At 44.3% G+C, this 57671-nt stretch carries 57 protein-coding genes; 25 read left to right on the forward strand and 32 right to left on the reverse strand.

From position 1 onward, the window contains the following. Nucleotides 1-109: 109 nt before the first annotated feature. Together E2491_RS05280 and E2491_RS05285 are read right to left on the reverse strand one after the other, a co-directional pair. On the reverse strand, nt 110-1375 hold the full coding sequence (locus E2491_RS05280) for an MFS transporter (RefSeq protein ID WP_134373683.1): 1266 nt from the start codon (nt 1373-1375) through the stop codon (nt 110-112). 73 nt (nt 1376-1448) lie between these two features. Continuing rightward, a complete protein-coding gene (locus tag E2491_RS05285; RefSeq protein WP_166805793.1) occupies nt 1449-2540 on the reverse strand; it encodes an ArsR/SmtB family transcription factor in 1092 nt (363 codons plus the stop codon). Between the two features lie 146 nt (nt 2541-2686). Between E2491_RS05285 and E2491_RS05290 the strand changes: the two genes are divergently transcribed. The 3 genes from E2491_RS05290 to E2491_RS05300 all read left to right on the forward strand — a co-directional run bounded on the left by E2491_RS05290 (nt 2687) and on the right by E2491_RS05300 (nt 4124). Beyond that, a complete protein-coding gene (locus E2491_RS05290) occupies nt 2687-2902 on the forward strand; it encodes a YuzF family protein (protein ID WP_134373687.1) in 216 nt (71 codons plus the stop codon). A 60-nt stretch (nt 2903-2962) separates the two neighbouring features. Continuing rightward, a complete protein-coding gene (locus tag E2491_RS05295; RefSeq protein WP_134373689.1) occupies nt 2963-3853 on the forward strand; it encodes a manganese catalase family protein in 891 nt (296 codons plus the stop codon). A gap of 76 nt (nt 3854-3929) precedes the next feature. Next, the gene (locus E2491_RS05300) at nt 3930-4124 is read left to right on the forward strand and encodes a YwbE family protein (RefSeq protein WP_134373691.1); all 195 of its coding nucleotides are present in this window, start codon (nt 3930-3932) and stop codon (nt 4122-4124) included. 388 nt (nt 4125-4512) lie between these two features. Here E2491_RS05300 and E2491_RS05305 read toward each other — a convergent pair whose 3' ends face one another. Genes E2491_RS05305 through E2491_RS05315 form a run of 3 tightly spaced genes read right to left on the reverse strand, consistent with a single transcriptional unit; the run spans nt 4513 to nt 8416 of the window. Continuing rightward, the gene (locus tag E2491_RS05305) at nt 4513-6768 is read right to left on the reverse strand and encodes a helicase C-terminal domain-containing protein (protein ID WP_134373693.1); all 2256 of its coding nucleotides are present in this window, start codon (nt 6766-6768) and stop codon (nt 4513-4515) included. 15 nt (nt 6769-6783) lie between these two features. Further along, nucleotides 6784-7980, reverse strand: a complete 1197-nt coding sequence (locus E2491_RS05310) for a class I SAM-dependent rRNA methyltransferase (RefSeq protein ID WP_134373695.1) — start codon at nt 7978-7980, stop codon at nt 6784-6786. Further along, nucleotides 7943-8416, reverse strand: coding sequence for an SRPBCC family protein (locus tag E2491_RS05315; protein ID WP_166805794.1), 474 nt, complete (start codon nt 8414-8416; stop codon nt 7943-7945). Before E2491_RS05315 ends, E2491_RS05310 begins: the two co-directional genes overlap by 38 nt. A gap of 186 nt (nt 8417-8602) precedes the next feature. Between E2491_RS05315 and E2491_RS05320 the strand changes: the two genes are divergently transcribed. Then, nucleotides 8603-9421, forward strand: a complete 819-nt coding sequence (locus E2491_RS05320) for an SGNH/GDSL hydrolase family protein (protein WP_166805795.1) — start codon at nt 8603-8605, stop codon at nt 9419-9421. 77 nt (nt 9422-9498) lie between these two features. Here the strand turns inward: E2491_RS05320 and E2491_RS05325 are convergent, their stop codons facing one another. The 6 genes from E2491_RS05325 to E2491_RS05350 form a co-directional block, all read right to left on the reverse strand. Beyond that, nucleotides 9499-9807 carry a hypothetical protein gene (locus tag E2491_RS05325; protein WP_134373701.1) on the reverse strand — a complete coding sequence of 103 codons (309 nt, stop codon included), beginning with the start codon at nt 9805-9807 and terminating at the stop codon, nt 9499-9501. Next, nucleotides 9804-10769, reverse strand: a complete 966-nt coding sequence (gene msrB, locus E2491_RS05330; protein WP_134373703.1) for a peptide-methionine (R)-S-oxide reductase MsrB — start codon at nt 10767-10769, stop codon at nt 9804-9806. Before msrB ends, E2491_RS05325 begins: the two co-directional genes overlap by 4 nt. Before the next feature lie 67 nt (nt 10770-10836). Beyond that, entirely contained in the window at nt 10837-11631 is a 795-nt protein-coding gene (locus E2491_RS05335) for a hypothetical protein (protein WP_134373705.1), read from the reverse strand. A 111-nt stretch (nt 11632-11742) separates the two neighbouring features. Further along, on the reverse strand, nt 11743-12114 hold the full coding sequence (locus E2491_RS05340) for a response regulator (RefSeq protein ID WP_134373707.1): 372 nt from the start codon (nt 12112-12114) through the stop codon (nt 11743-11745). A 200-nt stretch (nt 12115-12314) separates the two neighbouring features. Beyond that, entirely contained in the window at nt 12315-12686 is a 372-nt protein-coding gene (locus tag E2491_RS05345; RefSeq protein ID WP_134373709.1) for a VOC family protein, read from the reverse strand. Between the two features lie 304 nt (nt 12687-12990). Next, on the reverse strand, nt 12991-13749 hold the full coding sequence (locus E2491_RS05350; protein ID WP_134373711.1) for a helix-turn-helix domain-containing protein: 759 nt from the start codon (nt 13747-13749) through the stop codon (nt 12991-12993). 1011 nt (nt 13750-14760) lie between these two features. On the opposite strand from E2491_RS05350, the gene argC reads away from it, so the two are divergent. From argC to E2491_RS05390, 8 genes are all read left to right on the forward strand, one after another. Next, nucleotides 14761-15792 (forward strand): N-acetyl-gamma-glutamyl-phosphate reductase, encoded by a 1032-nt coding sequence (gene argC / locus E2491_RS05355; protein WP_134373713.1) that lies wholly within the window; start codon nt 14761-14763, stop codon nt 15790-15792. A gap of 12 nt (nt 15793-15804) precedes the next feature. Further along, on the forward strand, nt 15805-17031 hold the full coding sequence (gene argJ, locus E2491_RS05360; protein WP_134373715.1) for a bifunctional glutamate N-acetyltransferase/amino-acid acetyltransferase ArgJ: 1227 nt from the start codon (nt 15805-15807) through the stop codon (nt 17029-17031). Further along, the gene (argB, locus tag E2491_RS05365) at nt 16994-17770 is read left to right on the forward strand and encodes an acetylglutamate kinase (protein WP_134373717.1); all 777 of its coding nucleotides are present in this window, start codon (nt 16994-16996) and stop codon (nt 17768-17770) included. The genes argJ and argB overlap by 38 nt, the downstream gene beginning before the upstream one ends. Then, complete coding sequence (locus E2491_RS05370) at nt 17767-18921, forward strand: acetylornithine transaminase (RefSeq protein ID WP_134373719.1); 1155 nt, start codon at nt 17767-17769, stop codon at nt 18919-18921. The genes argB and E2491_RS05370 overlap by 4 nt, the downstream gene beginning before the upstream one ends. 124 nt (nt 18922-19045) lie before the next feature. After that, nucleotides 19046-20107: a carbamoyl phosphate synthase small subunit gene (locus E2491_RS05375; RefSeq protein ID WP_134373721.1), complete on the forward strand. Its 1062-nt coding sequence runs from the start codon at nt 19046-19048 to the stop codon at nt 20105-20107. After that, on the forward strand, nt 20100-23177 hold the full coding sequence (locus tag E2491_RS05380; protein ID WP_134373723.1) for a carbamoyl-phosphate synthase (glutamine-hydrolyzing) large subunit: 3078 nt from the start codon (nt 20100-20102) through the stop codon (nt 23175-23177). The genes E2491_RS05375 and E2491_RS05380 overlap by 8 nt, the downstream gene beginning before the upstream one ends. Next, on the forward strand, nt 23174-24115 hold the full coding sequence (gene argF / locus E2491_RS05385) for an ornithine carbamoyltransferase (RefSeq protein ID WP_134373725.1): 942 nt from the start codon (nt 23174-23176) through the stop codon (nt 24113-24115). Before E2491_RS05380 ends, argF begins: the two co-directional genes overlap by 4 nt. A 493-nt stretch (nt 24116-24608) precedes the next feature. Beyond that, entirely contained in the window at nt 24609-25079 is a 471-nt protein-coding gene (locus E2491_RS05390) for a hypothetical protein (protein ID WP_134373727.1), read from the forward strand. Nucleotides 25080-25570: 491 nt separating this feature from the next. Here the strand turns inward: E2491_RS05390 and E2491_RS05395 are convergent, their stop codons facing one another. The 3 genes from E2491_RS05395 to E2491_RS05405 form a co-directional block, all read right to left on the reverse strand. Beyond that, nucleotides 25571-26563, reverse strand: a complete 993-nt coding sequence (locus E2491_RS05395; RefSeq protein ID WP_166805796.1) for a YflT domain-containing protein — start codon at nt 26561-26563, stop codon at nt 25571-25573. A gap of 591 nt (nt 26564-27154) precedes the next feature. Next, nucleotides 27155-27982, reverse strand: a complete 828-nt coding sequence (locus E2491_RS05400; protein WP_134373731.1) for an aldo/keto reductase — start codon at nt 27980-27982, stop codon at nt 27155-27157. 131 nt (nt 27983-28113) lie between these two features. Beyond that, nucleotides 28114-28860, reverse strand: coding sequence for a Cof-type HAD-IIB family hydrolase (locus E2491_RS05405; RefSeq protein WP_134373733.1), 747 nt, complete (start codon nt 28858-28860; stop codon nt 28114-28116). Nucleotides 28861-28990: 130 nt separating this feature from the next. Here E2491_RS05405 and E2491_RS05410 point away from each other — a divergent pair, with 130 nt between their 5' ends. From E2491_RS05410 to E2491_RS05450, 9 genes are all read left to right on the forward strand, one after another. Further along, nucleotides 28991-29476, forward strand: coding sequence for a hypothetical protein (locus tag E2491_RS05410; RefSeq protein ID WP_134373735.1), 486 nt, complete (start codon nt 28991-28993; stop codon nt 29474-29476). A gap of 298 nt (nt 29477-29774) precedes the next feature. Further along, nucleotides 29775-30761 carry a LacI family DNA-binding transcriptional regulator gene (locus tag E2491_RS05415; protein WP_134373737.1) on the forward strand — a complete coding sequence of 329 codons (987 nt, stop codon included), beginning with the start codon at nt 29775-29777 and terminating at the stop codon, nt 30759-30761. 21 nt (nt 30762-30782) lie between these two features. Then, nucleotides 30783-32111: an ABC transporter substrate-binding protein gene (locus E2491_RS05420; RefSeq protein ID WP_134373739.1), complete on the forward strand. Its 1329-nt coding sequence runs from the start codon at nt 30783-30785 to the stop codon at nt 32109-32111. A 629-nt stretch (nt 32112-32740) separates the two neighbouring features. Next, entirely contained in the window at nt 32741-34018 is a 1278-nt protein-coding gene (locus E2491_RS05425; protein ID WP_134374343.1) for a carbohydrate ABC transporter permease, read from the forward strand. Between the two features lie 12 nt (nt 34019-34030). Continuing rightward, entirely contained in the window at nt 34031-34852 is an 822-nt protein-coding gene (locus E2491_RS05430; RefSeq protein ID WP_134373741.1) for a carbohydrate ABC transporter permease, read from the forward strand. Nucleotides 34853-35033: 181 nt separating this feature from the next. Next, nucleotides 35034-35762 (forward strand): ThuA domain-containing protein, encoded by a 729-nt coding sequence (locus E2491_RS05435; protein WP_134374345.1) that lies wholly within the window; start codon nt 35034-35036, stop codon nt 35760-35762. 3 nt (nt 35763-35765) lie between these two features. Next, nucleotides 35766-36788: a Gfo/Idh/MocA family protein gene (locus E2491_RS05440; protein ID WP_134373743.1), complete on the forward strand. Its 1023-nt coding sequence runs from the start codon at nt 35766-35768 to the stop codon at nt 36786-36788. A 9-nt stretch (nt 36789-36797) separates the two neighbouring features. Continuing rightward, a complete protein-coding gene (locus E2491_RS05445) occupies nt 36798-37838 on the forward strand; it encodes a Gfo/Idh/MocA family protein (protein ID WP_134373745.1) in 1041 nt (346 codons plus the stop codon). Nucleotides 37839-37851: 13 nt separating this feature from the next. Beyond that, nucleotides 37852-38820, forward strand: a complete 969-nt coding sequence (locus E2491_RS05450; RefSeq protein ID WP_134373747.1) for a sugar phosphate isomerase/epimerase family protein — start codon at nt 37852-37854, stop codon at nt 38818-38820. 95 nt (nt 38821-38915) lie between these two features. On the opposite strand, the gene E2491_RS05455 is transcribed toward E2491_RS05450, so the two are convergent. Next, a complete protein-coding gene (locus E2491_RS05455; RefSeq protein ID WP_134373749.1) occupies nt 38916-39704 on the reverse strand; it encodes a PP2C family serine/threonine-protein phosphatase in 789 nt (262 codons plus the stop codon). Then, nucleotides 39697-40056: a cupin domain-containing protein gene (locus tag E2491_RS05460; protein ID WP_134373751.1), complete on the reverse strand. Its 360-nt coding sequence runs from the start codon at nt 40054-40056 to the stop codon at nt 39697-39699. The genes E2491_RS05455 and E2491_RS05460 overlap by 8 nt, the downstream gene beginning before the upstream one ends. Before the next feature lie 234 nt (nt 40057-40290). On the opposite strand from E2491_RS05460, the gene amyS reads away from it, so the two are divergent. Further along, a complete protein-coding gene (amyS, locus tag E2491_RS05465) occupies nt 40291-41823 on the forward strand; it encodes an alpha-amylase (protein ID WP_134373753.1) in 1533 nt (510 codons plus the stop codon). Between the two features lie 195 nt (nt 41824-42018). Here the strand turns inward: amyS and E2491_RS05470 are convergent, their stop codons facing one another. The 11 genes from E2491_RS05470 to E2491_RS05520 form a co-directional block, all read right to left on the reverse strand. After that, nucleotides 42019-42549, reverse strand: coding sequence for an AAA family ATPase (locus E2491_RS05470; protein WP_134373755.1), 531 nt, complete (start codon nt 42547-42549; stop codon nt 42019-42021). After that, a complete protein-coding gene (locus E2491_RS05475) occupies nt 42550-43044 on the reverse strand; it encodes a GNAT family N-acetyltransferase (protein ID WP_134373757.1) in 495 nt (164 codons plus the stop codon). After that, nucleotides 43041-44078, reverse strand: coding sequence for a bifunctional transcriptional activator/DNA repair enzyme AdaA (locus E2491_RS05480; protein WP_208528040.1), 1038 nt, complete (start codon nt 44076-44078; stop codon nt 43041-43043). The genes E2491_RS05475 and E2491_RS05480 overlap by 4 nt, the downstream gene beginning before the upstream one ends. Before the next feature lie 139 nt (nt 44079-44217). Then, nucleotides 44218-45267 (reverse strand): DNA alkylation repair protein, encoded by a 1050-nt coding sequence (locus E2491_RS05485; protein ID WP_134373761.1) that lies wholly within the window; start codon nt 45265-45267, stop codon nt 44218-44220. Nucleotides 45268-45346: 79 nt separating this feature from the next. Further along, nucleotides 45347-45844, reverse strand: a complete 498-nt coding sequence (locus E2491_RS05490; RefSeq protein WP_134373763.1) for a GNAT family N-acetyltransferase — start codon at nt 45842-45844, stop codon at nt 45347-45349. Nucleotides 45845-45974: 130 nt separating this feature from the next. Further along, nucleotides 45975-46148 (reverse strand): DUF4083 domain-containing protein, encoded by a 174-nt coding sequence (locus E2491_RS05495; RefSeq protein ID WP_134373764.1) that lies wholly within the window; start codon nt 46146-46148, stop codon nt 45975-45977. Between the two features lie 141 nt (nt 46149-46289). Continuing rightward, nucleotides 46290-46592, reverse strand: a complete 303-nt coding sequence (locus E2491_RS05500) for a TIGR04104 family putative zinc finger protein (protein WP_134373765.1) — start codon at nt 46590-46592, stop codon at nt 46290-46292. Between the two features lie 28 nt (nt 46593-46620). Next, complete coding sequence (locus E2491_RS05505; protein ID WP_134373766.1) at nt 46621-48402, reverse strand: ATP-binding protein; 1782 nt, start codon at nt 48400-48402, stop codon at nt 46621-46623. Between the two features lie 4 nt (nt 48403-48406). After that, entirely contained in the window at nt 48407-49564 is a 1158-nt protein-coding gene (locus E2491_RS05510; protein ID WP_166805797.1) for a beta-ketoacyl synthase N-terminal-like domain-containing protein, read from the reverse strand. 181 nt (nt 49565-49745) lie between these two features. Beyond that, entirely contained in the window at nt 49746-50543 is a 798-nt protein-coding gene (locus tag E2491_RS05515) for an oxalate:formate antiporter (RefSeq protein ID WP_134373769.1), read from the reverse strand. Nucleotides 50544-50633: 90 nt separating this feature from the next. After that, nucleotides 50634-51140, reverse strand: a complete 507-nt coding sequence (locus E2491_RS05520; RefSeq protein WP_134373771.1) for a hypothetical protein — start codon at nt 51138-51140, stop codon at nt 50634-50636. Between the two features lie 100 nt (nt 51141-51240). Between E2491_RS05520 and E2491_RS05525 the strand changes: the two genes are divergently transcribed. Next, the gene (locus tag E2491_RS05525) at nt 51241-51339 is read left to right on the forward strand and encodes a YjcZ family sporulation protein (protein WP_134373773.1); all 99 of its coding nucleotides are present in this window, start codon (nt 51241-51243) and stop codon (nt 51337-51339) included. Between the two features lie 49 nt (nt 51340-51388). Here the strand turns inward: E2491_RS05525 and E2491_RS05530 are convergent, their stop codons facing one another. Next, entirely contained in the window at nt 51389-52081 is a 693-nt protein-coding gene (locus E2491_RS05530; RefSeq protein ID WP_134373775.1) for a nucleotidyltransferase domain-containing protein, read from the reverse strand. Between the two features lie 226 nt (nt 52082-52307). Between E2491_RS05530 and E2491_RS05535 the strand changes: the two genes are divergently transcribed. Beyond that, nucleotides 52308-53414, forward strand: a complete 1107-nt coding sequence (locus E2491_RS05535; protein WP_134373777.1) for an endonuclease — start codon at nt 52308-52310, stop codon at nt 53412-53414. A gap of 42 nt (nt 53415-53456) precedes the next feature. Here E2491_RS05535 and E2491_RS05540 read toward each other — a convergent pair whose 3' ends face one another. The 3 genes from E2491_RS05540 to E2491_RS05550 form a co-directional block, all read right to left on the reverse strand. After that, the gene (locus E2491_RS05540) at nt 53457-54593 is read right to left on the reverse strand and encodes a YbfB/YjiJ family MFS transporter (protein WP_134373779.1); all 1137 of its coding nucleotides are present in this window, start codon (nt 54591-54593) and stop codon (nt 53457-53459) included. 78 nt (nt 54594-54671) lie between these two features. After that, nucleotides 54672-55178 (reverse strand): hypothetical protein, encoded by a 507-nt coding sequence (locus E2491_RS05545; protein WP_134373781.1) that lies wholly within the window; start codon nt 55176-55178, stop codon nt 54672-54674. 150 nt (nt 55179-55328) lie between these two features. Then, nucleotides 55329-56009, reverse strand: coding sequence for an MBL fold metallo-hydrolase (locus tag E2491_RS05550; protein ID WP_134373783.1), 681 nt, complete (start codon nt 56007-56009; stop codon nt 55329-55331). 72 nt (nt 56010-56081) lie between these two features. On the opposite strand from E2491_RS05550, the gene E2491_RS05555 reads away from it, so the two are divergent. Then, entirely contained in the window at nt 56082-56588 is a 507-nt protein-coding gene (locus E2491_RS05555) for a GNAT family N-acetyltransferase (RefSeq protein ID WP_134373785.1), read from the forward strand. Nucleotides 56589-56616: 28 nt separating this feature from the next. On the opposite strand, the gene E2491_RS05560 is transcribed toward E2491_RS05555, so the two are convergent. Then, nucleotides 56617-57657: an SDR family oxidoreductase gene (locus E2491_RS05560; protein ID WP_134373787.1), complete on the reverse strand. Its 1041-nt coding sequence runs from the start codon at nt 57655-57657 to the stop codon at nt 56617-56619. Nucleotides 57658-57671: the final 14 nt, after the last annotated feature.

Raw genomic sequence — 57671 nt, forward strand, 5'->3', positions numbered from 1 at the left:
CCTGGCACCGATAGAGTATCGGTACCAGGCCGTAGCGTAGTTCTAAGCTTTTTTCTTTTTTACTGTCTACTTGACAGGGTGCAGTTCACTTCATAGCGGGCCTGCATTTTTATATTGAGGATATTGACTTTACTTTAAACAGGCTGACCGTCAGTAAAATAAACAGACCTGTCGTCACCAATAGAACTGTTGTCATATCAAACAGGTCTGTTACAACTCCCCCTGCCACCAGACCAATTGGAACAGAGATCATCACAAGCGTCTGGATGAGTGATGAGATTCTGCCCAACAGATGATTCGGCAGCTTTTGAACAGCCACATTGACTGGAATAAAAATAAAAGCTTCACTAAACCCCACTATAACTGCAGCTACAATAAAGAAAGTGACAACAGATGAGCTTTCTATAAAACCGGAAGAATAAAAGATCATCAGACCTAAAATGAAAACAAAAATCATGCTGAGAAGAAGCAAACCCATTTTAATTTTTCTATGAATGACACCAGATGTTTTCAAGGCAGATAACACACCAGCTCCAATCAAAAAGCCGACAGCAGCCGCCACTCCTACAAACGAATATTGCAGGGGGTCTGTCTTTAATATCTGATTGAAGATATAAGGTGTGTAAACTGCAAAAACCGGTGTAATCAGCAAATTAATTAAACCAAAGACGAGGATTAAAGAGTAAAAGCCCTCCTTCTGTTTTAAATAAATCATGCTTTCACCAAAATCTCTGAAGACAGATGACCGCTGTGGTTTTTCATTGTTACTTGATTGCACATCCTCAATAAACATCTCCGAAATTCCACTTAATGTGTATGATAGTCCATTCAACATCAACACACCTACAACCCCAAGCATTGTGTATAACACACCTCCAGCAATCAAGCCGAAGATATTCGTCACACTCTGAATGGAGGCAGACATCGAATTGGCCTTTGTGAGCTGCTCTTCTTTGACTAACAGCGGGATGAGTGCATTCGACGCCGGAACAAAGAGTGCTCCGCAAACACTTAAAATAATGGCAAGTACATAAAAAATCCAAATGGATTCAATGCCTATAAACATGATCAGACAGGCTATACCCATCACCCCACCCCTGATCAGGTCTGTCATCACCATCAGCCATTTCCGGCTTACCTTATCAGCCATGACTCCTCCATAAGGTGCCGCCAATAAATACACTACAGCGCCTAAAGCCATAAATACAGCTGTTTCAATTGCTGATGCTGTGATCGATAAAATATACCATCCGACTGCGATATTGTAGATGACATCACCCAATTGAGAAACAAACTTTCCATAAAACAGCAGCATAAAATTTTTATTTCGAAATAAAGAAACCTGACCTTGGTGATTGAGTGCTAAACCATCCATGTGAAACACCTCCGTTTTCTTCTAACTTTATACATTAGATAAATATCTAATGTTTATTTTTAAAAAAATGCTTCTAAATTTCATTTAGAAGCACTTTTCCACTTGCATCCATCATATCTTTAAACCGCTGCTTATCCAGAAGATAATACACTTTGTTATCCTGCCGTTCTAATATGACAATACCGGTTTCGAACATAAGGTTCATATGATAACTGACTGTAGCTGGTGTCAGTTTTAGTAAGCTCGCAATTTCATAACCATAATGGGGTTTCTGAGCAAGCATCTTAATAATGTTAATTCTTTTTTTATCTGAAATCGCCTTCAAAAAATCGTCTACAAGATCCCGCAATTCTCTCTGGGCATGATGTTCTTTTGAACGTATACCAAGCGCAACCCAACCGGCTTTTTCACGATAATCATGAATACTCATGGACCAGAAGCCCACCTGTTGAAAAAAGCTCAGATGTATATGAATCTTATACGGCCATTGATTTTCTTCCGGTTGAAATAATTGATAAAAGTACTGATTCAAAAACTGTACCGGATGCTCCTCGAATTGCTGCTGATAAAGGTTCAGCTCATGCTCGATCTCTTCAAACACCTGACCCTCGATGTTTTTATATGCTTTTTCGTAAAATTGACGATACAAAAAGGCAATTCGCTGCTTCGTCTCTTCCGGATTTCTCAGGCACTCCAGAACACGTTGCTTTGCCAGCTCATCTTCCACATCTGACTCTTCAATGAATTGAATCATACCACTCACGTTTCGATTCATTTCTTCCCACATATCTTCCGTTGCAGGAATCAGGTTTGATATAAATATAGATCCGAGATAATGACAAATCTCAGCTTCCTCTGCCGAAGAGATAAGCGACAGTAAGGCTTTGACATCATCTGACTGATCGTAGTCCAGAGCAAAAGCGGTGCCCAGCACCCCAATATCACAGATGCTGAAAAAATATTCAAGCTCCTGCCTCAGGAATTGCGAAACAGATCCGTCCAATTGCTCAATTAACGCCTCGTCTTCTTTTCTCACACTGAAGCCCATCTCATTCGCAATCTTTAACAGCTTCTCTTTTTCACCAATTACTTTTAAAGCAATCGAAAACTCAACACATTCATTCCGTTTAAACGATACGGATGAAAGAATGTTTTCACGAAGCACAATCGTCATCTCCTTAGGTACATTAGAATTTCATCTAACATAAGATTAAAGTAAGTTTAGATAGACGTCAATCTATTTTTGTTATGGTCCCATTTTAAAAAATCAATCATACACTACATCATTCCGAAAAATTAAGGAGGTTTTTTATGAATGGTCAGCAAACTGTCTTTACCTCTCTGTATGATCCGTACGTATTTCAGGCTTTGAATACACTTATCGGAAAGCCTATTACAGTTCAGACAACTAAAAACCCGGTGCAGGGTATGTTAAAAAGTGTAGCGCCAGATCACTTCGTTGTTGAGATCAATCAGACGCCATTTTTCATCCGCACACAGGAAGTTGTCTGGGTCTCCCCTGCCTGACATATTGATCACTCCTCCCGCATAAATATAGCAGGAATGCCACTCTGAGGGAGGAACCTTATGTTTAAACGAGTGAATAAGCTGTTAATTGATCTTCCCGCTCCTGAATACGGCGATGCCAACGCGGCCGCAGCCGTACAGGAGCTTCTTGGCGGTAAATTTGGTGAAATGTCCACATTGAACAACTATATGTATCAATCCTTTAATTTCAGACAAAAAGGGAAGCTTAAGCCTTTTTATGATCTTGTCGCCAGCATTACAGCTGAGGAATTCGGTCATGTTGAGCTCGTCAGCAACACGATTAACCTGGTGAACAAAGGGACTTCTTTTACTGCAGAACCTGATTTAACACCTCTGCATAATGCCAAGGATAAACGAAATACTTATTCTTTTATCGCAACTGCACAAACGTCACTTGCCGGAGATTCCATGGGAAATGCATGGCGCGGGGATTATGTTTTTTCAAGCGGCAACCTGATTCTCGATCTGCTTCACAACTTCTTTTTGGAAATTGGGGCACGAACTCATAAAATGCGCGTTTATGAAATGACGGATCATCCGACTGCCCGTGAAATGATCGGTTACCTGCTTGTACGTGGCGGCGTTCATATTCTTGCTTATGCCAAAGCAATTGAAATCGCAACCGGTACCGATTTGACAAAAATGCTGCCGGTGCCAAATCTCGATAACCGCGTGTTTGACCATGCCCGTAAATACGAGGACCAGGGTGTCGGAAATGTTCTGTTTACATGGAGTGATGGGGATTATCAGGACATTCGCCAGATCTGGAAAGGAACGAATCCTGCGAACGGTCAGCCTCTGGTCGTGCAGGAAGGCATTCCTGAAGGTGCGCCGATCCCTGATCTGAATGATCTTCCGGAAGAATTCGCACCGGGCATTGACCGCGATTTGTACCAGCAGATTGCCAAACGTCTGTTAGCTGACATGTAATCAGGGGGCTTCACCTTAAACAATTGATCTGTTCATGCTATGATAAGGGAAATTCGGAAAAGAGGATCTTATTATCATGAATGGACAAAAACGGGCAGATATTTCACCCGGTAAGCAGGTGGATATCGTGTTAAAGAAAGACCAGCGATCAGGCAATCTGACAAACGGTGTCGTCAAGGACATCTTAACGAACTCTCCTTCCCATCCACACGGTATTAAAGTGCGTCTGACGGACGGCCAGGTTGGCAGAGTGAAAAAGGTATATGAGTAAAATAAAAAAGGACCTGTTTGGGTCCTTTTTTATTGGTTATATATAAGAATCGTGCCCTTGGTTGATCATGATTGACCCTATATAAGAAAACCGCTTCCAGATGTTTTTTGGAATTCCATCACTATGTTGACTTATTCAATCGTTTGAAAAAATAATTAAGTCTTTCCAGAAAATATTTCCTTCTAATCAGAAATTAATTCCTTCACAAGGGGTCTGACGCTGACTTTTCCCCTCAAACCAGAGCTCTATTCCTTCTTTCCAACAGCATGATTCCTTCATTTCAGCGAAGGATTCCTTCACTTCAATTTCCTTCCCTCTCCACAAACACAAAACAGTTTGACGCGGACACATCCTACAGTATCCACACATCCATAACCGCGTCATTCATTCACTTCCACTCCTCAGGCAGCAGTTTTTGATATTGCGGGGTCAGATAGCGGTCGTCAATCAGCAGCAGGACGCCTGAATCCGATTCGGTTCTGATCAGCCTTCCTCCCGCCTGCAGCACTTTATTCATGCCAGGAAACACGTAAGCATATTGGTATCCATTTAACCCGCGAGCCTGAAAATACTTTTTCAGCTCGTCTCGCTCCGGGTTCATCTGAGGCAGGCCTACACCGACTATTGCTACACCTGTTAACTGATCCCCCGGCAGGTCAACACCTTCGGAAAAGACACCACCCATCACCGCAAAGCCGATCACCTGGCGATCAGAAGTACGATAGGCAGCTAAAAATTCGTCACGCTCTTCCTCTGTCATGCGGGCTGACTGCTTCAGGATATGAAGGTCTTCCCATTCATCCTCCAGCATAAATTCATCATAGCCCATCTCCATATACTGATAGGATGGGAAGAAAATCAGGAAATTTCCTTTGTGCTGACGGATTGCTTCAGCGAGTGTCACAGTAATTTCACTGATCGTCACTTCACGATCCCTGTATTTAGTGGAAACCGGCAGGAGTCTGACATCAATCTGTTCTTTGGAAAACGGAGATGGCAATACCAACCCATAGTCCTCCGGCACACCGCCGAGCATGGTCCGCATATAGGGTACAGGAGAAAGTGTGGCACTGAAAAAGACAGACGCTCTATAGCCCTTTGCTGATCCGGCAATAAAATCTGATGGATCCATACACACGATTTTCAGCATCACATCACTGCGCTGCTTTTGAATGTAAATGTAAAAACGCTCATCCATCTGCTCTGTGACAGCAATCAACTGGCGAACGGCGAAGTAGAGCTCAAGCACGCCCTCTTCCCTGATTCCGCTGTGCACCGCACGCTCAGCCTCTTCGTAAAACTCACGAACCGCCTCAAGCCATTCTTCAGGACATGTGTCCGTCATAACATAAGTGCTTTCGAGTTCTTTTTTTATCGCTAAAAATGCTTTATTGACACGTTTAGCGGCATCCCGTATCGATTTACTGAGGGACTCCACACGGCTGAGCGCCAGAAAAGGAGCCTTCATGATCGCAGCTGAATACATCGCGCTTGCCCGATCCGGCAGATTATGTGCTTCATCCACTAACAGAACGGAGGACCGCTTCTGCTCGCCTGCCATTCTTTTTCGTGAGACTCTCGGGTCAAACACGTAATTATAATCACCGATCATCGCATCCGTTACATAGGACAGATCCATGGAATATTCAAACGGACAAACCCGGTGCTTCATCGCGTATTGCTCGATCACTTCACGTGTCATGAGATCCTCGTTCTCTAAAATATCCATGACAGCCCCATTGATCCGGTCAAAGTGGCCGTCAGCAAACTCACAGTATTCCTTCTGACAGATCGTCTTTTCCTTAAAGCAGATTTTATCCTTCGCTGTCATGGAAACGGCGGTCATTTCAAGCCCGCTGTTTTTCATCAGCCTGAACGCTTCCTCTGCTGTTGTGCGGGTGGTTGTTTTCGCAGTAGCATACACAATCTGATTCACTTTACCTTCCCCAGCCGCTTTCACTGCTGGAAAAAGGGTCGAGATCGTTTTTCCAATGCCTGTCGGAGCCTGTGCAAAGAGCTTCCCTTTTTCCTCAATCGTCCGGTAAACAGTACCTGCTAACTGACGCTGTCCAGGCCGGAATTCGCCAAAAGGGAACGTCAGCGCTGCAATCGAATCATCCCGTTTTTTACGGCGGTTGTGCATCAGTAGCGCAAACGGTTCATAGATCGCCACCATTTTTTCAACCTGCTCAAACAGAAATGATTTCTGATAAGTGTTCATAAACCGCTTTTCCTCACGGCTTGATGATTGGACGTACGTCATCTGAATCCGGATTTCCTCAAGGTCTTGTTCCTCTGCAATGATCCATGCATATACCATGGCCTGCGCTTCGTGGACAGGGACAGGCGATTCTATTTCATCCAGTGATCTGGAGGTCGATTTAATCTCATCAACAATCACCTGATCTCCACGAAATAAAAGACCGTCGCAACGGCCTTCCAAAACAAACTGAATCCCGTCCCTCTCAAGTGAACGGGACAGGAATTTTTCTTTCTCATCCCCGTCTTCATACGCTTTCTGAACGGCCTGATGGATTCGGGTCCCCTCCATCATCGCATTCGCACTGCCAATCGTCGCATCAATGCTGCCGCCGCGATACACGTATTCAGCCAGTCTGCGCGCAGACAGTGAAACAGTCTCCATCCGCAACTCCCCCTTTTAACCGGCTTTAATCATGCAAACTTTTAAATAATCCCCTTCCGGAAATGCCGGCGTCGTCCGGAAATCATCCGGGAGTGAAAAGGTTTCAATAATCTTATATCGTCTCCCTTTCTCTTTAAAAGCTTTATCAATAAATGAACGGAATTTTTTCATATCAAAGGAAGCCGCATTTGTTGAAGCGACCATCACACCGTTTTTCTCTGTCAGATCAATCGCCTGTTTAATCAGATTTTTATAGTCCTTTGCAGCGCTGAACGTATGCTTTTTAGACCTCGCAAAGCTTGGTGGATCCATAATAACAAGGTCATACGTGACGTTATTTTTAACAGCATAATCAAAATATCTGAACACATCTCTTACCAGAATATCCTGCGCCTCATAGTCAATGGCATTCATACTGAACTGCTCAATTGTTTTTGGCAGGCTCCGGTTTGCCAGATCCACACTCGTTGTCTTCACTGCACCACCAAGGGCTGCAAACACCGAAAAAGCCCCTGTATAGGAAAAGGTGTTCAAGACATTTTTTCCTTCTGCATACTGGTTTCTAATTGCTTGTCTGACATTACGCTGATCAAGAAAAATCCCTGTCATCGCACCGTCATTCAGATAAACCGCAAAATGGGCACTGTTTTCTTTCACCACAATCGGGAAGGTCGGCCGCTCTCCACGGACAAAATCATCATCCTCCACATACTGACCCTTTGAATCAAAACGCTTTTTCTCATAAATGCTGTCATACGGCAGAACAGCTTCAAATGCATCCAGAATCATATCCCTGAATGCATAAATCCCTTTACTGTACCAGGTAAATAAATAGTGACCGGCATAATGATCAATCGTCAGGCCGCCTACTCCATCACCTTCACCGTTGAATAACCTGAAAGCAGTCGTCTCCGTATCCTCAAAAAACGGCTTGCGATAGGCAGCTGCTTCTGTTATTTTCAGTTTGAAAAATTCCTGATCAATTGTTTCAGACTGATTCCAGCTTAACAGCCAGCCTGAACCTTTGTTCTGCTTCCCAATGTATCCCGTTGCCAAAAAACTTCCACGCATATCTTCTGCCTGTACAACCGAACCCTCCTCCGGAATGTCACCTTCAATCATCTCTGTGAGTAAAAGAGGATATCCCTGGCGGATTTTCTCGGTAAATTTCTTTTTAATGCTGACTTTCTTCAACCTGATCGCTCCCTGCATCCTGCTTCTCGATGTATTTTTTCAATCGCTGTAAATGAAATAATTCTTCCTTGGAAATCATCCGCACAATCATCCCTTTAAACATAGAACGCGCCAATCCCTTCGTCTGAATATCTCCTTCAAAGGTAATAAACGTGCCATCTCCTTCAGGACGAAATGTATAGCGGAACGTAATCTGCACGCCATTTTGTTCACTGGAAACGGCGTAAGAACGATTCGGTTCGTACTCCGTTACGAGCAGCTCCGATCTGACCCGGCGCCCACCAAGATTTCGGATCTCTTCATAACGGGTTCCTTTTGAAACGGGACCTTCCGTTAATTTAGTGACTTCCTCCACCTGATCCATAATTTGAGGAGAATTCTCCATTCGTACAGTTTTTGCAAATACTTCTTCAACCGGGCGGTTAATCACCATTGTTTGATTCAATGCTCCCACTGATACTCCTCCTGACCAATCCATAATTGGTTCTATTATAACGTTTCTGGACAAAAACTGCTGAATCAGGCGTTCTTTCGATGAAATCTTAATCTGCCTGTCGACCTATTGAGACATTATTACATTTATGTTACATTTATATTCAGACTATTTCACGAGCTTTTGACTTAGAAAGGAATGAATTTATTGCCAAAGCGATTATTGAAAGCTGCCGTCATTCTCTCTGTCTTTGTGCTACTCCTCGGTATGGTGAGAGGAGAATACCGTTCTAAGCAAGGAGCTGTTGCTCAACAGCTTGAAAAACTGAATCCTGCTATTAACAAAGATATTTCCTATATAGATTTTCTGACATACCGCGTTCTTAAAAATGGTTCTGCACGGGTAGCCACCCTCGGAAGCAGCGTGACAAAAGGAGTCGGAGCAAGTGCACCATCCAACACCTGGCGCGCCCTTCTTCAAAGTGAAATCAGAGGCGAATCCCGCCCACTGCAGCATGTGACGATTTCAAATCACGGACATTCAGGATATACGTCAGAAAAATTACTTCGCCCTGAAGTCATCGAGCGCGTGGTTGACAGCCGTCCGGATCTATTAATCCTTGAGACGTCAGTCATTAATAATTATCGTCAGAATGTAACCCTTGAAAATACGGAAGCCTCTCTCGAAGAGCTATACAGCACATTTAAGGAAAGGATTCCTGGTATTGAAATCCTGTTTATTTCACCAAATCCGATCTTAAAAACAAACCTGACAGAATCAGGTTTAAACGCAATTGATCTGACCTTTAACGACTACAACCAGTTTACTAAAGAGCTCGCTGCGAAAAACGGCTGGAACTATTTTGATACGAATATGTATATCTCAGAAGAAATCACCCAGCGCGAGCTTGCTCTGGAAGATACGCTTAACGATAAAATTCATCCAAACGATCTTGGCTATGATATCTGGTTTAACCAGCTCTATCACAAAGGACTGACTCAGCCGAATTTTGGACAGAATAAATAAAAAAAGAGAGAGCAGACGATGTTTTAGTCTGCTCTCTTTTTTTTTACCAACCATGAGCTTTGCGGCCTGGCGATGCATTATCCTGCAAAAACCGTCGCAATAATTATCATAAATAAAATGGGTGCGATATAAATGATCGGCACGCCATTAACGAGGAGCATTTTTCTCCACTGGTAGCGGTGATAGGACATCCATGCAATAACAATACTGGCAATCATGACAATCGGATAAGATCCGACCAGATACAACAGTACCCTTCCTGCAAAAGATCCGTCCTGCTCCATATTGACTATGGTTACGCCGTAAAAGGTAAACCAGATCGGCACAAACAACACATAAAAAAATTGACTGCCAAACAGCAGCAATGCGACTTTTGTATTTTTCACCCTGATGATCCTCCCTGCCTGATCGCAAACAATAGTTTAAAATCTCCGTACCCTTCTTCTTCAAGCTTTTCTTTCGGAATAAACCGCAACGCAGCCGAATTGATACAATATCTCAATCCACCCTTATCTGCGGGTCCATCCTCAAATACGTGCCCTAAATGCGAATCTGCTTCACGGCTCCGCACTTCTTTTCGCGTGTTTTTCGTCGAAACATCCCACTTTTCCTCGACCATTGAATCAGTGATCGGTTTCGTAAAGGACGGCCAACCGCAGCCTGCATCATACTGATCACGCGAGCTGAAAAGTGGCTCACCGGACACGATATCCACGTATATACCTTCCCGTTCATTATCCCAGTAAGCATTTTTATAGGGAGGCTCTGTTCCGTTTTCCTGCGTCACAAAATACTGCATATCCGTCAGCTTCTCTTTCAGATGAGTCCGGTCCTTCGGCCAGTACTCCCGCTGAAACGCCTCACGGCCGGAACCACGGTAATACAACGCGTAGCGGAAGCTGTTTTTTAAATCGAAATCCTGATGAAAATCTTCAGCCGGGTAGAACGGTTGAGCCCGTTTAATTTCAGTGACAATCGGTTTTTGAAACCTGCCGCTTGCTTCCAGTTTTGCTCTGGACTTTTCAGCGACCTGCCTCTGCCTGTCTTCATACACAAAAATAATCGAGCGGTACGCATCACCACGATCCGTGAACTGACCCTCATCGTCAGTCGGATCAGTTAATGTCCAGTAAATATCAAGCAATTCATTGAAAGAAACGAATTCAGGATCATAGTCAATTTGCACAGCCTCGACATGACCGGTCCCGCCTGCCTTCACTTTTGAGTAAACTGCGGTTTCTGCTGATCCGCCTGTGTAACCTGACACAACCTTGGCGATGCCTTCCCGCTCAGCGAGTGGACGGACAAGGCACCAGAAGCAACCTCCGGCAAACATTGCTTTTTTCATAAAAAAATCCCCTCTTCGTTTATCCTTAACACAAGTGTACCGGACATCAGAGGGGCGTTCCACCTATTTACCTTCCGCGAAGCAGGTAGCTCATCCAGTAGCTGATTACTGCTGCAACGAGCACTTTCTCATGATCAGTCAGATTTTCATTCACTTTCACCAGGTCATATCCCGGCGTATGATTTTTAAAAGGCTCCTTAAGTGCATAATCAAAATATCCATGCCTGTATGAAGCGATAAATCGCCCGGATTCGTCTGTAAGGGTGAAATCCCCGACCATTGAGGAGGACTTCGCCCGAAACCACGTTGCCCCGTCTGCCAGTTGAAAAGTTCCTGCCATTTTGATCATCTGCAAGCGGGCTTCTTTAAAAAATCCAACTGTTTCAGCCTGCTGATCCCGAACCTCGAGAATCGTATGCCCATCTTCTTTTCGCTTTTGAAAACCTAATACAGGTTTTCCATGAGAATCGAATAAACCTGCCGTAAAAGAATAATAAGCATCTGCGCCAGAAAAAATCAGCGATGCTCCTTTCTTTAACGGCGAATTATTCACGAGACGGTAACAGCCTATGTATTGTCCTTCTTTATTTAAAATCGTGAGCTGGGACGTCACCGTTGATTCCCGTTGAAAAATCCATTCGGACTCATTCATCACAGACCTGCCATCTGACTGGGAAGCTTCGGAAACGAGAAGCTTTTGTTTTTCCTTCGAGTTGACAATCAAATAAGGAGACAGCGCAACCATCGTCATGGGAACAGCCATCCTTAACGCCCAGTCAAAATCAATCAGACTTACTGAAACAAACAATGCGATTGCCGCCGCCATGCCGCCTGCCAATGCTTTTTTTGCTTTAGTCATCATTAACACCACTTTTGTTCTTTTATTTACCTTACGAATTATTCCTGAAATGGTTTCAAGTTCTTTATAAATACAAATAACCCCTTGCCGTTCGATCAGGCAAGGGGTAATATATTATTTTTTAAAACGCTCCTGCAATTGTTTCTTTAATGTGGCTGTCAGCATCTCTGACGTCAGTGGCAGTACATCTGAAACATTGCGGCGTCCTTCTCTTGCGACTTGTAACCCTCGAGTTGCATCCTCGTGATGCCACAGATAGACAATCGGACACGTGGAATACTCTCTGATTTGACGGTACCAGTAGAAACCGTCGAAAAAAGGCAGTTTTACATCCAGAAGCACTAAATCGGGCTTTTCTTCGATAAAATGCTCGATGATCCGTTCAAAATCTGTGACCGGTATGGATTGATACCCCAGATCAGAGACCTGCTCCGTGAGATCCAAGCGAAGGTCAGCGTTCTCCTCAATAATCATGATACGCTGCATGTGGAATTCCTCCTAACCTTCTCCATAAACAAAACGGTCACTTACCAATCAATGAATGAACGAAAACTTCCTAATATGCAATTCTGGCATATAAAAACTTGACGGAATATCGAATATCCGTTCTCGTCTATCATCTCGTACTTGGACCTGTTTGTCAAAGGTTGTTGGAAAAAATTCCATGCACCCTTTTATATCAGTGGTTACGCGTCATACTCAAGAAATTCTATCTTATTTCCGAAAGGATCTCTTACAAAAAACCGGGTTCTCCCGGGAATCGGCGCTTCCTCCTGAACCGGGTAAGGCAACTCTTCCAAACGGGTTCGCAATGCATGAAGATTTTTCACCATAAAAGCCGTGTGCACTTTCCTTGGTGCCTGAAACGGTTCAAGCATCCCTATATGAACCTGCTGATTTCCAAACTGGAACCAGCATCCGCCATTATGCTGGAATACTTCAGGCTTTGGTACTTCTATCATACCAAGAAGATCACCATAAAACCGGCGCGCTTCATCCTCTGAACCTTCAGGAGCCGTTATATGAACATGATCGATGCCTTCAATACGAAAACTCATTTCTTCCACTCCTTCAGATGTCCTTCTACCGTTTCAATAAAAGACGCAGGATGCTCCCTTACCTTGTAAGGATATAACCCTTTCGTTGTATGAACATACAGTAACCCAAAATTTCTGGAGCCCTCTCTGTATGAAAGGTCGAGGATTTCATGGAGAAAAAAATCATTGATCTCATCTGATAGTTTATCATCATATAATTGAAGAAATTTTTCATGTTCAATGATCTTCTGTTCTTCCCACTCAATTTTTCTCGTGATCATAATATAGCGGTGCGAGGCGATTTGATTGATGTCTCATCACTCCTTTATGCTCCAGTCATCCTTCTTTCCTGCATCTGGCGGCGATACTGTAACGGAGTCATGCCTGTCTGTTCTTTAAATACTTTTGTGAAATAACTCTGGTTACAAAACGAGAACCGCTCTGAGATATCTGATATCGGAACGAAAGAATAATGAAGATAATATTTAGCCTCAGCTACTTTCCTGCTGTGACAGAACTGCTTCAATGTCATTCCCGCTTCCTGTCTGAAAACCTTCGCCAAATGACTCGGACTGACAGACAATTCACGTGCAATCGATTCAACTTCGACAACATCCTCCAGGCGCTGGTTGACAACCTTTACAGCCTGTCTGATCAACGGATGCTCATAAGTTGGATGAAAACGTTCTTCGATATGACGGATCAGCGTCTGAATAAACCATTCGCCGCCCTTAATCAAATCCTCTTTCTCTGTCCACGAATAAATCATATCAATACATGCAGAGCTGAAACAAAAAATCTTCATCGGGGAAATCCCCATCTGCTTCATCTCATCCGCAATCAGCACCATCTGTGATAAATAAAAACGCTGCAAAGCATTTATATAATCACCCGATGCCCGGTTAAGCAGAATAGACTGAAGCTGCTTCAAATGCTCAAGCGCTTCAAAAGAATTTTTATTTAAAACAGCCGTTCTCAATTCATCCTGAAGTCGAAAATAATCCATAATCCCTTTATGCGGTTCAGACAACTCCAAATCACGCATATAAAACGAGGCAAACTGCTGGTCATAGTGTTCATTCAAAACAATGCCCCTCCTTTCCCTAATCGTACCGAACTTATCACCTAAAGAAAACTAAATTTTATCAATTTACGGTTAATTTATGATAGAAATGTGGAGGCGGGTGTTCAGGGACGTACAAACTGGACCGGACTCGACGAAGATAAAGGAAACACAGCGAACGTAGTGAGCTGATGTTGACTTATCGAACGAGAGGACGGGAAGTTTGCTAGTCCCTGCCCGCCGGAACTGGACATAAAGAAATGTGGAAGTTCGCGTTTAGGGGCGTATGCGGTGGACTGAAGCGATTAAGATAAAGGAAACACGGAGAGCGACAGCGAGGCGATGTTGACTTATCGAAATGAGCTGAGGGAAGCGCACTAGCCGCTGCGAACTGGAACTGGACATTAGAAAGGTGGAGGCGCCTTGCTCAGCCCCGACAAGCATAAGGCGAAAATGAAAAGAGGGTTGCCCTTTACCCTCGTTCATTTTTGACTTATGACCTCGAGGGGCTAGGCGCCGGAGCTGGACACTAGAAATGTGGAAGCGGGCGTTGGGTTTGGACACTTATGGAGCAAACTTGGTCACATTTCAGCTGAACTTGGACACTTTCAACTGCTACTTGGTCACTTCCTCCCTCAACTTGGACACATTCATTCTCAGTCTGGTCACCTTCAAGAACAATCCCGGCAAAGACCGGGGGCTCTTCAAGATCTCAGGTACCTAAATGCATTCCGCTGGGACGCTGACGCTTGTGAGAAAGAATAATCTTGCATTTGAAAACCTACTCTTCTGATTCAACAACTTTTTATCATTATTCGACAACTCTTCTATGGTATTTGACAACTTGAAGCGCTTATTACACAACTTACCCTCTCTATTTAACACCTCGACCTGCCGCACATCCCCCAAACAATTAACCTCATCTTGTAAGCGTTATCATTTTTCGAATTAATAATTATTTATAAAAATACTGTTGCATTTATTTTTATACATACATATAATATGTCTATCAATTTTTTTGGAGTGATGGATGTGAAAGTTGGAATTATTGGAGCAACCGGATATGGCGGACTTGAGCTAATACGGCTTTTGCATCGTCACACGGAAATTTCGTCAATCGACCTATTTACCTCATCTGATGCAGGAACACCATTTTCTCATAAATATTCACATTTACTGAATATTTATGATACGCCGCTGCATCGGATTGAGATCGAATATTTAGCAAAACTGGATGTTTTATTTACGAGTACACCAAGCGGGGTGACGAGCCGGCTTCTTCCGCCGATTATCGGAAAAGGACCACGTATCATAGATCTATCCGGTGATTACCGGCTGACTGGTGATGAATACCGGGAATGGTACGGGAAGGAGCCTGCCCCTGAAACAGCATTAGACAAGGCGGTGTATGGGTTAACGGAATGGAACCGGGATGCGATAAGGGAATCGAAGCTGATAGCCAATCCAGGCTGTTATCCTACTGCGGTGTTACTAAGCCTGCTGCCGGCCGTTAAAAATGGACTCATCGATTCATCACAGCTCATCATTGATGCAAAAAGTGGTGTGTCAGGTGCAGGCAATCAGCCGAATCAGATGACTCATTTCAGCGAAACGAATGAAAGCCTGTCTATTTATAAAGTAAACAGGCATCAGCATATTCCTGAGATTGAACGCGGACTTTCTGCGTTTGCGGGTGGTACACGACCCATCACCTTCAGCACTCATCTCGTGCCTATGACACGGGGAATTCTGTCCGCAGCATATGCACCGCTTGCTGACGGTGTAACGGAAAAACATCTGCAGGAATGTTACCAGGACATTTATGAGAACGAAGCTTTTGTAAGGCTCATCCCTCCAGGACCGAAATTCGGTACAAATCAGGTGTATGGTTCAAACTACTGTGATCTTCAGCTTTACGTAGATCAGCGGACGAACCGTGTCACGATCGTGTCAGTGATCGACAACCTGGTGAAGGGGGCAGCTGGACAGGCTGTTCAGAATATGAATGTACAATTCGGCATTGAGGAATCTGTGGGACTTGACCTTGTCCCTTCGTTTATCTAAAGGAGGAGTATCATGACGACCGTGTATCCATCCATCAAATATATTTCAGGAAATAATATTGCTTCACCAATCGGATTTAAAGCAGCCGGTCTTCATTGCGGCATTAAACATAAAAAAAATGATTTGGCTATTTTAGTGAGTGAGGTTCCTGCCAATGCAGCAGGTGTTTATACAACGAATGCCGTTCAGGCCGCTCCTTTAAAAGTCACAAAAGAATCGCTTGCGGTTGAAAATAAAATGCAGGCGATCATCGTGAATTCAGGAAATGCCAATGCCTGTACCGGAAAACAGGGTTATCTTGATGCCCAGACGATGCAGACCCTGACAGCTGAGCTGCTGGATATTAAGCCTCACCTTGTTGGCGTTGCATCAACAGGTGTCATCGGCGAAAAGCTGCCGATGGAGTGTTTGAAAACCGGTATTCCAAAGCTTGAACCAACCGCCGGATTAAAGGGTTCCATCGATTTTTCCCAATCCATTTTAACCACTGATACCGTTTCTAAAAATACGGCTTATCAGGTTGAAATCGACGGCAAAATCGTGACCGTTGCCGGAACAGCTAAAGGTTCAGGTATGATTCATCCAAACATGGCTACGATGCTCGGCTTTATCTCCACTGATGCAGCAATTGAATCCGATCACCTGCATCATGCGCTTAAATCTGTTGTGGACCGCTCGTTTAATTCCATTACAGTTGACGGGGACACTTCAACGAACGATATGGTGCTCGTAATGGCTAACGGACTGGCGGAAAACAACACCCTTTCTCCAGCGCATCCGGACTGGGCTGTCTTCGTCCAAACCCTGCTTCACGTCTGTGAGGACCTTGGGAAAATGATCGCCAAAGACGGGGAAGGCGCAACCAAGCTGATTGAAGTGGAAGTCAACGGAGCGATTTCAGATGAAGAAGCGCGTAAAATTGCGAAAACCGTTGTCGGTTCGCCACTTGTTAAAACAGCTGCCTTTGGCTGTGATGCCAACTGGGGCCGTATTTTAGCGGCAGTCGGTTACAGCGGCATGACGATTGATCCGAACGAAATCGAGATTCTGATCGGGTCGACACCTGTAGTACGTGACGGTGAACCACTTGCTTTTTCAGAGGATGAGCTCACTGAGTACTTAAAACAGCCAGAAATAAAACTGAAGGTCAATGTCAATCAGGGTAACGGAAAAGGACTTGCATGGGGGTGTGATCTCACGTATGACTACGTCCAAATCAATGCAAGCTACCGAACCTGATCATACAACTGTAATTAAGCTTGGTGGCAGTCTGCTTGAGCGGCTGACCCCCTCCTTTTTCACCGGCATCCGCGAGATGATTGACAAAGGTCAACGCGTTGTCATTGTTCACGGTGGCGGTCCTGCCATTAACCGGGCTTTAAAGGATGCACGGGTGGATACGCCCATTGTGAATGGACTTCGCGTCACGCCTGAAAACGCGATTGGTATCGTACAGTCCGTGCTGATCGGAACGGTGAATCCATGGATTGTCCATCAGCTTCATTCTGCAGGCATTCAGGCGATTGGACTGAACGGCTTTGACGGCGGGCTGATTGAGGCCTCTTATTTAGATAAAGATCTATATGGCTTCGTCGGTAAAGTCGAAGCCGTCCGGCCATCACTGTTGGAGCTTTTAATAGAAACCGTTCCTGTCATTTCCTGCATCGGCAGAACATCTGACGGGCAGGCGCTGAATATCAATGCAGACACAGCGGCTGAAAAGATCGCCTCAGTGATTAAAGCGGATGAGCTATTGTTTATTACAGACACAGCCGGTATCAAAGTGAACGGCTTACCGGTTTCAGAAACGACACCGTCTGATATTTTCTCATGGATTGAGGACGGTACGATATACGGGGGAATGATCCCAAAAGTACAGGCTGCTGCTGGCTGTCTGGAAAGCGGTATTCCTTCGGTCAAAATTGTCAATGAAGCATTAAACGGAACGACGATACGAAAGGAGGCAGTTGTCCGATGAGTGCACTTTTCCAAAACTACGCACGGCGATCCATTCATATTACGGAAGGAAAAGGAACTGTTGTAAAGGATGAAAACGGCAAGTCCTATCTTGATTTCACAAGTGGCATTGCGGTTGTCAGTCTGGGACACGCCCACCCTTCGATCGTGAAAACACTTCAGGAGCAGAGTGAAAAGCTGTGGCACATATCAAACCTGTTTGAAAGTCCCGCTCAGGAAAAGCTTGCTGGAACCCTGACGGCTGACATCCCTCTCGACTGTGCTTTTTTCTGTAACAGTGGGGCTGAAGCAAATGAAGCCGCCATTAAGCTCGCACGTAAAGCAACCGGCAAGCATGTCATCGTCACATTTGAACAATCGTTTCACGGCCGGACAACCGGGGCGATGGCAGCGACCGGTCAGGATAAAGTCAAACAGGGCTTCGGACCGTTAATGCCGGAGTTTAGAACCGTCCCATTCAATGACGTTGAAGCATTAAAAAAGGCAGTCAAAGAAGATACGGCTGCCATTATGCTTGAAGTGATCCAGGGAGAAGGCGGCGTCAACGTCATTCAGGATTCTTTCGCTAAAGAAATTCAGGAATTGTGTGATTCAACAGGCGTCTTACTTATCATAGATGAAGTTCAAACCGGTATCGGGCGCACAGGCACACGCTATGCTTTTGAACAGACACCGCTTGTTCCTGATATCGTGACGCTGGCCAAAGGGCTTGGAGGTGGTTTTCCAATTGGTTCCATGCTTGGTACAGAGTGTCTGTCAACGCATTTTGGACCAGGTACACATGGTACAACGTTTGGCGGCAATCCGCTTGCCGTTTCTGTTGCGCAGACGGTAGTGGATCATGTTTTTAACGCATCATTTTTACAGGAAGTTAAAGAGAAAGAACATGTATTGCGTGAACAGCTGGCCCCTCTCCTTGACCTTCCTGAAGTCAAAGGGCTGACTGGAAAAGGTCTGATGCTTGGCGTTGTCCTGCATGACGAAGCTGCGCCGATCGTGCAGCAGGCTGAAGAAAACGGTCTGCTCCTTGTACCAGCCGGACCAAACGTCATCAGAATGCTGCCGCCGCTGACTGTGACTGAACAGGAACTTAAAGAAGCAGCAGCCATTTTAATACAAACGATTCACGAGCACTCCAAAGTGAAGTCATAAACTTTTCTGCAGCCTGTTAAAAGGCAGGCTGCAGATCACGATATAAAATGCACACTCCTATTTTTTTGAATAAAAATGAATAAAATTACACAATAATTTATATTTATACAAGGGGGAGAAACCGATGAAGGGTACACTGTCACTTTCAAACGGACAGTCATTTCAAGGCATCTGGAAGGGTGCAGCTAAAGATGTACAGGGAGAAATCGTATTTTTCACGGGGATGACAGGATACGAAGAGGTATTAACAGACCCTTCCTATCACGGGCAGATCATCGTGTTTTCCTACCCGTTAATGGGACAGTATGGTATTCAGACTGCCCACCTGGAATCCGAATCCATTCAGCCAGCCGGCATTATCGTAACCGAATTGTATGAAGGTGCACTTGAAAAAGGGATTTCACTCTTTGACTTTGCTCTTCAGCACAATGTGCCAATCATGTCAGGAGTGGATACACGTTCCGTCATCCAAACCATTCGTGAGGACGGAACGATGCAGGCGGTCATGCAGCTTGAAGGTAAGCCGTTACCTGCATGGAAGCCGATCCGAACGTTTCTTGTACCACATGTGACAGCAAAAGCGATCACAACACATGGTGATGATTCTCCTCATATCGGGCTGATTGATTTTGGCTATAAAAAATCGATCTTACAGGCACTGCTGGACCGCGGATGTAAAGTAACCGTCTTTCCTTACACTGTGACAACAGATGAGCTGTCAGATTATCAGCTGGACGGTCTCCTCTTTTCAAATGGTCCCGGGGATCCCGCTTCTCTCGAGCATAAACTCGCAGACTATAAAAAATGGGCAACGACCTACCCGTCCCTTGGTATCTGTCTTGGTCACCAGCTCCTTGCTTCAGCGTTTGGAGCTTCAACCGAAAAGCTGCCATTCGGTCATCGCGGAGCGAACCATCCGGTGATGAATATGAAAACAAACCGCGTAAGCATGAGTTCTCAAAATCACAGCTACGTGGTGAAAAAAGACTCTCTTCCGGACAGTTTGTCAGTCCTTTATCAGAATGTAAACGATGGCAGCATAGAAGGGGTTCAGCATAACGAGCTTCCTTTTATCACGGTTCAATTCCATCCTGAGGCTTCACCGGGACCGGCTGAGCATCATGAAGTATTCGATACGTTTTTTGATTTAATCCCATTTGAAAAGAAGGTGTCCACCCATGCCTAAGCATCAGGAAATAAAAAAAGTATTAGTCATCGGATCCGGTGCTATCGTCATCGGACAGGCGGCGGAATTCGACTATTCAGGTACACAGGCCTGTACGGCACTCCGCGAAGAAGGCATTGAGGTCATTTTAATCAACAACAATCCGGCCACGATCATGACCGATGAGACAACGGCTGATCGCGTCTATTTCGAGCCACTGACGGTCGAAAGCGTGAAAGCGATTCTGGAAAAAGAAAAGCCGGACGGTCTGCTGGCAACAGTAGGCGGACAAACCGGACTGAACCTTGCGATGGCCCTAACAGACCAGGGCATTCTTGAAGAATACGGCGTGAAGCTGCTTGGAACAGAAATCGAATCAATCAAAATGGCTGAGGACCGTGATGCTTTCCGCTCTTTGATGAAAAAACTGAATGAACCTGTTCCTGACAGCGAAATCATCTATACAGTGGAAGAAGCATTGGCTTTTGCGAACACAGCAGGATACCCGGTCATCGTCCGTCCTGCCTATACGCTTGGCGGCTTCGGCGGTGGGATTGCCTCCACAGAAGAAGCGTTCATCTCACTCGTTGAACAGGGACTTTCAGCGAGCCCGATTCATCAGTGCCTCGTTGAAAAAAGTATCGCCGGCTATAAGGAAGTGGAGTATGAGGTAATGCGTGATGCATCCGGCACTTGTATCACGATTTGCAACATGGAAAACCTCGACCCGGTTGGTGTTCATACAGGGGACTCCATCGTCGTTGCGCCGAGCCAGACGCTGCATGATAAGGAATACCATATGCTGCGCACTGCATCTATTAACATTATCGAAGCACTTGGCATTGTAGGCGGCTGTAACATCCAGTTCGCCCTTCATCCTGAGACATCGGAATATTTCCTGATTGAAGTAAATCCGCGTGTCAGCCGCTCCTCTGCCCTTGCATCCAAGGCGACCGGCTATCCGATTGCGCGACTTGCTGCTAAGCTTGCGGTCGGCTATTCACTGCATGAGCTGAAAAATCCGGTTACCGGAACGACATTTGCAAGCTTCGAGCCTGCCCTTGACTATGTCACGGTGAAAATCCCGCGCTGGCCGTTTGACCAGTTCAGCGAGGCAAACCGCAAACTCGGCACACAGATGAAAGCAACCGGTGAAGTCATGGCGATCGAACGTTCGATGGAGTCCGCTTTCCAAAAAGCGATCCGCTCGCTTGATATGAAGCTTGACGGACTCTTTCTTCCTGCCTTCTCTTCATGGGAGGTTCAGTCTCTAAAAGAGATTCTCACAGAGCCGGATGACAGACGTCTTTTTGCAATGCTTGAGCTTTTAAAAAGAGGAACGACCGCTGAGGAAATCGTGAATTTAACAGGCATCTCACCTTATTTCCTTCACGTTCTTTCGAAATTAATCCATTCGCATCAGGACCTTAGCGAAATGACCTGGACCGAAATCACACAGGATCGACTGGCTTACGCGAAAAAGCTCGGCTTTACCGATCAGCAACTGTCCTCCCTCTGGAACGTTCCGGCAAACCTGATCAGAACGCAGCGTAAAAAGTGGGGAATCACCCCTTCCTATCGCATGGTAGATACGTGTGCTGCTGAATTTGAAGCGAAAACGAACTACTTTTATTCGACCTGGAGCGGCTCAACCGATCAGCGCGAATCTGTGAAACCTAAAGTCGCTGTCATCGGCTCCGGTCCGATCCGAATTGGTCAGGGAATTGAATTTGATTACTGCTGCGTACACAGTGTAATAGCACTTCAGAAACTCGGGTATGAGGCCGTTCTCATTAACAACAACCCTGAAACCGTCAGCACCGATTATGAAACGGCGGACGCCCTGTATTTTGAGCCATTAACATCAGAAGATATTTTAAACGTACTGGAGGCTGAAGGCATTGATCAGGTCATTGTCCAGTTTGGCGGACAGACCTCCATTAATGTAGCGAAAGAGCTTGAGGAATCAGGCATCACGCTTCTTGGATCCACCTCTGAACTGCTCGATCAAATGGAGGATCGTGACCGTTTTTATACGTTTCTTGAATCGATTGGACTTCCGGTTATCCCGGGCTTTTCCGCTAATCAGCCCGCTGAAGTCTGGCAGGCTGCTGACGATCTCAGTTACCCCATCCTGCTGCGCCCCTCTTATGTCATCGGGGGAAGCGGCATGATCAAGCTGAACAGCGATGAAGAATTGGAAACGTATCTGGCTTCAGCACAGATTGAATACCCGGTCCTTGTTGATAAATTTATCGAAGGCAAGGAAGTCGAGGTTGATGTGCTGTCAGATGGCAAAAACGCCTGGATCTCTGCTGTATTTGAGCATATTGAAGGAACCGGTGTGCATTCAGGAGACAGTATTTCAATCACACCACCATTGAACCTTCCGGCTAAAATGCTGGATCATGTGTGTGATGTCTCGATGCACATTGCAAAAAACCTTGCTTTCACAGGATTGTTCAACATTCAATTCGTATGTCAAAAAGACACGTTATATGTGATTGAGATTAACCCGCGTGCTTCGCGTACCGTTCCGATCAGCAGTAAGGTGACGAACGTTCCACTCGTACAGCACGCAACCGCTTTGATGCTTGGAACTGAATTTAATGACCTTGGCATTCACAAGAATTTCAACGGTCAGCGAGGATTCACTGTAAAAGCGCCAGTCTTCTCGCATATCAAACTGCCGGACCTCTCCCCTGCCCTGACGCCAGTTATGACATCGACCGGGGAAGTCATCGGCTCTGACAGTAATCCGGACATCGCAATCCAAAAAGCACTGACCGGCGCGAGCCAGCAGTTAGCCGATCTCTGGTCTGGTAAAGGGAGCATTTATATGACTGCAGAAACCGCTAATGACACATTAATTGGTGAATGGACAGATAAGGGAATGCACGTATTCACGCCTTCTGAGCTTTCTTTTGACGAGTGGATGAAGCGTTCAGATAAAAAAGCACTGCTTTCCTTTGAATCTGACACACCTCTTATTAAGAAGGCGGCCATTCACAGACTGCACATCTGGACACGTCCGGAGACGGCACAGGCGTTTCTCGGCACGCTATCACCACGAAAGGGAGCGTTCGTATGAATACATTAATTCCGACTCTGCAGCACAAGGACCTCTTAACGCTGAGAGATTACACATCTAACGAAATTCTGGAACTGATTGAGCTTGCAGCTGAGCTGAAAAAACCAGAAAACAAGCACCTGCCCCTCTTACAGGGAAAGGTGCTCGGAATGATTTTCGAGAAATCATCCACACGTACACGCGTTTCCTTTGAAGCCGGCATGCTGCAGCTCGGCGGTCACGCCATGTACTTAAGCACGCGAGACATTCAAATGGGACGCGGGGAAACGATTGCTGATACAGCACGTGTCCTGTCAGGTTATCTCGATGGCATCATGATTCGTACATTTGGCCAGTCCATCGTGGAAGAACTGGCTGAACACAGTACGATTCCCGTCATCAACGGGCTGACGGATGACTATCACCCGTGCCAGACACTCGCCGATCTCTTAACGATCCACGAAACGTTCGGATCCTTTAAGCATAAAAAACTCGCTTACATCGGGGATGGCAATAACGTCGCTCACTCTCTCATGATCGGCGCGGCAAAAGTCGGTATGCATTTTACCATTGCCTGTCCGGAAGGCTATGAGCCGAATGCAGAAATACTTACCTACGCACAAGGGGTTGGTCAACAAACTGGAGCTGCCATCAGGTTAACAAACGACCCTGCGGAAGCTGTTGCCGGCGCTCACGCAGTCTACACAGACGTCTGGGCAAGCATGGGACAGGAACAAGAAGCTAACGAACGTTTAAAAGCATTCGAAGGATTCCAGGTAAACGAAGCGCTCACAGCCCTCGCGGATCCTGACTATATCTTCATGCACTGCCTCCCCGCCCACCGCGAAGAGGAAGTCAGCACAGCTGTCCTGGAAGGCCCTCATTCCGTCGTCTTCCGCGAAGCAGAAAACAGACTGCACGCCCAAAAAGCCCTGCTCGTGGCACTGATGGGTAAATAAGTGTCAATCATTCTCCGTTCGGACATTCAAATCCGGACGGAGAATTTTCATTCATGCATTATCTGATAGACTCATAAAATAAAGAGATGAACTGGCATTTTAGTGTGTATCAAAGTATACCCTCCGGCCCAGCTTTACTAAGAGAGTGGTTAAATCATTGGATAGAGTGGTTAAATAATCGAAAAAAGTGGTTAAATAACCTAAAAGAGTGGTCGAATAACCCGAACAAGTGGTTAAATAACCCCTAATAGTTGTCAAATAAATTCAAACACAGCGAACGGAGTGAGCTGATGTTGACTTATCGGACAAGAGGCCGGGAAGTTTGCAAGTCCCTGTCCGTCGGAGCTATACAATAGAAAGCGCAGGATGCGCCCCGGCCCGGTTTTATAAAGCAAATCAGGACATTCACCGAATCAACAAAACCACGTTCATGTCGTTCCGAAACAGATGTGCTATAATAAGCGACACGAATAGAAAATCGGAGGCAAACAGTATGCTGACATTTGAAGAAAAACTAAAGGTAATCGAATCATTCGACCGCCTGACCCGACATAACGTATCCCTCGGCCGCGTGAACTTTCACTTCGAAGAAAGCATTCGCGAGAAGAAAACAGTCGTTTATCATCTCCATCCAAACGGCAATGGCTTTGTCTTTACTGCGCACTTGAACGACTTTGATTCAGACGCAAAAGGCATGACAAATATCCGTGATTTCTCTGAAGAGGAGCTCCGCTCGATTATTCAGGCATCAATGGATTCTTTACTAACTGAAGAACTTGCTGATTTCGAGCCGTTTACAGATGAGCCGTGGGTGAATGAGAACGGACAGGAACTCGTGCTTACACGTGAAGATGCGGATACGTGGAGTGTGTATGCGGATGAGATGCTTGATGGAATTTTCACGACTTATGAGGAGGCTGCTTCTTATCTTGATCAGGAGGGCTTTTCGAAAAAAACACGCTGATGTGCGTGTTTTTTTGTTTAATTTTGATTAAGAGTGCCGGACGGTCCTCACCCTGCGCTTTCCGTGGCCGCGCGGTGAGCCAGCTAGTGCTTCGCACTACGCTGTCTCACCTGTCGCTTCTCCGCCACAGGAGTCTTCGGGTGAGGACCGTCCTTTCTATGATTAATCAATCTCTCAAAAATCAATCCACCACACCTTAACAATGTCTTCTATCTATTCAATTACTGCTTATTTGGTTTGAAAGAAAGTTTGTCGCGGAAAAGCTATGGATGAATAGTTTGAATGATTCCGCGTCAAACAATTTTTTATTGAGCGATAGGCCATAAGTGACTGAACTGGCAAATTGGTAATTTAAGCTCACAAACTTTTGCTTGATCCTGACGAACTTTGCTTTTAAACTCACGAATCTGTCATCTATCCTCACAAACTCTCACCTCAAGCTCACGTCACATAAAAAAGACTGGAACATGGAGTCCCAGTCTTTGTTTCTATTAAAGCGGACGGCGCCCTTCCATGTTGGCGCGGGTTTCTGCTGCTTTACTGCGGGCATCGCGGGCGTACTTTTTGTTTTCTTCGTCCTGATGATGGTATTCGTTCGGGTTTTCATCTGACACAGGCTGGCCACCGTATAGACGGTTTTTATCATCTGTTTCAGCATCCACATGTCTGTTTGAGTTTTCCTGTGTACGGTCTACCCAGACGGATTCCTGTCCGTCCACTACTTTGCGGTTGCTGCCTGAAGTTGACTCGTTCGGTTCAACTTCTCTATGCCGATACGGTTCAGAAGGATCTCCCTGATAGTTAGGCTGATCAGGTCTCATTGCCCCTCTTGGTGTTCCGGCGTCAACGGCATCTGATGAAATGGAGTCGTGCGTGCCTCCGCCAAATTGCTGCTTATCATGTTCAGAAGGCTCGAGAATTTTACCTCTGTCCCCTTCAGCACGATATTCACGATCATCGTTTTCAATCTCGTTCGGTACCGCAGCCGTCTTTTCGTGATGATCATTTACAGGTCGAGTAGGCTCCGGATTGTCGAGATTCGGATCGACATAACGATCATTTTCAGCTGTAAAATTCGTGCCGGTCACTTTATGTTCCGCATTTCGGTCTTCAAGTGGCAGGCTATTTCCGGAACGCATATAGCGATCATCTGAATCGGCGTATTCATTATCTGCATATAATAAAAACGCACCATTTCTCACTTCATCATAGTAACGCTCTGAATCTTCTTTTTCCATCCCCATCCGGTCAAATGCTTCCCGAACAGACGAATCACCTGAAACAAATGCTTTAAATTTGTCCCACCAGTTACCTTCAACAGACTCCACATCCGCATCAGTTCTGCCGCGTACAAGAGACAGTTCATCTTTGTCTCTCGCCACTACATACATATCTTCTTCTTTGTAACCCTGTAACTTTAAATCCTCGATTTTACGCAATACATCCTGCTCTGAATGAAATGTTTCTATATAACCTTTTGACATTTTCATTTCCTCCTTAATGGGTCGTGCAAGTATTTGCGATCACATAGTAAGGAAATACCCTGCCTGTAAAAGGTTAAAACAATTTCGTGTGTCTATATGTGGAAATTCATGCTAAGGGACTAGTTCCGTTTACCAGTTAAGATCATAGACGCCATTGCTGGAGAATATTTTTCTAGTAAAGAAATTGATTCCTCTTTTAAAAAATCAGGTTGATATGTTCTTCCTTTTCTTTTTACGCCTGTTTCATGTTTTTTAAAAGCCACATTCGGATGGGTTTAACCTGAAAAGTGCCAGGTCATTCCATAGACTTCTGCGGCAGAGGAGCGACAGGTGAGACAGCGTAATGCGGAGCATTAGCTGGCTCACCGCGCGGCCTTAGAAAAGCGGAGGCGACTCGTTCAGCCCCGACAAGCATAAGGCGAAGATGAAAAGAGGGCTGACCTTCGCCCTCGTTCAGCTTTGACTTATGACCTCGAGGGGCTAGTCGCCGCAGCTAGACACAAAGAAAAGCGAAGGAATGACCTGGCACGATTTAGAAATTCAACAACCTGAAAATCCGGAAACCATTTAAGGCCTCCGGATTTATCTTTTTTATTCGTGGTGCATATCGTTTGGATGTGGACCCTTTCGCTCGCCGCGATCAAGGTCGTTGATGCTCTTCATTTCATCTTCAGTTAATTCAAAATCAAATACATCGAAGTTTGATTCAATGCGTGATGGTGTTACTGATTTTGGAATGACGATTGAATTGCTTTGCAGGTGCCAGCGGATGACCACTTGTGCAGGGCTCTTGCCGTATTTCTCTGCAATGTTGCGGATGATGTCGTCTTCAAGAACGGCTCCACCCTGCATCAACGGGCTCCATGCTTCTACGAAAATATCATGCTTCGCACAGAATTCCTTCAATTCGTTTTGAGCAAGGTATGGGTGGCACTCGACCTGGTTCAGCACAGGCTTTACTGTACATTCATCCAATAAGCGCTGAAGATGCTCAATCTCAAAGTTACAGACACCAATCGCCTTCACTTTGCCTTCTTCATATAACTTTTCCATCGCTTTGTACGTATCTACATAGCGGTCTTTTTCAGGCATTGGCCAGTGCACAAGATACAGATCCACATAATCAAGTCCAAGCTTTTCAAGACTTGTATTGAATGCTTCAATTGTGCTGTCGTATCCCTGGTCAGCGTTCCAGACCTTAGTCGTAATGAACAATTCTTCACGAGGAACCCCTGCAGCGCGAATACCTTCGCCTACCGCTTCTTCATTTTTGTAAATCATGGCTGTGTCAATTGAACGATAGCCGGTTTCGATTGCTTTTTTCACTGAATCTACACCAGTCTGGTGATCTTCCACCTGCCAGACACCAAGTCCGATCTGAGGCATTTTCAGCCCGTTGTTTAAAGTAACGTAGTCCATGTTAAAAGCTCCTTTCGAAATTCGAAATATGTACCTGCATAGTATATACAGGCGATCCCTGAAAATCTAGCACAATGACTTCCACTTTTTGAACATGCCCGATTTTCCAGCCTGTAAAACATGTCAATCGGTCAAAACTTCAGGACAAACTTACGAATTGCTTTTGCTACGCCATCGTGTTCATTCGTATCAGTCACCCAATCAGCCTCGTCTTTCACAGCATCCTGAGCATTCCCCATTGCAACACCAATGCCGGATTCCCTGATCATCGCGAGATCGTTTAAGCTGTCACCGACTGCCATGACTGAATCCATCGTGATATTTAGACGGTCGCATACTTTACGAATGGCCGCTGCTTTGTTTATACCCGCTGCATTAACCTCGATATTGGTTGGACTGGAGTTCGTGATTTCGAGCACTTTTCGACTTTCAAGCTCTTTTCTAATCGTCTCACGGATTTCGTCATCTTCTATGTTAAATCCGAACTTCAACCACTGGTAGTCATGAATGTTTTCCGGGAAGCTCGTGCGTTTATTCCATACACCTTCTACCGTTGAAGACCAGTAGTTTGTATTATGTTTTTGAGCAAGATTATACATGAATTCAATATGGGATGAATCAATTTTTGTGCGGTCAATCAGATTCAGATGCTGATCCCAGATTTCACTGCCGTTTACCGTGATTAAGTAGGTTGCAAGACCAAGTGATTCCACGATTTCCTGACAGTAAACGAGTGGCCGACCCGTGCTGATCATGACGCTCACTCCCTGATCCTGAGCGGATTTAATCGCAGCACGATTTTCATCTGATACAGAATGATCGTCACGTAAAAGTGTTCCGTCCATATCAAGTGCAATGAGTTTTATAGTTGATGTCATAGTCTTTCTCCCTTCACTTACTGCTTTTAGTATAACTTGACGAAAAAATTTTATCGAACGGTTAGAGGATTTCATCTGTCATATCGCGAATCTTTCATGTAAAAGTTTGACAGATCGGAGATGTACATATATGAAACTGAAAAAATCAGCGAAGCGGGGATTATGGGTAATCGGAATCTCAGTGCTGGCCATTTTTGTGTTATATGTATTTGTCGGGACCCCTTCTTTTGATCATGCTGAGGCGGAAGAATATCTGGAAAATGAGATTGCATGGACAAACGAAGGCGGAGTCGTGACGGATGCCTTTAAAGTATACGGTGGCAATGAGGAAGAAATTTATGTATGGTATGCCTTTGAAGAATTTATTACAGAACAAAACGATATTGGCGGTGGTGCTTCTATTGCAGTGAAGCTGATTATTGAAGACGGAATCGTGATAGATCATCAGATTCCTGAGGACGGCTCGCTTTATACGGAAAGTATGAAAGAGCTTTTTCCTTTTCACGTAAGATGGAGAATGCCACAAGCAATGCCTTTATCTTTAGAGAAAGCCATTGCACTTGAGCAGGCTAAGCTTTTAGCAGCGTTTGAAGAAGAACAGAATCAGGATGAATAAACATACAATACACCTTTTGTGAGTAACTGATGGATCTAGTCATCATTTTCACAAAGGGTGTTTTTCATCTTTAAAACGACCTTACTCCAGCCAGAACATCATTTTATATTGACAGTTACAGACCTTTTCCCGGCGGTCAGCTGATTGAATACTCATTCATTTATCTAAATTTTAAAAATATTATGAAATTTTTAAAATAGGGTTGCATTCGTCATAATTCTGTAATATAGTCAAAGTGTGAAAACGATTTCATATCATTTCATGACAAATGGGGGTGTTCCTATAGGAGGGCTAGCGCGTGTACACCATTAAAGATGTTGCGTTGAAAGCTGGGTTGTCACAGGCTACCGTTTCGAGAGTGATTAATAATCATCCGTATGTCAGTGAAGACAAGAAACGAGCTGTTCAAAAAGCGATGGATGAGCTTGGGTTTGTCCCTAATTCATCTGCGCAAAGGCTGCGAAACATAAAGACAAAAAAGATCGCGGTTCTCATTTCAAGAATTGTAAACCCTTTCTTTAGCCAGCTCGTTGATGCCATGGAACAGAAAGCGGCAAGACACGGTTATCAGCTGATTTTATGCAACACACGAATCAGCCGGGAGAAGGAGCTTGAATATTTTCAGCTTCTGAAATCAAAGCAGGTCGATGGCATTATTATGGCGTCGGTTGAAAATGATTGGAGTGTTATTGAGCCTTATACAAAATACGGCCCGATCATTTACTGCAATGAATATGATCCCAACGCTTCCGTAACCCGGGTCAGACTTGACCAGGTTGAGGGCGGCTATATTGGTACAAAGCACTTACTCGACAAAGGACACCGGAAAATCGGGTATTGTCAGGGCAATGACAGCAGCGTTTCTGTGAACCGACGCAAGGGATATTTGAAAGCGGTTACAGAAGCCGGAATTGAACCGAATCCTGATTGGATGTTTAAGAATATTTTTACGATTGACGATGGACGTGCCATTTTCAGAAGAATTGCGGACATGAATGATGCACCTACAGCTCTCTTTACGGGGAGTGATGAGGTGGCAGCAGGCGTCATCAAAGAAGCCCAGACTCACGGGTGGAAGGTTCCGGATGATTTAGCGGTCATCGGATTTGATGATCAGCCGATTGCGTCTCTTCTTGATCCACAGATTACAACGATTAATCAATTCACTTCTGATATTGGGGAAACAGCAATGAAAGTTATGCTTGAGATCGTTCAGGGCAAACGCAAAAATAATTCAACAGATATCTTACTCCCGATTCAATTAATTGAAAGACAATCAACATAAACAATTAGGGGGGCTTCATTAATGAAACTTTGGAACAAGAAAGTTGCAGGAGCAACAGTATTGACACTAAGTATGCTTTTAGCGGCTTGTAGCGGAGACGACGAAGCGACAGATACTGGCGGAGACACTGGTGGTGACACAGGCGGCGATTCAGGTGGCGAAGAAGAGCAGGTAACCATCACGTATGCAGCAGGTGTTGACGTAACTGGTGCAACAGAAGCGCTAATTGCAGCATTTGAAGAGCAGAACCCGAATATTAACGTAGAATACCGTGAGATGCCTGCAGATACAGGTGCTTCTCATGACCAATATGTAACAATGTTCTCTTCTCAGAGTGCTGAGGTTGACGTATTTGATGCCGACGTAATCTGGCCAGCTGAATTTGCACAGGGACAATATGCACTTGAGCTTGACCGCTATATTGAAGCAGACGGAATTGATATGGAGCAGTACTTCCCTGGAACGGTTGCTTCAGGAAACTTTAACGGCCGTCAGTACGCAATGCCGAAGTTTACGGATGCCGGACTTCTCTACTACCGAACAGATATCGTAAGTGAAGATCAGGTTCCGACAACTTGGGATGAGCTTTTTGAAGCAGCAGGTACGCTTCAGGGTGAAGGCGGTACAGAATTCGGTTACCTGATGCAGGCTAACCAGTACGAAGGTATGATTACAAACGCAATCGAGTTCATCGCTTCTCACGGTGGACAGGTTGTAGATGAAAATAACGAGGTTGTTGTTAACAGCCCTGAAACAATTGCTGGAATTCAGAAGATGATCGACTTCGTAAATTCTGATTTCGTACCAAGCAATATCTTAAGCTTCCAGGAAACTGAAACAAACAACGCATGGGTTGGCGGACAGGCTGTATTTGCCCGTAACTGGCCTTACATGCAGTCTACTTCAAATGACGAAGAAGCATCTGAAGTAGCAGGTAACGTAGGATTTGCAGTTCTTCCGGCTGGTGAAGGCGGAACAAACGCTGCAACACTTGGCGGATGGATGTCTATGATTAACCGTTACAGTGAGCATCCGGACGAAGCTTGGGAGTTTGTGAAGTTCATGACTGGTGAAGAAGGACAGAAGATCAGTGCAGTTGAAGGTGGACGTGCTCCAACAATCGCAGCACTATATGAAGACAGTGAAGTTCAGGATGCAGCGGCTCTATTTGCTAACGAGCAGTTCGTAGAAACACTTCAAAACGCAGTACCAAGACCAGTATCACCAATCTATCCACGTATCTCTGATATCATGCAGGTTCAGCTGTCACAAGCATTGGCTGGAGAAATCACAGCTGAAGAAGCAGCGGCTAACATGGAAGCAGAAATAATGGCGGCAATGGAAGAATAATCAGCGTTTGACGGTTTATGGGGATGGACTGTTTGACGTGCAACACGAAACGGTTTATAAGCAATTGCAAGGCTCGGGATCGGCTGGTTTGAGTGATTCAAATCAGCTGTTTCTCTGCCCTGCTTCTTTAGAGAATTCTATAAAGATCATGCATTTGCACTCATAACCAGCGTTTTACAGCACGCCAATAGCTGTTCTATGATAATTGACTGCTAAAGGGGGGTGGAGTAATCACCTCCCTTTCTTTGTATAAAAGGAAAAGCGGAGGCGACTCGTCCAGCCCCGACAAGCATAAGTTGAAGATGAAAAGAGGGCTGACCTTCGCCCTCGTTCAGCTTTGACTTATGACCTCGAGGGGCTAGTCGCCGCAGCTGGACACCAGGAAAAGTGTAAGCGGGTGTTTGGTCACTTTCGATAGGAACTTGGACACTTTCCCTGCCAACTTGGTCACTTTTGGGCTCAACTTGGACACTTTTGATCGCGATTTGGTCACTTTCCGCATCAATTTGGTCACTTTCTTCAAAAATATTTATTAATCTCTTTAACTCTAGCAATCTCAACTCAACCTTATAAAAAAGTAGGTGAACCCATTGAAGTTTCAGTTGAATGAAAAACAGCTGGGTTATCTGATGGTTGCACCGGCACTGATTCTTGTATTACTTGTTACGCTATGGCCGGTTGCCCAATCATTTTATAACAGTCTGTTTGATTACCGTCTGAATGACCCTTCAAGGTCCGAGCGTTTCCTTTCATCTAACGTCGACCTTGAGCGTTATGCAAATGAATACTTTTACTTATCACGTGATCTGGAGCTGCTCGAAAGTCAGGCTCCTGATGGAGAGACAGCTGATGCTGCCGCTTCTATCAGAACTGAAATTGAAGGTTATCATGACTCTTTGATCACAGAAAACGGACTTGAGGATCAGTATGCAGAAGTAGAAGAAATGCTGGCTTCCTTTACCGCGATTTCTGATAGTGAATTGAAATATGCAGACATTGATAACGATCTTGCTGATGACTACAAAAACTATCTTGATGAGGCGCAGGCTGAACTGACAGCTTTAGCTGACTCGACAGACAGTGAAGAATTTGCGACTACTGCAGGCAATATCAGCGGTACGCTCGGCACAGTCGATACAACGCTGATCGAGTCGAATTTTATTGGCTTCAGTAACTATCAGCGCTATCTGACAGACGGCCGGATGTGGCAGTCAATGTGGAACACCCTTCTCTTCACCATTGTTTCTGTTGGAGCAGAGCTTGTTCTCGGTCTAATGATTGCCCTGTTAATTAACCGGGCATTTATCGGACGCGGAATTGTTCGTGCATCTGTACTGATTCCGTGGGCAATCCCGACAGCGGTAGCCGCGATGATGTGGGGCTTTCTGTATGACGGACAAACCGGTATTGTCGCTCACTATTTTGAGCAGTTCGGTTTAATTGATGACGCCTCTGTTCTCCTGTCAACAGGAGCAGGTGGTATGTTCTCTGTTATTTTTGCCGATGTGTGGAAAACAACACCTTATATGGCTTTACTTTTACTTGCAGGACTTCAGACCATTCCAGGTTCTTTATATGAAGCAGCTGAAGTGGACGGCGCCGGTAAATGGCAGCAGTTCTGGCAGATTACGTTGCCATTGCTGAAGTCAGCTATCCTTGTTGCGCTTTTATTCCGTACACTCGATGCTTTCCGTGTATTTGACCTGATTTATGTATTAACAGGTGGTGGACCTGCGAACTCAACGGAGTCGATTTCCATCTATGCGTACATTACCCTCTTCTCTCAATCAAACTTTGGTGCGGGTTCTGTACTTTCAGTAATCGTATTTGTTTCGGTAGCGATTATTTCCGTTCTATTTATCAAATTCATCGGTTCAGATCTTTTTGCAGGCAGATCGGGTCGATAAGGAGGAATCAAGATGAACAAACGTGCAGGAATTGGTTTTTACATCTTTCTCGTCGTGTTTGTATTTTTCGTGATGTTCCCTTTCATCTGGGTTTTCCTCACGTCGATCAAACCGCCGGGCGAAATTTTCAACAACTTTAACTGGTTTACGGCTGACCCGTCCCTTGCTTCTTATGAAAATGCGATTAACAACCGTCCACTCCTTCGTTATATGTGGAACAGTTTCGTTGTATCGACTTTGACAACATTGATTGCGATCGGTTTTGCATCAATTGCAGCATACGCACTAACGCGTCTGCCGATTAAATTTAAAGGATTAATCCTCGGGATTATTCTTGCAGCATCTATGTTCCCGCAGATCGCGATCATCTCGCCGATCTTCAACTTTATTACAGCTGTAGGTCTTCGTAACAGCTACATGGGTCTTGTGATTCCGTATATCACGGTTTCCCTGCCACTCGCAATCTGGATTCTGTCCACATTCTTCCAGAAGATTCCATGGGAACTTGAAGAATCAGCGAAGCTGGATGGGGCAACTCCATTCCAGACATTCAGAAAAATTATTTTCCCGCTTGCGGCACCTGGGGTTTTCACAACAGGAATTCTCGTGTTTATCGCAGCATGGAATGAATATCTGTTTGCGTTAACGATCAACACTGAGGACGTTTGGCGCACGGTACCAGTCGGAATTTCCCTGTACCAGAGTCAGTTCACCATTCCTTGGGGGGATATTTCAGCTGCGACTGTTCTTGTGACGATTCCTATTGTTATACTCGTATTGATTTTCCAAAGAAGAATTGTTGCCGGACTGACTTCCGGTTCTGTAAAAGAATAATCATCAGTGTGCCGGGTCCTTTCAGGGTCCCCGGCCCTCTTTTATGATTCAAGTTGAAGGAAACGGTGCAAATATTTTCTTCTTCGGTGATAAATCTGTTAAAGTAGAGGAAGCGGTTGCATATACAACCTGCTCTATTTTAAGAGCGCTTACAGTGATAATTAAAGGAGTGTTACTTGGCATGAACGTTACAGTTTGGAACGAATTCAGACACGAAAAAAAGCATGATGCCGTAAAGGAAATTTATCCGGATGGCATTCACCGCGTCCTTGCAGATGCCCTTGCAGAGCATGGGTACGACGTGAAAACGGCTACATTGGATGAGCCTGAACACGGTTTGACAGACGAGGTACTTAATAACACAGATGTTCTTTTATGGTGGGGACACCTTGCACATGATGAAGTAGATGACGCGATTGTGGAAAAAGTTCAGAAACGCGTTTGGGAAGGCATGGGACTGATCGTTCTTCACTCTGCCCACTTTTCAAAAATCTTTAAAAAACTGATGGGTACAGGCTGTGATTTAAAATGGCGTGAAGCAAATGAGCGTGAGCGCTTATGGGTTGTAGATCCAAGCCACCCGATCGCAGACGGCATCGGTGAATATATCGAGCTTGATGAAGAAGAAATGTATGGAGAGCACTTTGATATTCCGGCACCGGATGAGCTGATTTTCCTGAGCTGGTTCCAGGGCGGAGAAGTATTCCGCAGCGGCGCTACCTTTAAACGTGGTAACGGAAAGATCTTCTACTTCCGTCCGGGTCACGAAACACACCCGACATATCATAACAAACAAATTCAACAGGTTATTGCAAACGGTGTCAAATGGGCAGCTCCAACAAAGCGTGACTACCCGGTATACGGAAACGCAAAACCAATCGAAAAACTCGAAGGCTATAAGGAGGACTAATTCATGGCAAAATTAAAAGTTGGTGTCGTAGGTGCGGGAAGTATTGCTAAGCACCGTCACCTAGTTGAATATGCAAACAATGAAAACGTTGAACTCGTTGCAATTTGTGATATTAATGAAAAGCGCGCAAAAGAAATGGCCAAGAAATTCGGTGCTAAAAAGACGTTTACAGATTACAATGAGCTTTTAAAGGAAGACCTTGATGCAGTAAGTGTCTGCACACCAAACTATCTTCATGCACCTGTCTCCATTGCAGCGCTTGAAGCCGGAAAGCACGTATTATGTGAAAAACCGATGGCTACAAGTGCCAAAGAAGCCGATGACATGATCGCAGCTGCTGAAAAAGCGGGAAAACTTCTGATGATCGGACATAACCAGCGTTTTGTTGCATCACATCAAAAAGCGCAGGAGCTTGTGGCATCAGGAGAATTAGGTAAGATCTTCAGCTTCCGTACTGCATTTGGACACCCTGGACCTGAAGGCTGGAGTGCTGACGGCAAGGACAGCTGGTTCTTCAAAAAAGATGAGGCGTTTATTGGAGCCATGGGTGACCTTGGCGTTCATAAAACAGACCTGATCCGCTACATACTTGGTGAAGAAATGACAGAAGTAGCGGCTATGGTCGAGACAAGCTCGAAAAAAGACGCAACAGTGGATGATACAGCAGCATTGATTCTTAAAACAGAGAGCGGCATTATCGGTACTTTAGCAGCAAGCTGGTCCTACAATGCTGAGGATAACTCTACAGTCATTTACGCAGAAAACGGTGTTCTCCGCCTGGAAGACGATGAGGATTACTCTGTGATCTACCACAAAACAGACGGAACGAAAGAAGAGCTGGCTCTTGGTAAAATCCAGTCTAATGATGAAGGCGGACAAAGCTCATCCGGTGTCATTGATCATTTTGTTGACTCAATCCTGTCAGGCAAACAGCCTTTGATTGATGGACATGAAGGGAAAAAATCACTGCAAGTTATTCTTGGTGCCCTTGAGTCGAACGAAACGAAAAAAATCGTGAAACTATAGGTGATAAACATGGAAAAACTTCGCGTAGGCATTATCGGCGTTGGAGGCATTGCCGTTTCAAGGCATATCCCCTCCTTTCTCGCTCTTGGAAATGATGTAGAAGTAACAGCTGTTTGTGACGTGAATGCAGAGCGTGCGGAAACGGTTGCACAAGACTACCAGATCCCTTTCCATACAAATGAATACACAGAAATATTTGATCATGTGGATGCAGTCACGATCTGTACACCGAATAAATTCCACGCTGATATTGCTATTGCCGCTCTTCAGGCAGGTAAGCACGTATTGTGCGAAAAACCGATGGCGATGTCAACGGAAGAATGTGAAGCCATGATTCAGGCAGCGGATGCAGCGGGTAAGATCCTGATGATCGCTTATCATTACCGTCATACAAAAGAAGCGCGTGCAGCTAAACGCTTTATTGACGGTGGCGAAATCGGCCGTCCACTTGTGTCCCGTGCCCAGGCGATTCGTCGCCGCAAGGTTCCCGGCTGGGGCGTTTTCACGAATAAAGATCTTCAGGGTGGAGGCAGCCTTATTGACTTCGGCTGTCATTTCCTTGACCTTGCTCTGCACCTCATGGACTTCCCTGAAATCGCAGAGGTATCAGGCGCTACTTATAATGAACTCAGCCGTCAAAATGATATCGTCAATCAATGGGGAACCTTTGATCCGGCAACATTCGAAGTCGACGATCATGCGACCGCTTATATTAAATTTAAGGACGGGGCTACCCTGTTATTTGAAACATCCTGGGCAGCCAACCTGGCAGATGACCAGGAAACCGTCTCAGTATCAGGCACAAAAGGCGGACTTGATGTTTATCCACTGAAGCTTTATCAGGCAAAATACGGAATGCTTCTTGATCAGGAGGCTTACTGGATTTCAGACGATGAAAACCCGGGTATCCCTCAGGCCATCAATTTTGTGGAGAGCTGTCGCGGTAATCAGCAGCCGCTTGTGAAGCCACAGGAAGCACTTATCGTTTCAAAGGTCATCGAGGCCATTTACGAAAGCAGCGAAACCGGACAAGCCGTCCGATTCTCATAAGGAGGCAATACTCATGAAATTAGGCGTATTTACGGTCTTATTTGCACAAAAATCTTTTGAAGACATGCTTGATTATGTAGCAGAATCCGGCCTTGATGCCGTAGAAATCGGTACAGGCGGATATCCTGGCAACAACCACTGTCCAATTGACGAACTGTTAGAGGATGAGGGCAAGCGTAAAGAATACCTTGAAAAAGTAACCTCACGCGGACTAACCATTAGCGCATTCAGCTGTCACGGAAATCCTGTCAGCCCTGATGCTGCATTTGCAAAAGAAAGTGATGAGGCGCTTCGCAAAACAATCCGTCTGGCTCAGCTGCTGAACGTACCGGTTGTTAACACATTCTCAGGTACGCCTGGCGCTGACGCTGAAGCGAAGCATCCAAACTGGCCGGTTGCACCATGGCCAAATGAATACGGCGATATTCTCAAGTGGCAATGGGAGCACAAGCTGATCCCTTACTGGAAAGAGATTGCGGAAATCGCTAAAGAGGCGGATGTTAAAATCGGTCTTGAACTGCACGGAGGATTCTCCGTTCACACGCCATACACGATGCTGAAGCTGCGCGAAGCAACAAACGAATACATCGGCGCAAACCTTGATCCAAGTCATCTCTGGTGGCAGGGAATCGATCCGGTCGGTGCGATCAAAATCCTTGGAAAGGCCGGTGCGATCCACCACTTCCACGCCAAGGATACGTATATTGATCAGGACAATGTCAACATGTACGGTCTGACAGATATGCAGACCTATGACAACATTCAAACCCGTGCATGGAGCTTCCGTTCAGTCGGAATGGGACACCCTGCTGACGAATGGGGCCGCATTATCAGTGCCCTGCGCACATACGGCTACGACCACGTCGTCAGCATCGAGCACGAAGATCCAATCATGAGCATCGAAGAAGGCTTCCAGCGTGCCGTTCAAACGCTGAAATCAGTCAATATAAAAGAACAGCCAACAGATATGTGGTGGCTGTAAGATCATGAAGAAATGCCGGGAGCTTTGGTTCCCGGCATTTTTTGGGGGACGGTGCGCCCGTTCTTTTTTTGAAAAAGGAACAGTCGCTCCGTCCCCTATGATCCTGAAGGCATACTCCCCTCTTTCCTCACATCAACACTCCAACTGACCATCGTGACGCTATCTCTGACCTTTAACCGCTGGCTGTCATTCAGGAGTTTCTCGAGTGGTGCCGGATCCCGTTTAAATACCTCGTACAGCTTTTCCGGATTGTGATACCCAGCCTCCGGACACTCAATCAGCCCGTCTGTTGTGATGAAGATGGTGTTGGTTCCTTTTCTCAGTTCACGCCTGCCTGTGGTATAGCAGGGAACCACTTTATCAAATGTATTCACTCTTCCGACCCATTCAAAAAACTGACGCTGATTCAACTGAAATTGGCCAAGCTTTTTAAGGTCATCATGTAACAGGAATAGCATGCAGTCTCCCACTGAAAACCACCAGAGGAACTGCCCTTTACGGACACTAATCAAACAGGATGTTTCCCCCTGAACCTTTCTGCATTTCTCTCTGAAGACTTCATTCATGAAAAGAGTCATTATCGCTTTTTCAAGTTTTTGAAAAAGAGAGTTCACTGCTTTACCACTCATGATCGCTGTCAGTTCCTGTTCATACTCCACAAACATACTCACAATCAATTCAGCGCTTTCTGCAGTTTGATGAGCATCAAGAATCATGACAATTTCCCAATCATCGTTTGCCCAAATGATACAACCATCTTCATTTTTCGTCTGACCCGCAGCGGCGCTTCCTCCGAATCGTGCCAGTTGTAATTCACCTAGTTGCTGAATGTGCGGCTGATCAATATAATGCTGCTCACTGCCCACCCAACTGATCTTAATCATACTTTTCTTCCCTAAGAGCAGTAACATCAAGCATCGGACCTTCAATCACAATGGCGGTCAACCCTTCTTCTGACCTCGTTTCGTGCCATTCACCCTTTTCCCAGAAAACCGCTTCATTTATACTGATATCAACATATGTATGTTCAGCGCCACGCACTTCCCCCTGTCCGGATACAACAACCAGCAGCTGCGGCATAGAAGCCTGATGATACCCGATCACCCCACCTCTATCTAAATGCATCATGCTGATTTGAACCGGGTCATTCGTTCTTAAAATTGAAGTCAGAATAAAATTTGAATCATACGCTTCAATAGAGCGTCCCTTTTCCTTCGACAATTGATAAAGCTTCAATATTATCACTCCCAAACTCTTTTGATGGGGACGGAGCGCCCGTTCTTTTTTTGAAAAAGGAACAGTCGCTCCGTCCCCCAGTTCTCATCCATTTTTGATAAATAAGTAAAAAACGATATGACATATTACCTCTTTTTGTAAAAATGCTTTTCTTTTACATTGAATTATCTGATAATTAATTCGTGCAAACGCTTTCATAAAGATAGCACAAATTTAGAACAAGGGGATGAACGAATGAAAAAGGTACGGATTTTTCTTGTCGCACTTGTCGCTTTTATGTTGCTCCCGTTTCAACCGGCCACTCAAGCTGCTACGCCTCAAAATGGTACGATGATGCAATATTTTGAATGGTATCTGCCTAATGATGGCGCACACTGGAATCGTTTGAATACGGATGCCACAAATTTGAAGAACCTTGGTATTACAACCGTCTGGATTCCGCCTGCCTATAAGGGGACATCACAAAATGATGTGGGCTATGGCGCTTATGACCTGTATGACCTTGGTGAGTTTAACCAGAAAGGCACTACGCGGACCAAATATGGGACACGCGCGCAGCTGCAGTCCGCGATTACTTCACTGAAAAATCAAGGTATCGGCGTTTATGGCGATGTTGTGATGAATCACAAAGGTGGCGCTGATTACACTGAACAGGTTCAGGCTGTTGAAGTAAATCCGAATAACCGGAATCAGGAAACGTCCGGCGCTTATACGATCTCTGCATGGACAGGCTTTAACTTCCCGGGCCGTAACAATACCCATTCTTCTTTTAAATGGAGATGGTATCACTTTGACGGAACCGACTGGGACCAGTCACGCAGCCTCAGCCGTATTTATAAATTCCGCGGCGACGGTAAAGCATGGGATAACGAGGTTTCCGGTGAGTTTGGAAACTATGATTACTTAATGTATGCTGACGTTGATTTTGAACATCCTGAAGTCAAACAGGAAATGAAAAACTGGGGTAAATGGTATGTCAATACGCTGAATCTTGATGGCTTCCGTCTGGATGCAGTGAAGCATATCAAACATGATTATATTCAGGAATGGCTGACAGATGTAAGGCGCACAACTGGTAAACAGCTTTTTACAGTGGCTGAATACTGGCAGAATGACCTTGGCGCCATCAATAACTATTTAGCTAAAACAGGTTATACACACTCTGTTTTTGATGTCCCGCTCCACTATAACTTCCAGCAGGCAGGTAACAGCGGCGGCTTCTACGATATGTCTAAGATTTTCGATAACACTGTTGTGAAACAGCACCCGACACTTGCCGTGACGATTGTTGATAACCATGACTCACAGCCGGGACAGTCACTGGAGTCAACTGTAGCACCTTGGTTTAAACCTCTCGCTTACGCTATGATCATGACGAGACAGCAGGGTTATCCAACACTGTTTTACGGAGATTTTTACGGAACGAAAGGAAACAGCGGTCGTGAAATTCCAAATCTCTCAGCCAAGCTTGATCCGATTCTAAAAGCGCGTAAAGATTTGGCTTACGGCACGCAGCACGACTACCTGAACCATCAGGACGTCATTGGCTGGACACGTGAAGGCGTAACAGACCGAGCTAAATCAGGTCTTGCAACCATCCTGTCAGACGGCCCGGGCGGCAGCAAATGGATGTACGTAGGCACACGCAACGCCGGCGAAGTCTGGAGAGACAAAACAGGCAACTCCACCCGCACCGTCACCATCAACAACGACGGCTGGGGAGAATTCTTTGTAAATGGCGGTTCTGTTTCGATTTATGGTGAATAATTGAAAAGATGGGTGCTCTGGGGACGGAGCGCCCGTTCTTTTTTGTGAAAAGGAACGCCCGCTCCGTCCCCCTGTTCCCGGGTCGTTTGTCACTAACCTCACAAACTTCATGCCTAAGCTGATGAATCCGTTCCCTAAGCTCACAAATTCAGCCTGGATCCTCACAAACTCAGACCCTAACCTCACGAATTCCACTCACAAGCTCACAATCTCCCATTTAAATCTGTCATCTGACATAATCTCGTTCACGATGAGTTCTATATCTACCTTCGGCTTGCCTCCTGTTTTAAGAACCGCTTTCCACAACAGTCCCTTATCCTCAAACTCGTTTAACAATTCCAGGCTTCTTTCACCCATCTGATGGTCAGGAATGCGTAACTGGTCTCTTTCCACAAGTGTTTTAGGATCAGTCCACAGCACCGTGTAATGGAGAACAGCTGACCTATTCAGCTTTTCGTTTAACCATGCCACTTCATTTGGAAAGGCGATGTAGTCAATGACAACATCGCAGCCAGCACGCAAAAAGTTTTGGGTCAGTGCTAAAATATGCTGCCATGTCAGCATAGTCTCCTGTTCATCCCATGGAGCTTTCCTTCCATTGATATGCATATGGTGCAGCAGATCCCCTGAAATATACGCACTGTTTTTTAGCTGTTTAGCAAGAGCGTTTGAAACCGTTGATTTCCCAACACCGGCAGGACCTGTAATAACATATACATGGTTCATTTAAATCAGCTTCGCCATATAATATTCATCCGTCAACCTTCCATCAATCATCAGCGAGCCCTCTTTTACACCTTCTACCTTAAATCCTTGTTTACAATATAATTGATAGGCTGCCTCATTATGTTTGATCACGGTTAACTCCAAACGCTTTAATCCTTTATGTTTAGCCCATCCTGACAGATGGTCGAACAGCTTTGTGCCAATCCCCTGCCCTCGATAGGCCGCATCGACTCCGACAACCACCATCGCAGTATGCTGTTTCCGCTTCACGCTATTGCCGATCACCGCTAAAAATCCCGCCAGCTGCTCATTAATTTCAGACACAAAAAAGCTGGAGTGCTCATCATTGGAGATATTCTCAATCATTTTTTTCTGCTGCTCAACCGTCATTTGTTTTTCACCAGGCTCGAACAGCATCATACCGGATTCTTCTATTCTTTTACTTAAAGCTAAAAATGCCTCAGCATCCTTTATTTCAAGCTCACGAATCATCATTTTTCTCCCTTCTCATGTTTTAACAGCCATTCTTTTCTTGCGATTCCTCCTGCATAACCACCTAATCCTCCGTCCCGCTGAATGACGCGGTGACATGGAATGATTAAAGCCAGCTGGTTTGTACCATTTGCCCGCGCAACCGCCCGGACTGCTGCCGGATTTCCTGCACGGATGGCCAGTTCTGAATAGGATATTGTTTCACCGCACGGTATTTGCACTAACAGATCCCAGACCTTTAGCTGAAATGGTGTACCGATCATTTTTACGGGTGTTTTAAATTGAGTTAGTGAACAATCAAAATACGCGGCTAATTCATCCTGAATTTGTTTAGTCACGGAATTCTCACCCGGCAAAATCGCACGACCTGTTTTCTTCCTCAAACGTTCCACTTCTTTTTCAAGACCCCTGCGATCTGTAAATTCAAGCAGCCATAATGCCGAATCATCAGCAATAGCAAGCATTGCCCCTAAAGGTGTGTCAAGCCAGGTTGCATAAAATGGTTCCTGATCTGATCTGGCAGGAGGTGCACCCATGATGCGGCTGAATGCATCCCGGAACCCGCTACCTGATTCATAGCCGGCAGACAGCTGTGCCTCAATAATCTTTTTGCCTGAACGAATTTCACCAAGCGCGATCCCCATTCTTCTGGATCTGGCATATTCGACAAAAGTCATCCCATACCGTTTTTTAAACTGTCTTCTCGCCGTTGAAGAATCGATACCAAGCTCCTTAAGGTCTGCTTCCTTCCAACGCTTTTCCGGTTGTTGATCAACCGCTTTAATAAGCTTTTCAATCACATCGGTCGTCTGGTCAGGGAGAGAAAGCGGCTTACACCTCAAACATGGACGATAAGAAGCAAGTAACGCCGCTTTAGCATCTGAAAAAAACTCACACGACTCAAACTTCGGCTTCCTCGCAGGACACGTCGGCCGGCAAAAAATCCCCGTCGACTTAATCCCTGCGAAGAATACCCCTTCATATTCACGATTCCGCTCAACCAGTGCCTGATAATACTCACGCTCACGATTCTCCATGTTCAACACCTCTGATTTACGTTTGATACCTTTATCATAATGAACCTGATCTGGATGTGCCGCCGAAAATCAGGCATGGAAGTGGGGACGGAGCGGGTGTTCTTTTTTGAAAAATGGAACGGCCGCCCCGTCCCCCCGATCACATCACTTCAAAATCAGCACTAGCTGCTTCAATGCCATTGATCAAAATGGTGAGTGTGTGAGTGCCCGGATAGTGTTTGCGCGTGGTGAGGTCGGCAAACGATAGTTTCCGATTAAACTGTTTCTTTCCCGCTTTTGCTTCACCTTCACTTAATTTGAAGACTTTTCGGTTGCGCGTTCCTTTTTTCTTAACATAGTCTACAGCAAAGTCCAGCCTGATTTTTTGTGACTCAGCAATCGTTAAAGTTAATCCAAAGGTGAGCGATTCCCCTATTTCAACGGACCGTGGCACAAGAAACGATTCCACCTTCACACCATCAGTCTGATTAAAACCAAACAGCTTCAACGCCTCCGGATGCCCCCTTTTCAGAAGGGTTCTGCAGGCATGTCTCAGGATCCAGTCTGTATGCGGATACTGACCCTGATAAGCTTTTACAATACTTAACACGACTTCCGGGTGCGTTTTTGAGATATCATTCAAATGATTGGCTACACTTTTTCTTACATATAATGAAGGGTCCTTTAATAGTCTTTTCAAAATCGGGAGAGATGGGGACGGATCCTGAATAAGTGAGGGAATCGCCTGTCCCCATGGTAATCTTGGTCTTGTTCCCTCTGAAGCAAGGCGCCTGACATGTTCATTACCGCTTCCCGTCCATTTTTCAATGTAACTAAAGCATCGTTCCTGATCCCTTATTAAAAAAGGACGAATGGCGAATTCTGATGTCGAAAATGAAGTCAGTATCTCAAGGGCAGTTAATGACCTATCCCAATCCTCCTGCCCGTAGACTTCTATGTAATCAGGAAACACGATTCCCGCCAGCCCATTAAAATCAGGCGCGTTCTTCTCAAGCCATTCAGCCGCCTGATCAAAAGAATCCGGAAGAAAATCATGCATTGTAACAGACAACCTGCGAACCCGTTCCTTAAAAGAAAGGTCATCCCAGTCAGTCGAATAAGACTTCTGGCAAAACTCCTGTTCAAAACCGAGCCGATGGCCAAGCTTAGATACCCATTCTTCTGTAAAAACATCTTTGATTAATGTCATGTTTTCCCTGCCTTCAGATTTAATGGGGACGGAGCGGGCGTTCTTTTTTTGAAAAAGGAACACCCGCTCCGTCCCCCTGTCAAAAACTCCATTTATAAACCAGCAGTTTCAAAGGCTTCCCGCCTATCTGAATATCCTCTTCACGGACGAATGAAGCGCCAGAGGATTCATAAAAATATTTAGAGGCGTTGTCATCCAATACTTCAACAAACGCAGAGTCATAGCCTTGTTCTTTAAAATGAAGGAACAGCCTTTGTTGAATTGCCTGTCCAATTCCCTGACGTTGATAGTCTTTTAGTAAATAGATAGCGGTCAGGTCTGCAGTCCGTTCTGTTTGGTTTTCCGGTCTTTTCCCACCGTCAGCAAATCCTACAATTTCTCCATGCTCGTTTTCCGCAACGAGTGTAAGATGGTTTTGTTGTTTTATATTTTTCTCCCACAGCTGTTCACGCTGTTCATATGATAATTTTTCAAGAAAGGTATCAGGTACAATACCTTTGTATGTTGTTCGCCAACTGTCCACGTGTACCCTGGCGATTCCCTTTATATCGTCCTCATTTGCCTCTCTGATTTTCAAATCACCTGATCGCTCCTTTCCAGTTTACAAGCATTTTCAAATGAAAAAAGCACAGGTATTTAGCCTGTGCCTGATTTTCTTCTATATGTACTCACGATAATCCTTCATTTATCGAAACAAATTCCTAAATTCAGTCATTTCCAGTCTTTCTCTCTAATTCCTCAAGCTTTTCCTCAATCCTGTTCAATTGACTCTTCCTGCCAAGCAAAGATTTTATCACCATTGCAATCGTCACAACCGTAAGAATTAGCAATAACATCATAAAAAGCTGAAAAACAACATCTCCCGAACTAAACTCCGTCATTCTCTATCACCTCGACTTTAATTTTACTTTATGTAGAAATTGATTTTACTATTCTACTTGATTGGAAGGAAAAAGTTTCATGGGGACGGAGCGGATGTTCCTTTTTACTGAAAGGCACACCCGCTCCGTCCCCATGTGTTTTCACCACAATGGTTCTTTCTCATTTGATAATTCAATCGAAAATGGCACAATGACCATGACGATCATGATAACTGGTATAGCAAGCATCAGATAAGGAATGCCGGCCAGGTCAAATAATGGCCGGCCAAGCACTACGCTTAGTAATGCGATGACGTATATAAGATTTGTCCGTTTTCCTGATTTTGAAGATATATATTGAGGTGTTCCACAATAGGCGCATTTTGTTCCCTTGGCATACAAGAGTGCTTTTTTGATTGATGATCCAAACGTCCAGTTTTCTCCACACTTTTTACATGTCGGCATTTTCCCTCTCCTTTTGGGGACAGATCCTTTAAAAAGGAACAGGCGCTCCGTCCCCGTGTTTCCTTTCCTGATCTCCAGCCAACCTCTCACTTTTCGGCAGAAGCACAGTAACAGTCGTTCCCCATCCCTGTTTACTTTTCACGGTCATTTTACCTTCATAGTCTTTAATAAGTTTAAAGCAGATGGCGAGACCGATTCCGGTTCCTTTTTCTTTGTTTGTGAAGTATGGTTCACCAATGCGTGACATTCTTTTACGTGATATGCCTTTGCCGTTGTCAATGATTCTAATGCGCACGCATTCTTCAAATGCATCGATTTTGATTTTGATACACCCATTGGTGGACAGTGCTTCAAGACTGTTTTTCACTGTATTGATCATGACCTGTTTAAAGTGTGATTTTTGCATCTTTGTAAAGGTGTGGTCCGGCAGTTTGTTTATGATGGAGATCTGTTTGTTTTGTTCATGGGCAACAGGTTCAAACAACAGTTTCACATTGGAGATCTCCTGCATAACATCAATTTTCAAATCATCCGGATTAGTTTGTGAAATCGCTGCTTCGGGTTTAGCCAGTAATAGCAGTTCTTTAAGCACTTCATCAATCCGGTCAATTTCGTCAAGGATGATATGTTCGTGTTCACTGTTGATATTACGCTCACTTAACAGCTGGATGAATCCCCGCACTGTTGTTAAAGGGTTTCTGATTTCGTGTGCGATACTGGCTGCAAGCTCTCCTACTACTTTGGTTTTTTCGGTGGAAAGAAGAAGCTCTTCGTTTTCCTTCTGGTTCGTAAAATCCACACCATAAAATAATGTATAATTTTCTTCATCGTTCAGCTCAAGATCTTTAAAGCCCCATTGAACAAAGTGAACCTCTCCTGTTGGACGCATGATGCGTTGCAGGGAGTTATCTTCTATCATCAGCGCAAAGTCCTGTTTCAGTTTACTGAAATCCTTGCATAGCATGTCCTCTTTTTTTATAGACAAAAGGTGGCAAATTGAATCATTTAATCGAATCATGTGGTGATCTTTATTCAGAACCACAAGATAATTCGGGTTAATGTTCATAATCGTTTCTAACAGGCTGCTCTGTTTAGACAATCTTGTATTGGCATCATTCAGCTTATTCGATTGCATTTCAAAGAACCCTAAAAATAATAATATGGCCACAAGAATGGAATTGAAGCTTGAGAAATACAGTGGCAGTACGCCGAAACCGCTGATAATTCCGTTCAAAAATACAAACACCGCACCAAAAGCAAGCTTTGTGTAAAAAACCTTGAAATAATGGTCATTGAGCTTGACGGTTACGTTTAGTAAAAAGAATGTGTTGATAAACACAAGTAAAATGTTAATTAAAAAGGTTGAATTCAATGTTCCATAGATCGGAATAAGGTGCTGAGGAGCAATATCTGTCTCAGGAACAACCGTATATCCGGTTACACCAAGGTTTGTAAAATTCACAAGGTAAACAATGATACTGAAGCTCAGAAGAACATAAAAACCCGTGCGGTTAAAAAACCATTTGTAGCCTTTTACTTCCGGATTGTTCTTAACCAGGTAGTATCCAAAGTAATACATTAACGGCATGATCATAATCGGACCGATACGAAACAGACGAAAAACGGTTCCGATAAGGGTTTCACTGAAAAATTCGTATGCATATAAGAAAGCAATATCAATCTGCCATAAACATAAGAACATTAAAAATAATGATAATGCCTTCGTAACCTCAGTTTTTGAGTAGAAAGGCAAGGATGCGGCTACAATTGCCGGTATTAGCGAAATGGCGATTAATAATATAAATTCCACGGTCTCACTCCCTTTTTATCACCATGCTGCTATTCGTTCCTCCGTATCCCTGGGAAGTGATTAATACATGATTGATAGGTTGATCTATTCGGTCCGTTACAATATTAAGTGATTCTATTACCTGTTCATCACAGTTTACAGCAGGCGGAATAAATTGTTCGTTGATGCTGATCAGTGTCGATACAGCCTGAAACATGCCGGATGCTCCCATCGAGTGACCAACCATTCCTTTAATAGACGTGATAGGAATATCTCTTTCAGCAAATCGCTGCTGATAAATACTTTTTTCAATTGAATCATTCTGTGTTATGCCTAATGCCTGACTGTTTATATAATTAGGATATCCTTCTGCCAGACACCGGTCAACTGCATATAACAATTGATTTCCATTTTTATCAGACTTATACGGAGATTTCGCATCCTGATTAGATATGCAGGCACCGATTTTCCCGTAAATACTTGCCTTACGCTTTAAAGCAAGGTCTTCATTTTCCAAAATGAGCACACCTGCCCCTTCTGACATTGAAAAACCCGTTCCTTTAAAAGGACCTGGTTGTATAGCTGAATCATTATGTAACACATTCAGTTTTGAAAAGCTTTCAAGAATTAGGGACTCCAGTGTTGAATCCGTTGCCCCGGCAATCACACGGTCAGCCTGTCCTGACTCGATCATCATTTTCCCAAGCTCGATAGACTGTAAGCCCGAGGGACAGCTGTTAGTGAGGCAATAAGAAGGTCCATTTGCTTTAAACGCTGCACTGACTGCTGAAGCTAACGAATAGCTGTTCATATTTCCTATATGAAACACAGACGTCTCCTGTTCCTGATTTCGAGCGAGTTGAATCGTCTCGTCAATTGCTCCACCCGACGTTCCAATGATCACAGCAGTTCGGCCGTCCTCGACGTCAAAGCCTGCCATATTGACAGCTTCATGACAAGCATGCAGTAAGAGTCTTGCTGCTTTTGGAAGCTTTTTAAACATGGAAGGAAACAAATTCATCGATATCTCTTCATCTTTGACTCTTCCTGTATAAATTTCGAGACGCTTGAGCTTCTCCAGCTTTAAAACGACTGTTACATTTTTTAAAATTGTTGATAATTGATTCACATTGTTAAATCCCGGTCCAATAATCCCTAATCCTGTTACGACTGTTGTCATCATAATCCTCCTGAAGTTAACCATCTAATAGACCTATTCTACTATTAAAATTGCATAATAAATACATATTTTACAAAAAGATATCGAGAATTATCATTTTATGAGATTTTGACGAAAAAAAAGCCTTCCCTGTACAAAAAGGAAAGGCTTTTCGACAATCTTTTCCCGGGAAATAACGAAAGATTTAAAGTATTTCACCCTTGATTGTTTTTTTATAAATAGTGTTCAGATAATCGCATGCAGCTTGTTGCGCTTTGTATCTGCGGACAATTTTTTCTTCATCAACTAACTGTAAATATAATTCCACAGCATGATTCAAGGCATTAAAACAGCTTTCCGCTTCAGGCTGTGCTACTGTTTTGTTCAGCTTGTCCAGATAACTTCCAGCATACTCCTCAATTCGCCGTACTCCCCTCGGAAGCTGGTTATTTTTCATTAGAATAAGAGGTCCCAAGACTCCTGTTCTTAAAAATGATAGGGATTCAATGATTTCATAGTATTCACCCCGACCTAATTTAAGAGAGCAATAGTGAATCCAGCCCCAGATCCGGTCTTCAATCCATTGTTGATCCGGATAAGGAAACGTGTAATTCGTTTTAGCGATAAGAGTTTGAATCTCGTTTCCACGCTCCCAGATGATTTCAGGCTTTTCTATCCCATCTTTCACCTCTTGAAAATTCACAAATTTCAAGTCTACATGGATCAGAGGGTCTTCATATAGACAAATCAATAGTCTTGGTTCCCCAACATGCTCACCTGTAAATGAGGTTAACAGCGATCCAAATGTTCGAGCAATTTCTTTCCTGTTTTTCATAACTTCTTCCTGATAACGGTTTTGATACACCAAAATTAAATCAAGATCACTGAACTCATCCATCTCTCCCGTCAGCAAGGAACCTGCCCCCAGCAGCCCTATAAAACGATCGTCTTTTTTAATCAATCCTGTTATCCGGTTTAACATTTCTTCATGCATGGAAAACATGATGACCACTCCTCGTAATGTGACCTATAAAAATAGGTATTACGCCAATGTAGCATATTTCCCAAATGAATTGTATATTTTCGTGATTATTTATCCACCCATTAACGTTTTTCTCTTTTCAATTTCCCCTCTGATCCCCCAGTACAAAGTAATGATGCCAAATGCAAGTAACAGGATTGAATTCAGGTAATAGAATAGGACAGCTCCTGTTATAGATAATATCAATCCGATCCACAGAAGATTTTTCATCAGCCAGCGCTTTGCCTTCTCTTCTTTCGGACTCACTATTTCTTCTTCAGGATCCTTAAAAGCGTATAATGTAACGCAATATAAAAAGTGTGAAAACATAATGACAAAGGTTAATATAATTCCAGGTACAAAATCCACATACAAAGTGTATAAAAGCGCGACCAGGCCAGAAGAAAACAAGAGCTGCTCAACAACATGACGCTGTCTGATGTTCCTCATTGCCAGAATGATGGATAGAATAAAAATAATATTGATAAAGTAAAACAACCATTCCCCAACCAATCCTGTCAGTTCAACGACTACATACAAGTAAACACAAACAATCCCTGCTAATATGACAGCCTTCATCGCATTCCCTCCCACGTCTCTTTTTCCAATTATATCAAATCAAATCCGCCCTGCCAAAATCACTCACTGAACATATCCTGTTATAAAGGTGGTGATATCAGTGAGCTACGGACATGGATATGGGTACGGCGGCGGCTTTGCGTTGATCGTTGTTTTGTTTATTCTGTTGATTATTGTTGGAGCAGCCTATTTCAAGTAAAAACAAAAAGGTCAATCATCCGGTATAGATCCGGATGGTTGACCTTTTGTTATCCTGAATATCCATCAAACAACCTGCCTCCGTAAGGAGCGAGCTGCTGATCAATAAATTGAATCAGACTGTTTTTATTTTGTATTTTAAAGTAGTCATTCAAACAGGTGTTTAAAGATTCACAGAGTGCAGGATCAAAAGCTTTAAGTGAACGGTAGACCCACTTTCCTTCTCCAGTCCAGCAACGATTCATTCTCAGGATAAAAAAGTGAAGCACTTCAATCAGTGAACAGACCGTAAAATCATTTTCCATACGATGTGATGATGCTTCAAGATCTGTCAGCATATCTGAAATCACGTATCGCAATTCATCAACCCTGTAGGAAGGAAGTTCGTCCGGTCCTTCCATCAGCAGCTGCTTTCCTTTATCAATCAGATTTTGTGCCGTTGTTCCACCGCGAAGAATGATCCCTTCTGAACACATTCTGATGATTAACGGAATTCCCTGCTGTTTTTCTATATAAAACGTATAAGGTAGAGATTCACTTGAATACACAAAAACCTCTACCGGCTTCCCTTCAAAAAAAGCGGATTTCCTGTATGATTGTTTCGGATCCAGAATGAAGAGATCAAGATCTGAGGAAGCGGTCTGGTCTCCTCTGGCAAAGCTTCCGGATAATAAAGCCACTTCACAGTCAGGAAAATACGTCTCTACATATTTTTCAGCAATGGACAGTACTTGTGTCTCCAATGACGAATCCCCTCTCTATTTCAGCATCACACATATTTTATGCAGGATCCCAAAAGGATAGAACAGGGCTTGTATCAGAAAATCGATTTGAAATAAAAGTAAATAACACATTAGTATTTTATTATTTATTTGTAAATTCACTTTTTTTAGAAGGTATTTCGCTTAAGATGGTGAAGAATGTCAGTGCCTGCTGGCAATCTAAAACATCTAAGGAGTTGTACATCGAATGAAAAAAGCTCTCTTGCTTGTACTCAGTCTTGTGCTTTTGATCGGAGGTCCAATCGTTTCAGCTGCGACCTTGTTAAGCGTTCAGGATGCCATGACGAAAGCAAACGGAACAGATGTATCAGTTGGAGGATACATTGTGGGGGTTCCTGTTTCCACTTCAACCGTTCAGCAATCCGGATTTACCAGTGATTTCGCCCTGGCGTTAGCTGACGATCCAAATGAAACACAGAAAGCAGATATGATTTTCGTCAAGCTGGATTCTCAATATCGCAGTGAGTTTGGATTGATGAGTAATCCTTCCAATATGGGAGACTACATTCAGGTAAACGGTACACGTGATGACTATTTTGCACATGAAGGAATTGAATTTGTCACATCTATCACCCGTTCTGCAGCAGGTGAACCATCTCCGGATCCTGGTACTGGAAGCGGCTATTACGCAGATGCTGAAGGACTAACTGGTGCAGCATTAAAACAGGCACTACATAATATTATTGATGACCATACTGAAATTTCTTATGCCAACGCGTGGGATGCGCTTCGCAATACAGACGAAGATCCTGCAAACCGTAACAACGTGATTCTTTTATACACAGGTAAATCTATATCTAAATTTGAAAACGGGGGACTGGTTGACCAGTGGAACCGCGAGCACGTTTGGCCACAATCAAAAGGTGATTTCGGCACTACAATGGGAACAGGAACGGATCTCCATGCTTTGCGCCCAACGGATGTAACTGTCAACTCTTCACGTCAAAACCTCGATTTTGACAACGGAGGAAGAATTCATCCTGAAGCACCGGACACATTCTATGATTCAGATTCATGGGAGCCGCGCGATGAAGTGAAAGGGGATATTGCCAGAATGGTATTTTACATGGCTGTTCGCTACGAAGGAGATGCCGGTGAAGTAGACCTCGAAGTTCTCGACTCCGTCAACGTCGCAGGTCCATACCTTGGTAAACTTTCAACGTTGAAACAATGGCACGAGCAGGATCCGGTTGATGCCTTCGAGCGTAACCGTAACGAAACAATCTTCTCTGACTATCAAGGGAACCGTAACCCGTTTATTGATAATCCGGAGTATGTAGAAGCAATCTGGTAAGAAACAGGGGGACGGAGCGGGTGTTCATTTTTCCAAAATGGATCACCCGCTCCGTCCCCTTATCAAACTGATCCATCCAATGATTAATACTACGCCAGACATCACAAAAGCCAGATCATATTGCTGCTCAGATAGTAAAATTCCTGCTGCAAGGGGTCCTGCAATTTGTCCAACCCCGTATAGAGCGGTCAGACTGCCGATTATTTGCTGTGCATTGTGCGGAAATCGGGTACGTGTTGCTGTCATGGTCAGCATGGTAATGCCCATGAAGGTCCAACCGAAGAAGAATGCACTGATGATGATCCAGAGAATGTGTTCAAAAAATAAGGGTATCATCACACCTATGATTTGCATCACAAATGCCCATCTCAGCGCAGCCATCTGCCCTGCTTTTTGCTGGATCATCAGCCAGAACAGGCAGGAAGGAATACAGGCAATCCCGACAACTCCCCATACATAAGGTGTTTCCCAATGAAAAGAGGCTGTATTTTGCAAAATGGAAATGATGAAGGTGGCGTAGATGATATAACCGAATCCCTCGCAAAAATAAGCAATATGTAAAGAGGACACTTTCTTGAGGCCTGTTCTTTGCTTTTCATAAACCTTTGAAACAATGGCCTTATCCTGACTGTCCCTGATAAAAGGCACGATCATCAGAAAAATGAAAAGACAGATGAGTCCTGAAACGATCCAGACACTGTCTGAAGCATTCCACACAGAATAGACCGGCACTGTTAATGTTCCGGATAAAAAAATGCCGAATCCGACACCGCCATACAAAAATGCAGGCATAAATGATGACTGGTTACTCAGCTTCGTCAAAATAAGACTTGAAACAAGCACAAAACCCGCCCCGCTTGATATCCCTGATACAGCTCTCAAAACATACCACATTATTAGACCATCTATTACGCCCATCAAAATAGTGGTTAAAATGTTGACACAAACCACTACATAAATCAGATTCATCTTTTTGTTAAGATTTCTTGCCCATAAAGCTCCTGCAAAATAACCGCCATAATTGATGGTTGCAAGCAGACCTGCCTGTAAACTGCTTAACCCCTCCTGTTCCATATAAGGTAAAACAGGCGTGTAGACAAATCGGCCAACCCCCATAATAATGGCCAGAATAACAAAACCGGCTGCTGTCAAATACCATAGATCACGTGTTGTTTTCATAAGCACCCCCCAGCCCTATCATAACGCAATGAGACGGAGCGGGTGTTCAAAAAAATGAACACCCGCTCCGTCCCGCTCCTACAAATTTTTCAGCTTTCTCACTGATGTGTGCAAATTCTGCTGAAGCTTTGTCAGTCTGTCCTTCAATTCTCCCCTTGTTTTCCAGGGCTGGTCCAGCAGTTCATTCAATTCAGCCTCATACACAAGAAAATCCTCCTGCATAAAAGCAATAAGCTGAGTTTCTGCAGCATTTTGTTCAACGATCATCGCTGACTCCTGGTGAAGCTGTTCCCGTACCCGGACAATTTCATTTCTCAGATCTTCAAGATGATCCCGGGTAATCGTTGTCTCTTTTTCTGTAATCCATTTTTTCTCAAGCGCTTTCACAATCTGAGCCTTATAATCTGTATCTGCCTGGTTTTTAACCTCCGTCAGATCTTCTGTAAACTCCTCAATCTCCTCGTTTTCCGTCTTAACAGAAACTTCTTTATTCATACTGAAAACGGAATAAGGATACATAAATTGAATAAATAAAAAGCAAATAATGAATAAAGCACCCGCCACTCTCTTTTTTCTTAGTCTCATAAAAATCCTCTCAGCTGTTTTTGAGTCAGTTTAACAGCAGGATTCAGGATTCGCTATTAAATGCTGGTTATTTTGAACATAATCCTTCTTTTTAAGCAGACTTCAGAGCTCCTTTACAGGAAGACCGGCACATATTCACTAACAAAGGACTCATCTTTTATAAGTTCCGCCATGATAGCAAAGGTACGTTGTCGCCGGCAGGCTGAGCAGTTTATTTAATGATCGTTCTGCTTCTGCTCTGTCTAAAGTAAATTGGGGATTCGCAATGACTAACCTGTTATCTTCCACTACCGCGGCATCTCCGGTAATAACAAGATTTAATTCTTTGTTATATAACGAAGTATGACCAGGCATATGGCCAGGCGTATGGATAATGTCACACCCGGCAAAGGTCTCTCCTTCATTAAAAATGAGGTCAACTTTAACAGGCTGAACGGCTTTTTGTTGAGCAATAAACCATTCACCAAAGGACTTCTCCTCTTCAGGAAGCTTTTCGAGCATTTCTTCTGCCTGTATCAGCCTTAATGATTTTCTATCCCCTGAAATATAATCCTTCTCACCTTTACCAGCAGCCACTTTAATATGAGGATACTTAGATATCCATTCTGCAAGTGCCCCCATGTGATCATCATCATGATGTGTGATGAAAATAGTCGTCAGCTGAATTGCATCGTATCCTTTTTGATTGATTTCCTGCTCCAGCGCCTCCTGCATACCTGCATATCCACAATCGACTAATACCAGTTCGTTCTCCGATTGAATTAGTGATGGATAAACCTTCTGAAGCTGCCCATTAAATTCATATGCTAACGTTAACTGCTCAATTTTCATATCATATCTTCCTCATTTCTCGTCAAAATAAATCGTTCACGGTACAATGATTGAAAAAGGGGTTTACTCTATATGCAGACGCTCTCAACTGAAAGGCTGGTCATCAGAAAGCTGACTCCACAGGACGCTCCTTTCATCTTCACGCTGTTAAATGATCCGACATGGATTCAATTCATCGGAGACCGTCAAATAAAGTCAGCCGAAGATGCCGTACAATATATCCAGAACGGGCCTGCAGCCATGTATAAGGAATATGGCGTCGGATTATGTCTTGTTTCATTAAAACAAACCGGAAAGCCTCTCGGTTTATGCGGACTTATCAAACGTGACTATCTGGATGATTTCGATCTTGGCTTTGCATTTACAAAGGAGCATCAGGGTAAGGGCTACGGCTTTGAAGCCGCTAAAGGTGTGCTGGACTACGCTCAGGATAAACTTCACCTTTCTAAAATCGTTGCTTTCACAACAAAAGATAATTACGGATCAGCGGCACTGCTCAAGAAGCTTGGCATGGTTGAATCCGGTACGCTCATCATTCCCGGAGATAAAGAGGAATTAACCCTTTTCACCACTTTATAAAAACAGAGCCCTTAAGGACTCTGTTTTTTTATTCGAAGTATTTCCCAATCATCATCCTGTACTGATCATCGGTCAGCTTAAAAGGCGGATAACCGGCATCTTTCAGCAGCTGTTTTGTATTTTGATTATGAAAAATCACTGTTCTGGAAAGATAGGTGTGAAAGACGCTCATCGGTGCGTTAATCACTTCATCCTTGTCTGACAGCGCATCCTGGTCACCTGTGATATCAAGGTTCCAAACACCACTCTTCTCCTTGATCCACTCGATGACCTTCTTATTTTCAGGCGCTTCATTGTTAGAAATGTGATAAATGTTTCCTTCTTTAGCATGCGTTGCTCCCGCTGTCAGGACATCAACCACGTGATTGACCGGCACGACATTATTCGATGCCCCCGGATCACTGAACAGGCGAATCGTGTCTGACGCATTCACTCGGCCACGGCGGATTAATTTCTTCAATAGAGCAACTGCTTTTAATAAACCATATAAAGCAAACGTTGTATTTGCTTCCCCCGTTTCAGAATCGCCTACAATAATAGCCGGACGGAAAATGCTGACCTTCAGTTCGTCTTTCTTGTCCATTACGAGGTGTTCGGCATGATTTTTACTTTCTTCATAATCATTGACGAATTCACGGTTTTTAGCATGCAATTTTTCATCTGCTTCATTTTCAAGTCCTGCAGTATAGGCAGTGCTGACATGATAGAAACGCGGAATCGCAAGCTTCTTGGCAACATCAAGCGCATGCCTAGTTCCTTCAACATTAACAAAAAACGTTTTTTCCCGGTCATCCGGATCAAACGACAAATAAGCTGCTGTATGATAAAGAATATCCACTTTGCTATTCAGTTCACTTACTTCTTCTTCAGACAGCCCGAACATTGGCTGTGTGATATCTCCAAAAACCGGACGAATCCGGTCTTTCTTTTCTTTCTCAAGCCCTGTTAAAAAATCACTTAGTTTCTTCTCATTCCGAACAACCGGAAAAAGGTTATGCCCCTTTTCAAGTAATGAATGCATTAGCTTTGTGCCTACAAAACCAGTGGCACCTGTGATCATGATGTTCATGGCAAACTCCTTTG

It is taken from the genome of Jeotgalibacillus sp. R-1-5s-1, assembly GCF_004405105.1.
Classification (GTDB): Bacteria; Bacillota; Bacilli; order Bacillales; family Jeotgalibacillaceae; genus Jeotgalibacillus.

Bases quoted from the DNA above. Each gene is read 5' to 3' on its own strand.
- E2491_RS05280 (WP_134373683.1), bottom strand. From the start codon at position 1,375: ATGGATGGTTTAGCACTCAATCACCAAGGTCAGGTTTCTTTATTTCGA.
- E2491_RS05290 (WP_134373687.1), top strand. From the start codon at position 2,687: ATGAATGGTCAGCAAACTGTCTTTACCTCTCTGTATGATCCGTACGTA.
- E2491_RS05295 (WP_134373689.1), top strand. From the start codon at position 2,963: ATGTTTAAACGAGTGAATAAGCTGTTAATTGATCTTCCCGCTCCTGAA.
- E2491_RS05300 (WP_134373691.1), top strand. From the start codon at position 3,930: ATGAATGGACAAAAACGGGCAGATATTTCACCCGGTAAGCAGGTGGAT.
- E2491_RS05305 (WP_134373693.1), bottom strand. From the start codon at position 6,768: ATGGAGACTGTTTCACTGTCTGCGCGCAGACTGGCTGAATACGTGTAT.
- E2491_RS05310 (WP_134373695.1), bottom strand. From the start codon at position 7,980: ATGCAGGGAGCGATCAGGTTGAAGAAAGTCAGCATTAAAAAGAAATTT.
- msrB (WP_134373703.1), bottom strand. From the start codon at position 10,769: ATGAAAAAAGCAATGTTTGCCGGAGGTTGCTTCTGGTGCCTTGTCCGT.
- E2491_RS05335 (WP_134373705.1), bottom strand. From the start codon at position 11,631: ATGATGACTAAAGCAAAAAAAGCATTGGCAGGCGGCATGGCGGCGGCA.
- E2491_RS05340 (WP_134373707.1), bottom strand. From the start codon at position 12,114: ATGCAGCGTATCATGATTATTGAGGAGAACGCTGACCTTCGCTTGGAT.
- E2491_RS05345 (WP_134373709.1), bottom strand. From the start codon at position 12,686: ATGAGTTTTCGTATTGAAGGCATCGATCATGTTCATATAACGGCTCCT.
- argJ (WP_134373715.1), top strand. From the start codon at position 15,805: ATGACGACCGTGTATCCATCCATCAAATATATTTCAGGAAATAATATT.
- argB (WP_134373717.1), top strand. From the start codon at position 16,994: ATGACTACGTCCAAATCAATGCAAGCTACCGAACCTGATCATACAACT.
- E2491_RS05370 (WP_134373719.1), top strand. From the start codon at position 17,767: ATGAGTGCACTTTTCCAAAACTACGCACGGCGATCCATTCATATTACG.
- E2491_RS05375 (WP_134373721.1), top strand. From the start codon at position 19,046: ATGAAGGGTACACTGTCACTTTCAAACGGACAGTCATTTCAAGGCATC.
- E2491_RS05380 (WP_134373723.1), top strand. From the start codon at position 20,100: ATGCCTAAGCATCAGGAAATAAAAAAAGTATTAGTCATCGGATCCGGT.
- argF (WP_134373725.1), top strand. From the start codon at position 23,174: ATGAATACATTAATTCCGACTCTGCAGCACAAGGACCTCTTAACGCTG.
- E2491_RS05390 (WP_134373727.1), top strand. From the start codon at position 24,609: ATGCTGACATTTGAAGAAAAACTAAAGGTAATCGAATCATTCGACCGC.
- E2491_RS05395 (WP_166805796.1), bottom strand. From the start codon at position 26,563: ATGTCAAAAGGTTATATAGAAACATTTCATTCAGAGCAGGATGTATTG.
- E2491_RS05400 (WP_134373731.1), bottom strand. From the start codon at position 27,982: ATGGACTACGTTACTTTAAACAACGGGCTGAAAATGCCTCAGATCGGA.
- E2491_RS05405 (WP_134373733.1), bottom strand. From the start codon at position 28,860: ATGACATCAACTATAAAACTCATTGCACTTGATATGGACGGAACACTT.
- E2491_RS05410 (WP_134373735.1), top strand. From the start codon at position 28,991: ATGAAACTGAAAAAATCAGCGAAGCGGGGATTATGGGTAATCGGAATC.
- E2491_RS05420 (WP_134373739.1), top strand. From the start codon at position 30,783: ATGAAACTTTGGAACAAGAAAGTTGCAGGAGCAACAGTATTGACACTA.
- E2491_RS05425 (WP_134374343.1), top strand. From the start codon at position 32,741: ATGGTTGCACCGGCACTGATTCTTGTATTACTTGTTACGCTATGGCCG.
- E2491_RS05430 (WP_134373741.1), top strand. From the start codon at position 34,031: ATGAACAAACGTGCAGGAATTGGTTTTTACATCTTTCTCGTCGTGTTT.
- E2491_RS05435 (WP_134374345.1), top strand. From the start codon at position 35,034: ATGAACGTTACAGTTTGGAACGAATTCAGACACGAAAAAAAGCATGAT.
- E2491_RS05440 (WP_134373743.1), top strand. From the start codon at position 35,766: ATGGCAAAATTAAAAGTTGGTGTCGTAGGTGCGGGAAGTATTGCTAAG.
- E2491_RS05445 (WP_134373745.1), top strand. From the start codon at position 36,798: ATGGAAAAACTTCGCGTAGGCATTATCGGCGTTGGAGGCATTGCCGTT.
- E2491_RS05450 (WP_134373747.1), top strand. From the start codon at position 37,852: ATGAAATTAGGCGTATTTACGGTCTTATTTGCACAAAAATCTTTTGAA.
- E2491_RS05455 (WP_134373749.1), bottom strand. From the start codon at position 39,704: ATGATTAAGATCAGTTGGGTGGGCAGTGAGCAGCATTATATTGATCAG.
- amyS (WP_134373753.1), top strand. From the start codon at position 40,291: ATGAAAAAGGTACGGATTTTTCTTGTCGCACTTGTCGCTTTTATGTTG.
- E2491_RS05470 (WP_134373755.1), bottom strand. From the start codon at position 42,549: ATGAACCATGTATATGTTATTACAGGTCCTGCCGGTGTTGGGAAATCA.
- E2491_RS05475 (WP_134373757.1), bottom strand. From the start codon at position 43,044: ATGATGATTCGTGAGCTTGAAATAAAGGATGCTGAGGCATTTTTAGCT.
- E2491_RS05480 (WP_208528040.1), bottom strand. From the start codon at position 44,078: ATGGAGAATCGTGAGCGTGAGTATTATCAGGCACTGGTTGAGCGGAAT.
- E2491_RS05485 (WP_134373761.1), bottom strand. From the start codon at position 45,267: ATGACATTAATCAAAGATGTTTTTACAGAAGAATGGGTATCTAAGCTT.
- E2491_RS05495 (WP_134373764.1), bottom strand. From the start codon at position 46,148: ATGACGGAGTTTAGTTCGGGAGATGTTGTTTTTCAGCTTTTTATGATG.
- E2491_RS05500 (WP_134373765.1), bottom strand. From the start codon at position 46,592: ATGCCGACATGTAAAAAGTGTGGAGAAAACTGGACGTTTGGATCATCA.
- E2491_RS05510 (WP_166805797.1), bottom strand. From the start codon at position 49,564: ATGATGACAACAGTCGTAACAGGATTAGGGATTATTGGACCGGGATTT.
- E2491_RS05515 (WP_134373769.1), bottom strand. From the start codon at position 50,543: ATGTTTTCCATGCATGAAGAAATGTTAAACCGGATAACAGGATTGATT.
- E2491_RS05520 (WP_134373771.1), bottom strand. From the start codon at position 51,140: ATGAAGGCTGTCATATTAGCAGGGATTGTTTGTGTTTACTTGTATGTA.
- E2491_RS05535 (WP_134373777.1), top strand. From the start codon at position 52,308: ATGAAAAAAGCTCTCTTGCTTGTACTCAGTCTTGTGCTTTTGATCGGA.
- E2491_RS05540 (WP_134373779.1), bottom strand. From the start codon at position 54,593: ATGAAAACAACACGTGATCTATGGTATTTGACAGCAGCCGGTTTTGTT.
- E2491_RS05545 (WP_134373781.1), bottom strand. From the start codon at position 55,178: ATGAGACTAAGAAAAAAGAGAGTGGCGGGTGCTTTATTCATTATTTGC.
- E2491_RS05550 (WP_134373783.1), bottom strand. From the start codon at position 56,009: ATGAAAATTGAGCAGTTAACGTTAGCATATGAATTTAATGGGCAGCTT.
- E2491_RS05555 (WP_134373785.1), top strand. From the start codon at position 56,082: ATGCAGACGCTCTCAACTGAAAGGCTGGTCATCAGAAAGCTGACTCCA.
- E2491_RS05560 (WP_134373787.1), bottom strand. From the start codon at position 57,657: ATGAACATCATGATCACAGGTGCCACTGGTTTTGTAGGCACAAAGCTA.